The sequence below is a fragment of the Streptomyces zingiberis genome (genome assembly GCF_012034935.1).
Classification (GTDB): domain Bacteria; phylum Actinomycetota; class Actinomycetes; order Streptomycetales; family Streptomycetaceae; genus Streptomyces; species Streptomyces zingiberis.
Genome location: NZ_JAATEN010000003.1, coordinates 343,961 through 399,422, shown reverse-complemented (window position 1 = coordinate 399,422; position 55,462 = coordinate 343,961). Strand labels below are relative to the sequence as shown.

Genomic DNA, 55,462 nt, shown 5'->3' with positions numbered 1-55,462 from the left:
GGAGCGGCTGCGCGAGCTGGAAGCGGAGGAGGCGCGGAAGGCGCAGGCCGAGTGGCTGGAGTCCGGGGTGCTGGACGAGATCGACGCCCGGGCCTCCGCGCGCGGCAGGAAGGCCATCGCCTACGCCACCCGGCAGCTCGGCAAGGACTACGAGTGGGGCGCCGAGGGCCCGCGGACGTTCGACTGCTCCGGGCTGACCTCCCAGGCCTGGGCCGCCGCGGACCGGCCCATCCCGCGCACCTCCCAGGAGCAGTGGAAGCGGCTGACCCGGGTGCGGATCGCCGACATGCGCCCCGGCGACCTCATCGTCTACCACTCCGACGCCAGCCACGTCGGCATGTACGTCGGCCGGGGCGAGATCGTCCACGCGCCGCGGCCCGGGCGGCAGATCACCCTCGCCGGGGCCGGCTCGATGCGCATCCTCGGCGTGGTGCGGCCCGATCCGGGGGAGGACGGCCCGGCGGAGAAGGGCGGGGACGGGCCCGGGAAGCCGTAGCGGCCGGACGAGCCGTCGCGCCGCGAGCGGCCAGGGAGCTGACGTGACCCGGACGCGGCCGACTACACGATCCCGGAGCCGGACCGCCGCGCGGACGACACCTGGAGTTCCGGGAGCGCGGGCTACCGGCACGCGGAAACCCCGGAGCCGCGGAGGCGGCCGGGGGGCTTCCGCTCCGTGCCGTCCCCTGGGCAGGCGTCCGCCCGGGTGACCGCGGAGCGTGACGTTTCTCATCCCCCCTGGGCCGTGTCCCCGCCCAGAACGCCCCATGCGCCCGGGACATGCCCTCATGCGGTGGTCGCCCGGCATTCCGCTCCGCCCCGGCGCCCCGCTATCGTCGCCTCACAGTGCCCCATACACCTGGCCGCCGGCTCGTCCGGCGGGTGCGGGCCTGGCGGCGTGCCGATCGGCGGTCGTCTTTGCCTCCGGGGGGAGGGAAGGAGCAGAGCGATGCCTGTACCCGCGCCTCGGCAGGGAGACACCCTGGCCGCGGGGGAGACCCGGGCCACCGCCACCCCGGCCGCCCCGGCCACCGGATCGGGCCGTCCGGCCGTCCCCGCCCCCGGTGCCGCCCCGGACTCGCGGCCCGGGCCCTCCCGGCCGCCGGAAGCGCCCGGGCCGCTCACGCTGCTGGTCATCGAGGACGACCCGGAAGAGGCGTTCTCGGTACCGGACCGGCTCGACACCGGCGGGCGCCGCGTCCGCCTCCGCACCGCCCGCAACCTCACCGAGGCCGAGCGGCTGCTCACCGACGACGTGGACTGCATCCTCCTCGACCTCGCCCTGGACGTCCGGCACGCGGGCGAGGAGCTGGACACCCTCCGCCAGGTGCTGCGGCTCGCCCCCGGCCACGCCGTGCTCGTCCTCACCCGGCAGGCGGACGCGGAGCGCGGCGCCGAGGCCGTCCGCGTCGGCGCGCAGGACTACCTCTTCCGGGACGAGCTGGACGGCCGCGTCCTCGGCCGGGCCATCCGCTACGCCGTCGAGCGCAAGCGGGCCGACGCCGCGCAGCGCCAGCTCACCGAGTCGCGGCTGCGGGGCCAGGAGAACCGGCGGCTGGAGCGCGGGCTGCTGCCCAAGCCGCTGCTGGAGGGCTCGGAGCTGCGGTTCGCCGCCCGGTACCGGCCCGGCCGCAGCCGCGCCCTGCTCGGCGGCGACTTCTACGACACCGTGCGCACGCCCGACGGCACCGTGCACGCCATGATCGGTGACGTGTGCGGCCACGGCCCGGACGAGGCCGCGCTCGGGGTGCTGCTGCGGATCGCGTGGCGCTCGCTGACCCTCGCCGGGCTCTGCGGCGACCAGCTCCTCTCGACCTTGCAGAAGGTGCTGGAGAACGAGCGTCCCAGCGAGGAGATCTTCGCGACGCTCTGCACCGTCGACATCGCGCCCGACGGCCGCCGCGCCGGGCTCTGCCTCGCCGGGCACCCGGCGCCCCTGGTGGCCCGGGACGGGCAGCCGACCAGGCTCCTCCCGGCCGAGAGCGGCGGACCGGCGCTGGGGGTGCTCACGCGCGCCCGCTGGCCGCGCCGTCAGGTGGAGCTGGGCGGGGTGTGGAGCCTGATGATGTACACCGACGGGCTGATCGAGGGCCGGGTCGGGGAGGGACGGCGACGCCTCGGCCAGGAGGGCATGACCGAGGTGATCAACGCCCTGCGGGGCCGCGGGCTGGACGGCGAGGAGCTGCTGGACGCGGCGATGGCCGAGGTGCGGGAGCTCAACGGCGGGGAGCTGACGGACGACGTGGCGGTCCTGCTGCTGGACCGGGACCGGGAGCGGGGACGGCCCTGAGCCGCGGCCCGGCCGACTTGCCCTTCGTTTCTGTGATCGTCTGCCCGGGACGGGCCCCGGGGGGAGCCACCGGCGCCCCCGCGCCTGGGCCCGGACGCGCCACGGCCGGCCCCCGACGCGCCACGGCCCCCCTCGGCGGAGAGCGCCGAGGGGGGCCGTGCGGGCGGAGGACGGGGGGCGGGCAGGTCTTACGTACCGGGGTCCGGTCAGCGGCCGCCGTTGAACGGGCCGTAGGGGCCGTCCGAGCTGCTGCCCCGCCGGCCGCGGCCACCGCCGCCGCCACCGGTGACGGCCTTGACCGCGGGCCGCACGTCGACGACGTACACGATCGCTGCGATCAGCCCGATGATCGTGAGGAAGAACAGGCCCAGCGGCAGGACGTTCACCACCAGCGCTATGCCCAGGATGATCAGCCAGAACGGCTTCGTCTGCTTGTCGGCGGCGCGGAAGGCGTCCTCGCGCCGGATCACGGCGTCGATGAAGGCGAACGCCGTGAAGAGGAGGATCCCCAGGTAGAGGAAGCTCAGAATGTTGTGGAAGCCCTGTACCAGCACGCCGTACACCACCCAGTCTCATCGGTCACGTCGGTTGCGTCGCGTCACGTCGGTCCCGCCGGACGGAGCGGCCGGCGTCACCGCACCGCTGCCGTACCCGACGGCCGATGGTATCGGCGCCGTCGCCGCCACCGTATAAGGAGAACGGACCGGGCACGCCGGTTATGCCCGGCCCGTGCGCCCGGTCCGCTCTCCCGGCCCGGAACCCGGAAGGGGGGCTCCGGACCCCGCAGTCCGTCCTGCGATCACTCGGCGGACTTGGGCGCCGACTTCCCGGCCGGGGCCTTGCGGCCCGTGCTCTTCCGCGCGGCCGGCTTGGCGGCGGGCGCCGCCTCGGCCTTCGTGGCGGTCGCGGTGGAGGCCGCCGGTCCACTCTTCGCCGCGGCCCCGGCGGGCGCGGCGGCCGGCTCCGGCTCGACCGCGATGGCGATGTCCGTGACCTGCTCGGCGGCGTCACCACGCCAGGTCTGGACGGTGCCCCGGCCGCGCTCGGCCAGCACGTCGTAGGTCTCGCGGGCCTTGACCGCGTACTCGGCGGCCCGGCCGACGCCCTGGAGCGCGAGGGTCTGCGCCGACTCGCGGAACTTCTTGATGTCGGTGTCGAGGGTGCCGAGCACCTCCGTCACCTTGGTCTGCACGGTGCTCTGGGCCTCCTTGGCCTGCCGCGCGAACCGCTCCTGCACCGCCTTCGGGTCGGTCTTCCGCACGCCGGCGAAGCGCTCGGGGGCCTCCGCGCGCAGCCGCTCGACCAGCGCCGGCAGCTCACGGAGCTTCTCGGCGGCGAGGTCGGCCGTGCCGACGGCGGCGTAGAGGGGGGTCGGGTCCTTGAGGGTCTTGCGGAGTTCGTCGGTGGTGGCCATGGCCGGTTCCTCCCGGTCGGTGGATCAGTGTGCTCGTCGGGTGGCTTCGCCGCCGTCGTTCCCGCCCCGGGCCGGGGGACCGGCCGCTTCCGCCGCGGACGCGGCTCCGGGCGCGGGGACGGACGGTGGCGTGGCGGGGGTGTCCTGTGCGTCACGTATGTCGGGGACGGCGCCGCTCCCGGCTCCGTCACCGGGGCCCGGCGCGGTGTGCCCGGTGACGCCCTCGGTGTCGGCGGTGTGCCCGTTCTCCTTGCGGAAGGACTCGTAGATCTGGATGAGCACCTGCTTCTGGCGCTCGGTGATCGACGGGTCGGTCATGATCGCGCTCTTGACCTCGGCCTCGTCCCGGTCCCGCTCGTCGAGGATGCCGGCCTGCACGTACAGCGTCTCGGCGGAGATCCGCAGCGCCTTGGCGAGCTGCTGAAGGATCTCCGCGCTCGGCTTGCGCAGCCCGCGCTCGATCTGGCTGAGGTACGGGTTGGACACCCCGGCGGCCTCGGAGAGCTGCCGCAGCGACAGCCGCGCACCGCGCCGCTGTTCCCGCAGGAACTCCCCGAGATTGCCGACCTTGAGTGAAGCCATGGCCCCATGCTGCATCCGATTGCTAACTATTGCAAGCGGGATGCTTGCTGGAGTTGCGCACTCGGGGCCGGAACGCCTGCTCCAGGCCCGAGGGCCGTGTCCGTGGTGCGTGGGAAGCTGGGCACGTGAACCTCTCGGACCTGGTCCGGCTCCGCCGGGCGCGTGACGCGATGGACCGCGACTACGCCGAGCCGCTCGACGTCCCCGCGCTGGCCCGCGCCGCGCACATGTCCGCGGGCCACTTCTCCCGCAGCTTCCGCGCCGCCTTCGGCGAGACGCCGTACAGCTACCTGATGACGCGCCGGATCGAGCGCGCCAAGGCCCTGCTGCGCCGCGGTGACCTGTCGGTGACGGAGGTCTGCTTCGCCGTGGGGTGTACGTCCCTGGGGTCCTTCAGCTCGCGCTTCACCGAACTGGTGGGCGAGAGCCCGAGCGCGTACCGGGCCCGCCCGCACGAGGAGGGCGCGGCCATCCCGGCCTGTGTCGCCAAGCTCTACACGCGGCCGGTCAGGAACGGAGGCTCCGCCGGGGAGGCCAGGAAGGGGCAGGGGGCCGGGACGGCCAGGAAGGGGCAGGGGACCGGGACGGCACGGAAGGAGAAAGGGGCCGGGGCGGTCCGGGGGAGGGACGTGGCCGGGGCGGGGAGCCGGGTGGTGGGGGCGGGATCCGCCGCGAGCCGAAACGGTCAGGAACGGAGAAGCGCCGCGCACACCCCGCCCGTAGCGTGACCCGCATGGACATCAGACTCTCTTCCTGCTTCATCGCCGTGGACGACCACGACAAGGCGCTCGCCTTCTACGGGGACGTGCTCGGCCTGGAGGTACGCAACGACGTCGGCTTCGAGGGGATGCGCTGGGTGACGGTCGGCCCGCCGGCGCAGCCCGATGTGGAGATCGTGCTCGAGCCGCCGCTGGCGAACCCCAACGCCTCCCCCGAGGACCGGCGCGTCATGGCCGAGCTGCTGGCCAAGGGCATGCTGCGCGGAGTGATCTTCTCCACCGACGACTGCGACGCCACCTTCGAGCACATCCGGGACTCCGGGGCCGACGTGTTGCAGGAGCCGATCGACCAGCCGTACGGGGTCCGCGACTGTGCCTTCCGCGACCCGGCGGGCAACATGCTCCGCTTCGCCCAGCGCCGCGGGGAGTGAGGCGGGGCGGTGCCGGCCGGCCGCCGCCGGCCGGCACCGCGGCGGGGCCCGCAGGGCGACCCCGCACGACGGGTGACAGGCGCCGCACGGCGGGCCACGGACGACGGGAGACAGCACACGATGAACTCGGACCTCGGCAGCGCGGACACGGACGCGGACGCGGTCGCGGCCACAGGAACGGACGCCGGTCCAGGCCAGGACCCGGGCGCCCGGCGCGCCACGCCGCACGTCGCCGACAGCCACGCGATGATCCGCGTGCACGGGGCGCGCGAGAACAATCTCCAGGACGTCACCGTCGAGCTCCCGAAGCGGAGGCTGACGGTGTTCACCGGGGTCTCCGGCTCGGGCAAGAGTTCGCTGGTCTTCGACACGATCGCCGCGGAGTCGCAGCGGCTGGTCAACGAGACCTACAGCGCCTTCCTCCAGGGTTTCATGGAGACGCGGGGTCGCCCCGAGGTCGACGTGCTCGACGGGCTGACCAGCGCGATCGTCGTGGACCAGCGGCGCATGGGCGCCGACCCCCGCTCCACCGTCGGCACCGCCACGGACGCGGGCGCGATGCTCCGCGTCCTCTTCAGCCGCCTCGGCCGCCCGCACATCGGCCCGCCCTCCGCGTACGCCTTCAACGTGCCCTCCGTCCGGGCGAGCGGCGCGGTCACCGTCGAACGCGGTGACCGGAAGACGGTGAAGCAGACCTTCACCCGCACCGGCGGCATGTGTCCCCGCTGCGAGGGCCGCGGCCAGGTCTCCGACATCGACCTGACCCAGCTCTACGACGACTCCAAGTCCATCGCCGAGGGCGCGTTCACCATCCCCGGCTGGAAGTCGGACAGCTTCTGGACCGTACGCGTGTACGCGGAGTCCGGCTTCGTCGACCCGGAGAAGCCGATCAGGGACTTCACCGAGCGGGAGATGCGCGACTTCCTCCACCGGGAGCCGACCAAGGTGAAGGTCGAGGGCGTCAACCTCACCTACGAGGGGCTGATCCCGAAGATCCGGAAGTCCTTCCTCGCCAAGGACCGGGAGGCGATGCAGCCGCACATCCGCGCGTTCGTGGACCGCGCGGTCACCTTCACCGCCTGCCCCGAGTGCGGCGGCACCCGGCTGGCGGAGGCGGCCCGGTCCTCGCGGATCGACGGGGTGAGCATCGCCGACGCCTGCGCGATGCAGATCAGCGACCTGGCCGCCTGGGTGGGCGGGCTCGGCGGGTCCACCGCCGCACCGGGGGACGGCGGGCACGCCTCGGTGGCGCCGCTGCTCACCGCGCTCGGCGGGACCCTCGACTCGTTCGTGGAGATCGGGCTCGGCTACCTCTCCCTCGACCGCTCCTCGGGCACGCTGTCGGGCGGCGAGGCGCAGCGCGTCAAGATGGTCCGCCACCTCGGCTCCGCGCTCACCGACGTCACCTACGTCTTCGACGAGCCCACCACCGGTCTGCACTCGCACGACATCCAGCGGATGAACGCCCTGCTGCTGCGGCTGCGGGACAAGGGCAACACGGTGCTCGTGGTGGAGCACGAGCCGGAGACGATCGCGATCGCCGACCACGTCGTCGACCTCGGCCCGGGCGCGGGGACGGCGGGCGGCACCGTCTGCTTCGAGGGCACGGTGGCGGAGCTGCGGCGGAGCGCCACCGTCACCGGCCGCCACCTCGGCGACCGGACCCCCCTCAAGGAGACGGTGCGTGAGCCCACCGGCCGGCTGGAGATCCGGGGCGCGACGGCGCACAACCTGCGCGGCGTCGACGTGGACCTCCCCCTCGGGGTGCTGACGGTCGTCACCGGGGTCGCCGGTTCGGGCAAGAGTTCGCTCGTGCACGCGTCGCTGCCGGCCGGCGCGGGTGTGGTGGCGATCGACCAGAGCCCCATCCGCGGCTCGCGGCGGAGCAACCCGGCGACGTACACCGGCCTGCTCGACCCGATCCGCAAGGTCTTCGCCAAGGCCAACGGGGTGAAGCCCGCCCTGTTCTCCGCCAACTCCGAGGGCGCCTGCCCCGAGTGCAACGGCGCCGGTGTCGTCTTCACCGACCTGGGGATGCTCGCGGACACCGCCGTCACCTGCGAGGAGTGCGAGGGGAAGCGGTTCCGGCCGGAGGTGCTGGAGTACCGCCTCGACGGCCGTGACATCAGCGAGGTGCTCGCGATGCCGGTGACGGAGGCCCGGGAGTTCTTCGGCGGTGGCCCGGCGGGCGGTGGCCCGGCGGGGGCGCCCGCCTCCTCGTCGCGCGCCGGACAGCCCAAGGCGCTGCTCCAGACCCTCGACCGGCTCGTGGACGTCGGGCTCGGATATCTCACCCTCGGCCAGCCGCTCACCACGCTCTCCGGCGGCGAGCGCCAGCGGCTCAAGCTGGCCACCCTCCCGCCGCCCCCGGCCCGGCCGTCCTCCGGCGCCGGGAAGGGGACCGGCCCCGGCCCCGTATACGTACTCGACGAGCCGACCGCCGGCCTTCACCTCGCCGATGTCGAACAGCTGCTCGGCATGCTCGACCGGCTCGTCGACTCCGGCGTCTCCGTGATCGTCGTCGAGCACCACCAGGCGGTCATGGCGCACGCCGACTGGATCGTCGACCTCGGCCCCGGCGCGGGGCACGACGGCGGCCGCGTCGTCTTCGAGGGCACCCCCGCCGACCTGGCGGCCGGCCGCTCCACCCTGACCGGCGAACACCTCGCGGCCTACCTGAACGCCTGATTCCCGGCCCGGCCCGGGCCCCGCCGGCGCTGACGGCGGGGCCCGGGCGACTGCCCCGACCAGCTTTCGATCAGGAGTTCTGCCGAACCTCCTGCCCAGGACTCAGGGCGATGCCAGGACGGACCCCACCGCGAGCCGGCGTCTTACGCATGCTGGAGACATGAGCAGGTACGCCGCCACGAGGACCTACGCCGTTCCGGAGTCACCGGGGGAACTGGCCGGACCCACCACGGGCACCGTGACCCTGCCTCGGCACATCGACTGGGGCCCGCACCACGAGTACGACCTTGCCGATGAGGCCGACCTGCTCCTTCTGTACGAGCGGGTGATCCGCGAGGCCCAGTCCTCGGCGGACCTGCGGGCGCACCTGGACGCCGGCCTGCCGCGCCGGTGCTGGAACGAGCTGTTCCTGCCGACCCCGGTACGCGTGGCCCGGCAGGCCCGTTTCCCGGAACTCTCACCCGCGGCGGCCGCTGCGTAGTGGGCGGTCTGCACCGTCAGCTCATCCGCATCGGGCTGGACGCACTCGCCGAGGACTTCGGCTACGGCCGGCTCACCACCTGACAACACCCCGAAGAGATCAGTCATCCCTGTTTGCGGGCACCGCTGAGAGCCGATCAGCCCGAAGGCTCACGCAGTGTTCGGGCTCCCCGCGAACGCGAGTGAGCCGAGAAATCGCGTCTGTTCGTGTTCCACCGTGGCATCCAGCTCGCCCATGGCCTCCAGGGCGCGGGGATCGCTGAGCGTCAGGCCACCGAGTGCGCGCTCCAGGTGGCCCTGGTCCTCGATCTCCCACAGGTTGAACGCTTCGTACAGCGGTCCGACCTGCGTCACCGTGCCGGCGACCAGCGAGATGCCCTGCGATGCGAAGAATTCACGGATGGTCACCATGGCGGCTTCGTAGCGCGCCAGATTCGCGAAACCGTACTTCAGCTGGAGCTGCGCCAGCATGTAGTTGCTCATCTGCCTGCCTTTCCTGGGGCCCTGTCGGGGCCTTCACCGGGAAGGTAGACGTTGACACCGGCGTGAAGGGCAAGTCAGCTGCTGCCGGTCACCGCGTTCAGTACGGCTTCCAGGCCCGTCAGCTTGGAATGCAGTTCTTCCGCTTCTCGTGAGAGTTCGGCGTGCCGCGTACGCAGGAGAGCCTCGATCCGGGGCGCGGAGCCGGGGAGTTTCCACTCCTGGACCACCGTACGGATCAGGTCGCTCGGCAGGCCCGCGCCGTACAGACACTGGATGAACCCGACACATTCGGCGTCTTGTGCCTGGTACCTGCGGTGTCCCACGGCGTTGCGCGACGGGAACAGGAGGCCTTGCTCCTCGTAGTACCGCAGTGACCGCGTGCTCACCTGGCACCGGTGAGCGAGTTCACTGATCGACAGCGACAGCGACACCGGGGCCGAACCGTGGTGGCGCCCGGGGCCCGACTCGGAGGTCGATTCGAGACGGTGCGCCGGCCTGCCCCCGCACGGCGAGAGGGCCTTTGGAGACGCCGCAGCGTCATCACTGGATGCGGCAGTCGAGGCATGGGAACGCATAGGGAACTCTAGCCTCCTCCAGGCTGGTTCCGTCGGGGTCATGGGCGGCAACACCAAAGACCGCCCCCGGTTCACCACGGTGAAGCGATCCGGACACCCCGGATCGGACGGGGATTCCCCCGCACCCGGTCCGGAATGGCGCGCTTCTGCCTGGTTCCCCGCGACTCGGTGACGGTGCGAGACACCTGGCACGCGACCGGGACGCGGGGCGCCGACACCAATACCGTGGCCGCCCGAACGTACCGGTGAACGGCTGACAGGACGGTCAGGCCGGACGGGTGGCTCGCATCGACCGCTCGCTCACCCGCAGGTCCGCCGAGGCCGCAGCGCCGCGCGAGTGATTCGCCGCATGGCGACTCCGGCTCATCGGACGGCTGAATGAGAATCCGGCTGGATGAGGACGGGAATCCCGCAGAGCGGGTGCCCTTCGTAGCGGCGAGAATTCCGGCTCTTCGGGCGGACACCCGGTGGCCACCCGGAGGCGGAACCGAGTTCTCCCGGCAGCGGCTCCCTCACGTCGTCCCCGGCTCCGACCAGGGTGTCAGGGCTTTTGTGGCGTAGGCCGCCAGGTCCGCGCGCAGCCGGTCACGGGGGATGTTCTCGCGGTCGGCGAGATGGGCGACGAGGTCGGCGCGGACCGCCGCGAGCAGGGCGTGGGCGGTGAAGTCCGCGCCGTGGAAGCCGGGGAGGCGCTCCAGGGTCTCGCGGAGGAGGGCGTGGGCCCAGTCGTACTGGGGTGTGCCGTACGGGCTGTCGGCGCCGGCGCCCTCCAGGGCCTGGGAGAGGTGCCGGTGGTCGAGCTTGAAGCACAGGAGCGCGTCCAGCAGGGCGAGGGCGCGTTCGGCGGGCGGGGTGCCGGGGCCGAGGGGCGGCGGCCCTTCCGCGACCGCCTGCCGGAGGGGTTCGAGCCGGGCGGTGTGGAGCGCGCGGAGCAGGGAGTTCCGGTCCCCGAAGCCGCGGAAGAGCGTGCCCTTGCCGACGCCGGCGGCGGCCGCGATGTCGGCCATGGTGACCTCCGCCGGGTTCTCACAGGTGGCGAAGAGGCGGTCGGCCGCGGCGAGGACGGCCTCGCGGTTGCGTGTGGCGTCCGCGCGGGGCTTGCGCTCGGGCACGGGATGCTCCTCCGGTTGCGTAAACGGACTGCCGGTCCGTATTGTTTGGACTAAGCGGACCTGAGGTCCGTATCGTATCGGAGGGATGGCTCATGCCCATGACCACGCCTGCCCCGGTGGAGGAACTCCTCCGCCACGGCCTGCGGCTGCTGCTCGACAAGGACATCTCCGGCTGGGTCGACCTGTGGGACGAGAACGGGATCCTCGAATTCCCGTTCGCGCCCGACGGATGGCCGAAGCGGCTGGAGGGCAAGGCCGCCGTCGCCGCCTACCTGCGCGGCTACCCCGACCACATCGACCTCCAGGATTTCCCCGAGGTGACCCTTCACCGGACGGCAGAACCCGGGACCGCCGTGATCGAGATGCGGGCGGTGGGCCGGCTGGTGAAGAGCGGTGCCCCCTACGACATGCGGTACATCACCGTGATGACGGCCGCGGACGGCCGGTTCACCCACGGCCGCGACTACTGGAACCCCCTGATCCTCCTGCGCGACGACGCGGCGGACTTCAGGGGGGCGGCGGCCCGATGAGCGCTCCCTCCACCCGCCCCGCCACGCTGGTCGTCGGCGCCACCGCCACCACCGGGAGCCGCGTGGCCGCCCGGCTCGTCGCTGACGGGCGCGTGGTCCGGGCCGCGAGCCGGAAGGCCACCCCGGTCCCCGGCGCGCGGGCCGTCCGCTTCGACTGGTACGCACCGGAGACCCACGCGGAGGCGCTGAGCGGCGCGGACCGCGTCTATCTCGTGCCGCCCCCCGGCGCCACGGACCCCGCCGCCGTCATGCTGCCCTTCCTGGAGCGGGCCAGAGAGGCAGGGGTGCGCCGGGCCGTGCTGCTCGGCGCCTCGCCGATCCCCGCCGGAGGGCCGGGGGTCGGACAGGTGCACCAGGCGCTGCCCGGGCTGTTCGAGGAGTGGGCGGTGCTGCGGCCGTCCTGGTTCATGCAGAACCTCACCACCGGCGAGCACTTGCTGGCCCGGTCCGTGCGCGAGGAAGGGGTGATCGCCACCGCCACGGGTGACGGGCGGGTGGCCTTCGTCGACGCCGACGACATCGCGGCCGTCGCCTTCCACGCGCTCACCGACGCGCGCTCCCTCGACGCCGATCCCGTCATCACCGGCCCGGAGACGCTGAGTTACGCCGGCGCGGCCGCCGTGCTCACCGAGGTGACCGGACGGCCCGTCAGTCACCGGCAGTTGACGTACGAGCAGGCGCGGGACCGCTGGGCACGGGAGCTGCCGGCTGATTTCGCCGCCGTCATGGCCGGCCTGGACCTGGCCATCGCCGACGGCGCGGAGGACCGGACCACGGACACGGTCCTCCGGATCACGGGGCGCCCGCCGACCGATTTCCGCACGCATGTCCGGCGGGCGATGGCGGCGGGGCGGCGGTAACCGGCCGCCGGCTGAACCCGGGCGGCCGGGGCGGCCCGGCTCAGCGCGGCGGCGCCCCGGCCGTCTCGCGCAGCCGGACGAAGGGGATCGAGGCGCCGGCCGCCCGGTGATCCGCCTCGCCGCCGTCGCTCTCGTAGCCCATGAACGCCAGCAGCCGCGCGGCCAGTCGCGGGTTGCGGTGTGCGTAGCGGGCCATCACCTCGGCGCCCTCCTCCGGCGGCAGGAACTCGGCGGTGACGGCGGTGTCCCGGCGGCCGGTGCGGATGGTGGCGTGCGGGGTCCTGCGCAGGTTCCGGTACCAGTCGGCCCGCGGACCGAAGCCCGAGGCGAGGGTCCAGGTGGCGGCCCGCGGGTCGTGCGCGACGACCTCCAGGACGACCTGCCGGGGGCGCCCGCTGCTGCGCCCGGTGTGCGTGAGCAGCAGCAGCCGCCGCCCGAACAGGCCGCCGAGTCCGGCCCGGTACACGGAGATGGGCAGCCGCGCGAGGCGACGCCGCAGGCCGGTGGGCGGCGCGGGGCGGTTCGGGTGCGCGGGCGGGTTGGTCGGCATCGGTGGGGTCCTCCTCGGGTGGACTCGGGTGAGTTGCCCTGCCTCCGCACGGTCTCACTCCTGGACGGGTTCCAGCGGCCGTGGGCCGTGCGGAGCGGTGAGGTGAGCTGACGGCGGTGGCCGGCCGAGGGCCGCGCTCAGAAGATGTCCGGGCACCACGGCCGGCGCGAGGTGCGCAGCAGCTGGTCCGCCAGCGCCGCCGCGCCGTCCCGGCCCTCGTCGGCCCGGCCGAGCGTGGCCAGCCGGACGGCGGATTCGTCGCCCAGGTAGAGCGTGGCCAGGTCGGCGGCGGAGAGGGTGAGGTCCGGCGCGGCCGTCGTCGGTGTGCAGGAGGCGCCGTCCGGGGAGGCGTCGAGCCGGAACCGCCCGCCGGCGGGGCCGCCGCCCGGGGCGGTCTCGTCGCGGACGTCGAGGACGAGCCCGCCGGCCGCGGCGTAGCTCCGGGCCTCCAGGGCGCGGGGGACGTCCAGCAGGCGGATCCACAGCAGGTCGGCGTGGGTGGTGACGCGGGCCGCGCGCGGATCGGGGAGGAGCAGCGGCAGCACGTCGTCCGGGGCACGGTGACCGGTCTCGACGGCGGAGATCCAGTCCACGGAGAGCACGAAGTGCCACAGCGCCCGCTCGGCGGCGGGGGTGAGCGCCAGCAGCTCGTCCACGCGCGCGGTGCTCAGCGGCTGCTTGCCCTCCCAGCGGTCGTCCGCCGTGTAGGAGAGCAGGCCCTCCGGCTCGCCCTGGGCGTTCCGGTACACCGCGAAGTACGGCTCGGTCCAGGGGCCCCAGGAGGGCAGCCGCAGATCGCCGGTGGCCAGCCGCCACACGTGCTCGCCGCGGCTGACGAAGCCGGGCCGCCGGGCGCGTATCCGGTCGTGCAGTCCGGGGCCGAGCTTGCGCACCTCGGCGCCGTCCACCAGTTCGACCCGGCCGCCGAACTCCGGGCCGGGCCGGCGGCGGTCCAGGCCGGAGCGGGTGACGTCCACCCGCCACTCGGTGGTCCAGGCGGCCGGGCCGAAGCCGTACCGGCCGTAGATCGGGTACTCGGCGGCGACCAGGGTGGCGACGGCGTCCCCGCGCTCCCGGGCCGCCGCGATGTCGTCGGTGAGCATCCGGCCGAGCAGGCCGCGCCGCCGGTGGGTGGGGAGGACGGCCACGTTGCTGATGGCGTCGGCGGGGAGCCGGGCGCCGCCGGGGACGGTCAGCTCCTGCGCGAAGCTGCGGAGGGTGGCGACGCAGCGGCCCGCGTCGAACGCCCCGCGCGTCCGGGCGGGGTCGTAGAAACCGCGGCGCGCCTCGACCTCCTCCTCGTCCACCACGGGCGGCTGGAGGAAGCCGGTCCGCAGGGCGCGCAGCCAGGCGGGCAACTCGGCGGGCTCGATGACGCGGACCTCGGTGCTCATACCGCTCACGCTAGAGGGGGACCGCTCAGAAACTCGCCCGAATTTCCCCCACCCGGAACCCGCCGCCGTGCACCGGGGCGTCACCGAGCAGCCCGGGCAGTGAGCCGTCCACCCCGAGCAGCCGCAGCGCCCGCCGGAGGACGGGGCCGACGGCGCGCGCCGCTCCGTCCTCGATCTTCAGCGCCAGCGCCCGGCCGTCCGGCAGTGCCACGGCCTGCACCCCCTCGGCGCCCATCTTGGCCAGCGCGCCGGGCAGCCCGCGCATCAGCCAGGTGTCATGGCGCCGGGTGCCGCCGACGTACTCCGGGTGGGCGCGCATCGCGTCGGCCACCCGCCGCCGCGGGGTGTCCGGTTCGGCGAGCACGCAGCGGCGGTAGGCGTGGGCGAGGCCGGTCAGCGAGACGGCGAGCACCGGGGCGCCGCAGCCGTCGGTGCCGGTGTGCGCCACCGGCTCGCCCGTGGCGTCCGCCACCTCGGCGGACACCAGGCGCTGGAGCGGGTGCTCGGGGGAGAGATAACCCTCCACGGGCCAGCCCGCGGCCACGCAGGCGGCGAGCATCCCGGCGTGCTTGCCGGAGCAGTTCATCGTCACGCGGCTCGGCCGGCCGCCCGACGCGAGCAGGGCCTCCGCCTCCACCGGGTCCAGCGGTGGCGCGGACGGGTTGTGCAGATCGGCCTCGCGCAGCCCCGCGGCCGCGAGGATCTCCGCCACCCGCTCCAGGTGGAACGGCTCCCCGGCGTGGCTGCCGGCCGCCACCGCCAGCTGCTCCCCGGCCAGCGGGGCACCCGCGCGGAGCATCGCCGCCGCCTGGAACGGCTTGTTCGCGGAGCGCGGGCCGACGGGCGAGGTGACGTCACCCAGCGCGAGCACCTCACCGCCGTCGGCCGCGAGCAGCACCAGCGAGCCCCGGTGGCGGCTCTCCGCGAAGCCGGAGCGCACCACCTCCGCGAGCACCGGTGGCGCGGGCGCCTCCGCCCCGGCGGACGACGGCGGCTCCGCCCCGGCGGAGCCCGGGGCGCGTCCTGCCGCGCGAGCCGTCCCCCGCCCGGCGCCCGTTTCCCTGCTGGCGCCGGGGTCCCGCGCGCCGGCCGCCCGGGAAGCGGCACTCGGGGCGGCGGCGCCGGGGGCGCTGGCCTCAGGGGCGCGGCCCGCGGTGCCCCCACCCGGCTGCGGGCCCCGTCCGGAGTCCGGATCGGTACGGGTCATGGGCGGCCTCCCAGCGGTACGGGGGACCGCCGCGCGGCGGTCCCTCAGGCGAGCAGATCGTCCACCTGCGCCTCGCCCTCCCGGTAACGGCGGGCGATCTCGGCGCTGCAGTCGTCGGCCGTCCGCTGTGTCTCCCGCCGGCGGACCGAGATCTGCTGTTCGAAGTGGGTCAACCGGGCCAGGCCGGCGTGGAGTTCGGTGTCCGTCCGGGCGTGGAGATCGGAGAGGCCGATCTCGGACAGCATGTCCTCCGCGAGCCGCCGGTACTCCTCGCAGTGCGGCACGCCCACCGTCACATGGCGGGCGGAGGACCGCACCGGGGACGGAGTGTCGGCCAGGATCCGCGAGAGCCGCGAGACGTCCCACCGCCCGCCGCCCGCCGCGCCGGACGGCGCCGCGCGGCGGGCCAGCTCGGCACGGAGGATGTCGATCCGGCCCTGGAGAAGCCGCCGGACGTAGCTGAGATCGGCCTCCTCGCGCCGGGCCCGCCGGCGCAGGGACCGCAGCTCGGGCAGCGAGAGCCCGTCCAGCGCCGGCCCCGCGCCCCCGGGTGGCGAGGCGGTGCGCTGGAGCGGCGGGCGCGGCTGAAGGGCGTCGGCCTGGTGGAGCATGGGCCCATCCTCGGTAGGCGGCTGGTCGGAACGGCGTGCTGCGGTGACGGTGGTGGCGGTGCCGGTGGTGGTCCGGGCACGGGGCCCCGCCGGGCCCGCCGGTCCGTGCCCGGGTGTCTGTCCGGCGCTGGTTGTACTCATCTGTGTCCCCTCCGATGGGTACGGCCCTGTTCCGGCCGGGCTCGCACCGTGTGTCTGCATCGTGCCACTGCGGGCGCTGCACGTGCATGGCCAGCGCACCCGATCGAACCCGGTTGGGCGCAGGGCATCATGGAGCCCATGCGTGCGGTGGTACAGAGGGTGAACGGTGCGAGCGTCGTCGTGGACGGCGAGACGGTGGGCGAGATCCCGGGACGCGGTCTGTGCGTCCTCGTCGGGGTCACGCACGACGACACGGAGGAGAAGGCGGACCGGCTGGCGCGGAAGTTGTGGGGGCTGCGCATCCTGGGCGGTGACGACGGCGGTGACGACGGCGGTGGCGACAGCGACGCCACCGTCGATCACGGGGCAGCCGGGGCAGCCGGGGCCTCCGGGGCCTCCGGGGCAGCCGGGGAGAACGGGGCGGACGGGACCGGCCCGGGCGGTGGGAGCGGCGGGGCGGCCGGAAGGCGTTCCCCCGGTTCGGAGAAGTCCTGTTCCGACCTGGACGCCCCGCTCATGGTCATCTCCCAGTTCACCCTCTACGGGGACGCGCGCAAGGGGCGCCGCCCCACCTGGAACGCCGCCGCCCCGGGCGAGGTGGCCGAGCCGCTGGTGGACGAGCTGGTCGCCCGGCTCCGCGCCCTGGGCGCACGGGTGGAGACGGGACGCTTCGGCGCCGACATGCAGGTCACGCTGACCAACGACGGGCCGTTCACCGTGATGCTGGAGGTCTGACGGCCGACGCCGCGGGGTGCCGACGCCGCGGGGTGCCGGGGTGCCGGGGCGGCGCACGGCCGTCCCCTGGGCGCCGGCGGGCGCGCGGCCCCGGCCGCTCCGGGGCGCGGTCAGGGGGCAAAGGCCCCGGTCGGCGTTCGGTCCCGGCCGGCCCGGAGCAGCCCGGCAGGGATCAGCCCGGTCCAGCCCGGCCCGGCCCCGACGGAGCCCGGGGCGCCCGGACGGCGCCCGGCCGTCCCCGGCCGCACCCGGGGTGACATCCCCCGGCCCACCGCCTCAGGGCTCGACCACGACCTCCTGTGCGGCGGCCGTGGCGTCCGCGAGCAGCGTGGCGTCGGCCGGAACGTTCCGCTTCACCAGGGCGAGGGCGATCGGCCCCAGCTCGTGGTGGCGCGCCGAGGTGGTGACGAAGCCGAGCTGCCGCCCGTCCGGGCCGTCGGACGCCAGCCGGACGGGGGCGCCGTGCCCGGGCAGGGTCACCTCGCTGCCGTCCAGGTGGAGGAAGACCAGCCGGCGGGGCGGGCGGCCCAGGTTGTGCACCCGGGCGACCGTCTCCTGGCCCCGGTAGCAGCCCTTCTGCAGATGCACGGCCGTGTCCAGCCAGCCCAGCTCGTGCGGGATGGTGCGGTGGTCGGTCTCCCTCCCCAGCCGCGGGCGGCGCGCCTCGACCCGCAGGGCCTCCAGCGCGAGCGTGCCCGCCGCCGGGCCGTGCTCCCCGGCGAACTTCTCCAGGTCGCCACGGGGCAGGAACAGATCACGGCCGTACGGCGTCTCGCGCGCCACCACGCCCTCCGGGGTGCCGGCGATCGAGCCGGCCGGGAGGTGGACGACCGCGTAGGCGTCCGTGCCGTCGGCGACCTCCACCCGGTAGAAGAACTTCATGCTCTCCAGATAGGAGATCAGCGCGCCCTCGGTGCCGGGCTCGACATGGGCCCAGGTGGTCGCTCCGTCGTCGACGAGGTACAGGGCGTGCTCGATGTGCCCGTGCGCGGAGAGGATCAGCGCCTCGGTGGCCCGCCCGGCGGGCAGGTCCTGGACGTGCTGGGTGAGCAGCAGGTGGAGCCAGGCGAGCCGGTCGTCGCCGGTGACGGTGACGACGCCGCGGTGGGAGAGGTCGACGAAGCCGGTGCCGTCGGCCAGCGCGCGCTGCTCGCGGAACGGGTCGCCGTAGTGCGCGGCGACGCCCTCGTCGGGCGCTTCGGCGGGGACGGCGCCGGGCAGGGACAGCAGGGGGCCGGCTCGGTGGTGGGACTGCTCCATGCCCACCAGCCTACGGCCCGGCCGCCGTTCCGTCCGCCCTGCCGCCCGGGCCGCCCGGCACGCCGTTCACCTCGCCGTCCCGGCCGGGGCGCGCACCGGCGCCCGCGGGCACCTCCGCCGTGTCCGGCGCGGGGTCCGCCGGGGAGCCCGTTTCGGCGGGGGCGGACGAACAGGAGGCGCAGCGGCCGAAGATGGCGAAATGCTTCAGGTCCGTGTCGAAACCGAATCGCTGCCGCAGCAGCCCGGTGAAGGAATCGGCCACGGAGACATCCGCCTCGATCACGTCCGAGCAGTCCCGGCAGACCAGGTGCAGATGGTGGTGGCGGTCGGCCAGGTGGTACGTCGGCGCGCCGTGGCCCAGGTGCGCGTGGCTGACCAGGCCCAGCTCCTCCAGCAGCTCCAGCGTGCGGTAGACGGTGGAGATGTTGACGCCGCCCGCCGTACGGCGCACCTCGGTGAGGATGTCGTCCGGCGTCGCGTGCTCCAGCCGGTCCACGGCTTCCAGGACGAGCTGCCGCTGCGGGGTCAGCCGGTACCCGCGCTTCCTCAGATCGCTGTGCCAGTCGGTCGTCACCACAGGGCCAGTGTAGGAGTGCCCGGCGGTGTGCGGGGCTGACGCCCCGGCCGGCGGCCGGACCGGCGGGCGCGGAGCGGGGCCGGACCGGCACCGGAAGGGGCACGGCGGTGGGCTGCGGAAGGGGCACGGCGGGGCGGTGGCGGCGGCGCCGGTGGCGGGTGCGCGCCACCCCGGGAACGCGGGACGCCCGCGACCCGTCTTCACCAGAGCGCCGCATCTGGAGTTGGCGGTTCCCAGGGGGTTGACCGGAGGGTCCCAGGTCTGGATGGTTACGGGACCCCCGCTGCGTCACCGGAGGCGTCCACACCATCGCCTCCACCACCCCCACCGGCACCGCGTCAGCCGTCACCCCGGGCGCGTCCGTTGTGCGCGGCCGGCCCCGGCGGCGCGGGCAGAACTGACCGGCCGGCGCCGGTCCGGAAGGGTTGGAAAGCGATGAGCAAGGCATTGCCGGTGGGGTCACTGGGGTCACCGGAGTCACCGGATGCGACGGACGCGGCGGTGGCGGTGTACCGGACGAGACTGGTCGCCGTGCCCGAGCGGTTCGCCGTCGCCCGCCGCTCCGTGGGGGCGCAACTGCGGCTCTGGGGATACACCGGGCTGATCGACGCCGCGGCCATGTGCGTCACCGAACTGCTGGCCAACGTCCACCGCCACGTGAGCTCGCACGAGTGCGGCCTGGCCCTGCACGCGCTGCCCGAGGGGGTGCGGGTCTCCGTCAGCGACCGCTCCTCGACCCTGCCCGTGGTGCCCGCGGAGCCGGACTGGCACGCGGAGCGCGGGCGCGGGCTGTTCCTGCTCAGCTGCACGGCCGACGCCTGGGGCGCGGAACCGACGCCCACCGGCAAGGAGGTGTGGGCCCTGCTGCGGTCCCCGCTGCCGCCGCCGCTGAGCGCCGGGCCGGGGCGGACGGACTGACGGCGGCGGGCCGACGGCGGGCGGCCCGCGGTGAAAGGCCCGCGGTGAGGGGCCCCCGGGTGAGAGGCCGGCGGCGGGCCGGTGAGGCGGGCGGGAACGGTGGCCCGGCCCGCGGGATCACGCACCGGTCCCACGCGATCGGCGCCCACGCGATCCGCCGCCCGCGCCGGACCCCGGCCGCCCGGCCGGCCGGCGGAAGCCGCTCGGAAGCCGCTCGGCCGGTCAGCGGAAGAAGGCGATCCCGTCGTCCGGCAGGTCCTTCAGGTCCTTGGCCCACTCGCTCGGGTCGACGACCTTCTTCAGGTGCGCCGACATGTACGGGCGCAGCTCGACATCCGGGGTGGCCTTCTCGCCCACCCACATCAGATCGCCCTTGACGTAGCCGTAGAGCCGCTTGCCGCCGGAGTACGGCCCGGAGGCGGCGGTGCGTGCCACGGCGTCGGTGGCCAGGTCGATCTGCGGCTTCTGGTCGGCGAGTTCGCCGTACCAGACCTCCACCACGCCGTCCTGCCGGACCATGACGACCTCGACCTTGCGCTGCTCGTCGACGCGCCAGTAGCCCTTCTCCGACTCCAGCGGGGCGACCTTCTTCCCCTCCGCGTCGAGCTGCCAGGTGTGCGAGGTGTACTCCAGGAAGTCCCGGCCGTCGTGGGTGAAGGTCACCTCCTGGCCGAAGTTGCACTTCTCCGAGCCCGGGAAGTCGTGGACGCCCGCGCCCTCCCAGTTGCCGAGGAGGAAGGCGAGGGGGACGAGGGCGGGGTTGAGGTCGGAGGGAATCTCGATCATGGCGTCGGCTCAGGCGATCTGTGGAGGGCGGAAAGGGGCGGTCAGCGCTGTCCCTGGTACAGCTTCTTCCAGGTCAGCCACGAGAACGCGAGCACGCCCACGACGACCAGGACCAGCAGCACGGTGAAGAAAGCCTCAAGCACGGGGCGCGCCTCTCGGACGGGTGGAATCACGGACCGCTGCCGAGTCTAGACGCCGCGGCCCGGCGGGACGCTGTGAGGTCCGCCGCCCCGGGACGGCCCGCGGGGCGGGCGCCGTGCCGGGCCGTCGTCCCGCCGTACGGCCGTCCCGGCCGTCACCCCCTGCCGGCGTCCGGGCCGCATGTGGTGAGCCCCGGGCCTGACGCCGCGCCCGGGCCGTCCGCCCGCACCGCACCGGAGGACCGGGCGCCGCGCCGCCCCGCGGGCTGCCCGTCCCGGCGCCGGGCGGCCCTGGGCGTCACGACGCCGCCCAGCTCAGGAGCTGGTACTGGAGGACCACCGTCTGCCGGAACGGCACCTCGCCGTCCGGCCCGGACGCGGGCACCGACTGGACGATCAGCGCGACGGTGTCCCCGGCGACGATGTACGCGTGCCGCACCCGCCGCTCCCCGTACGGCTCCCGCTCGTCGTAGGCGAAGAGGCGGCCCTGCGCGTCGGAGCCCACCGTCAGCGGCCAGTCCGGCACCAGGTCCGAGGCCCCGGCCCCGGCGAGATCGGCGTGCGCCATGGTGCCCGCGCTGCCGAAGGCCAGCTCGTGGGTGAGGAAGGCGTGCCCGGCGGAGCCGAAGCGCAGCAGGTGGATCCGGGTACGGGTACCGTCCGGCATCGTCCAGCCGCGCGATGTGATGTGCCGGCAGGCGTTCTCCGTGAGCTGCTCGCGCACGGCCGCCCGGTGTTCCTCCTCGTACTCCGCCACGAAGTCCGCCACGGGGAGCCGGCCGTCCGCGCCGGTCAGGCCCTTCTCGGGGACCGCTCCGGCGGGCGGCGGGAGGAGGAGGCCCCGGGGATCGCCGTGGTGCGTCCCGGCGGGGTCGCCGGCCGACGGGCGGGGCGCGCCGGTGGGCCGCGCCGGGGGCTCCAGCGGGCCGTAGTCCCAGCGGCCGTCGTGCTCCGTGGCCAGACCGGGCAGGTGGGTACGGTCCGTCGCGGCGAGCCCGGAGCCGGTGCCGGCGGCGAGGCAGGCGAAGACCGCGACGGCGGCGGCCCAGCGCGGCACGGCACGCCGGAGGCGGCTGCCCGGCGCCGGTGCCGGGGCGGGCTCGGGCGCCGGTGCGGACTCGCGTGCCGATACGGGCTGGGGCGCCCGTGCGGACCCGGCGGCCGGGGTGGGCTCGCGTGCCGGGGAGGGCCCGGCCGCCGGTACCGGTGCCGGCCGGGGCGGCGCCGTGGCCTCCTCGGGGCCGGGCCGTTCCGCCGCCGGTGGCCGGCTGTTCCCGTGTGTTCCGTCCATCCGTCCCTCGCCGTCCGCTCCGCTCATCTCTCCTCCCCGGCCGACGCGAGGCGCTCCAGCTGCTCCGTCAGCAGGTCGAGCGACATCTCCCGGGTGTACTGCCCCGGCCCGCTCACCACGCCCGAGAGCAGGAAGGGGCCCTGCCGGGCCACGCACAGGGTGCTGCCCAGCTCGTCACCGTCCGGGTCCTCGTCCCTGGCGACCACACACGAGGCCTCCGGGGCACCGTCGAGTTCCGGCCCCGGGCGCAGGCGGGACTCCGCGGTACCGCCCATCAGTTCGCCGGCGAGGGCGTAGAACCCGCCCACCCGCGCCGTCGCCGTCGCGTCCGCCGTCCGCACGATCCGGATCTCGGTCACGGTGGAGAGGTCCCGGGAGGCGTACGACCGCATGGCCAGGCCCGTGACGCGGAGCTCCGCCACCGTGCGTTTCCACTGCCGGCGCTGGGCCGCGGAGCCCCCGGTGGTGAGGAGGCGCACCGCCCGTTCCCGGCCGAGTACCGCGCTGTGGCCGAACTCGTCCAGATCGGGGCCCGGTTGGTGGTCCTCGGGGACGGGCAGCAGCAGGGCGGCGAGTTCCTGCCCGGCACGCGAGGTGTCCGGGCCCACGGGAAGCCCGCCGTCACCGTCCGCGAGGTCCTCGCCGTCTTCGCCGTCCCGTGCGGCGGAGGGCTCGGCCCACACCTCGGTGGGCGCGGAGCGGTCGGCCCCGGCCAGCTGCTGCCGCGCGGCGAGGCCACCGCCCGCCAGCGCGGCGAGGGCGAGCAGCCCGCTCACGGCCGGCATGGCGAGACGGCGGCCACGCCCCCCGGGGGCCGCGGAGTCCGGTGCGGGTCCGTGACCGGGTGACGGGGGCGGGGGTGGGGTCGGGGACGGGGACGGGGGTGGCGGCGCGGTGCCCGCCGCGGGCTCGACGGGGTTCACAGCCGCTCCAGCTGCCGCTCGGCCAGGGACATGACGGTGCGCGCCGCGATGGGCTCCGTGTCGGAGACCCTGATGTCCACCACGGTGTCCCCCCGGCGGGCGAGCGCCTGCGCCCGGTGTATGGGCCGGGCGTCCATCAGAACCGGCTTGCGGTGGACATGGACGCTGCCGGTGGCCGTACCCGGGATCCGCAGTCCGTTGTCGCCCACCTCGGGGTCGGCCCCGACGGACTGCTGCCGCCCGTTGAGGTACTGGGCCGCGTTCGGCCACTCCGAGTCGTCGAACTGGACCAGCCGGACGGTCACATGACGCTCGCCGGTGACCCAGTCGACCCCGGCGGCACGGCGGAAGGCATGCCGGATCAGCAGCGTGAACTCGTGCCCGGCCTGGGTGAACTCATGGGCGTACGCGAGCTGCGTCAGCCGCTCGCCGTCCGGCCGGCCGGGGACGCTCGCGGCGCCCTCGGGGCGCTGAAGCAGCAGCTCGCGCAGATCGCCCTCGGTACGCGGCGGCGGGTCCTGGTCCGCCGGGAGCGTGGCCGGGCGGCCCCCGGCGGAGGCCGCCGGTGCCGGGTGGTGCAGCTCCGGCCGGGACAGCGGCGGGAGGGGCGTGGGCGGCCTGTCGTACTGCACGGTGTAGCCGGCCACGGTCCCGGTGAGCACACCGAGCACCGCGGCCGCGGTGAGCAGCCGGGCGGTACGGCTGCCGGGCGAGGCGGAGACCCCGGTCCTCTCCGGCACGGTGGCGTGCGCGGGCGGACCGTCGGTGGCGGGGGTGTCCGCCGGTTCGGGGGATGGTGTGGGTAACACGGGACCCTCGTGGACGGGGGGCGGCGCGCCCGTGGGCCCCGCCCACGGACCCGCCCCGGATGATCAGTTGACGGTGCGAGGGGCCTGACCGTTGTCCGCGCCGAAAGGTTGTACGGAACGGAGCCTTAAGGTGACGGCATGGCGAAGAAGCTCGTGATCAAGGTGACGGCCGGGGCGGACGCTCCGGAGCGGTGCTCGCAGGCGTTCACGGTGGCGGCGGTCGCCGTCGCCAGCGGGGTCGAGGTGTCGCTCTGGCTGACCGGGGAGTCGGCCTGGTTCGCGCTGCCCGGCCGGGCGGCGGAGTTCGAACTGCCGCACGCCGCTCCGCTGCCGGACCTGCTGGACGCGCTGCTCGCGGGCGGCCGGGTCACCCTCTGCACCCAGTGCGCGGCCCGCCGCGACATCACCGAGGGCGACACCCTGGAGGGCGTCCGTATCGCGGGAGCGCAGGTCTTCGTCAGCGAAGCCATGGCGGACGACACGCAGGCGCTCGTCTACTGACCCGGGCGACCCCGAGCCGTCGTCCTCCGCGCGCACCGGTTCGCGCACCGGCTCGCCCGCCGGGGACGGCGGCCTCCGCGGCCTCCGCCCGGGTGGTGCCGGCGCCAGGGCGGGGCACGGGCGGGCGCGGACGCGGAGGCCGGGCGGGGGACGGATTCCCGCCGGGCGTGGAAGCGGGGCGCGGGACGGGTCCCCGGCGCTCCAGTGGGTGCGGGAGTCGTGTCCCGCGCGGGGTGCCCGCCTGCTGCGGGCCCCTCCGTGGGGCGGAGCTGCTCCGTGGGGCGGGGCCGAGCGGGCGGAAGCGAAGGCTTCGGCCGGGCTGGGGCCCCGTGGCGGGAAAGGCGTGACGTGTCCCGGGAGCCCGCGGCGGGCGGCGGATCCGCGGATCCCACGCGTCGCCGGGCTCGCCGCCGACCCCGGCGTTCAGCGCCGGTCGCGCCGGTCCAGCTCCTTCCACCAGCGGTCGGACTCCGGGTCGCCGGACTCGTCCCACCAGCGGTCCTCGGGGCCGCGCCGGTTGGCGACGATCGCGGCGACCGGCGGGATCGCCGCCGCGACCACGCACATCGCGATGGCGGCCGTGACCGACCACAGCCGGACCACGGCCCAGGCGGTGACGAAGAGCGTCAGGCACACGCCCATGAGCAGGAAGTAACGGCGCCGGCGTCGCGCGTACATACATCTCAGCGTACGACCGGACGGCCTGCTTGGCTCCCGCCGGGACGGAGCCGGTGGACGCGCCGGGGCCCCGGGAGGCGCGTGGCGGACGGGCCGCGCCCCGAGGGACCACCGAGGGACCACCGAGGGACCACCGAGGGACCGCCGAAGGGGTGCCGGGAGGGGTGCCGGGAGGGAGGCCGCGAAGATCGCCGGAAGCACGGCCGGAGACTCCCGCCGTGCGTCACGGCGGGAGGACACGCCGTGACGCACGGCGGACGAACGCAACCGCCGGCCGCCGGCGGGAACCGGCGGCCGGCGGTTGAGGACGGCCTCAGGCGGGCTCGGTCCGCCTCGGGCGGACCGAGACGGGTTCAGACGGCGATGGCGACCTCGGCCAGGCCACCCTGCTGGGCGACGACCGTGCGGTCCGCCGTGGCGCCGGGCACCAGGGCACGCAGGGTCCAGGTGCCCTCGGCGGCGTAGAAGCGGAACTGCCCGGTGGCCGAGGTGGGCACCTCGGCGGTGAACTCGCCGGTGCTGTCCAGCAGCCGCACGTAACCGGTGACGGGCTCGCCGTCGCGGGTCACCTGACCCTGGATGGTGGTCTCACCGGGCTTGACGGCCGAGGCGTCCGGGCCGCCGGGCTGTGCTCCACACATATGTCTCTTACCTCTGTCTGAATCCTGTACCGGATCGCGGTGCGCGCGTCCGATGCTGACTGCGGCGTCTCCGGCCGGGGTACGGCCGGCGGGACGCCCCGGGCCCACCGGGGCCCGGGGCGGAGGGGACGGACGGCCGGAGCCGTCGGCTCACTTGCCGGAGCCGATTTCGATCGGCACGCCGACGAGGGAGCCGTACTCGGTCCAGGAGCCGTCGTAGTTCTTGACGTTCTCCTGGCCCAGCAGCTCGTGCAGCACGAACCAGGTCAGCGCGGAACGCTCACCGATCCGGCAGTAGGCGATGGTGTCCTTGGCGAGGTCCACGTCCTCGGCCTCGTAGAGCTCCTTCAGTTCCTCGTCGGACTTGAAGGTGCCGTCGTCGTTGGCGTTCTTCGACCACGGGATGTTGCGCGCGCTCGGCACGTGGCCGGGGCGCTGCGACTGCTCCTGCGGGAGGTGCGCCGGGGCGAGCAGCTTGCCGCTGAACTCGTCGGGGGAGCGCACGTCGACCAGGTTCTTGCTGCCGATGGCGTCCACGACGTCGTCCCGGAAGGCGCGGATCGCGGTGTTCTGCTCCTTGGCCCGGTACTCGGTGGCGGGGCGCTCCGGCACCTCGGCGACCAGGTCACGGGAGTCCAGCTCCCACTTCTTGCGGCCGCCGTCGAGGAGACGGACGTCCTCGTGGCCGTAGAGCTTGAAGTACCAGTAGGCGTAGGACGCGAACCAGTTGTTGTTGCCGCCGTAGAGGACGACGGTGTGGTCGTTGGCGATGCCCTTGGCGGAGAGCAGCTTCTCGAAGCCCTCCTGGTCGACGAAGTCGCGGCGGACCGGGTCCTGAAGGTCCGACTTCCAGTCGATGCGGACGGCGTTCCGGATGTGGTTCTTGTCGTACGCCGAGGTGTCCTCGTCGACCTCGACCAGGACGACCTTCGGGTCGTCGAGGTGGGCCTCGACCCAGTCGGCGTCCACCAGAACGTCGCTGCGGCTCATATGTTCTCTCCTCCGGGGCAGTGCGGGGCGGTCGTGGTGCGGGTGTCTCTCAGGTCTCTCGTGGAGCTGCGGAGATCCGGGCTGGGAGCGGGCGGGGCGCGCGGTCGGCGGCCGTCCGGGCGTCTGCCGTGGCCGGGCGTGGCGCGCGGGCTTCGGAAGACGGAGGCCCGCTACCGGGGCCGCGGAAGCGGGGCTGGGCCCCGGCTCAGAGAGAGCGACACAGCATGGCGGCGACACGGCACAGGTCGACTGCCCGCCGTTTCGTGAGATCCGCCTGTCGCTTCATGGTTCCGATCGTAGGGAGGAGACGAGGGTCGTGTCACCGGCGTGTCGCATGATGAGACAGAACAGTCCGGCATGTGGCCGATCGGCGACCGAGTGGAGTGGGCGGCGGAGGGTGCTGACGCGGTCCGTCCCGGTGGGGTCCGGGCTGCGGGCGCGCCCGTCTCGGCAGCCGGACCGCGGTGGACGGAGCTGGACGGTGACGAGCGGCGGCGAGCGGTGCCGGACGGCGCGGGTGCCGTGGCCGGCGAGCGGTGGCCCGGCCTGCGCCCGGGGCCGGGGGTGCGGGCGCGGTACGGGGTGCCGCCGCTCCGGGGGCGGCGGGCGTGGTGCGGCGGGCCGGGGGTCGCGCCGCCTCGCGGAACGGGGCCGGACCTGCTCCGGCCCCGGGCGCGGGCGTGGCGGTGGGCGGTGCCCGGCGGGTGCGGGCCGTGGCCGCGATCGTGGCGGGAGCGGGCGGGGCCGGGCGGCGGGTGGAGGCACCGGCGGCGCGCGGCGGGGCGCGCACCCGCCGGGCCGGGTGAGCGGTCGGGGGAGGTCCCGGGCGCACCCCGCCGGGCGGGGTGATCGTTCAGGACTGGCATCAGGCGCGCGCCGCCCGCCGGTGGGGGCCGCGTGGGGCGGCGGTGGGGCGTCCGGCGGCGGTCAGCCGGCGAGCGCCACCTGGCGTCCCGTGAAGGTGATCTCGATGCCCTTGGCGGCCGGCTTCACCGACTCCAGCTCCAGCCCCTTCGGCAGCCCGGCGATCTTCCGCTCCATGTCGATGCGGCTGCGCACCAGGTCCTCGACGCCGGGCAGACCGTCGGTGGCGATCTCCTCGGCGCGGAGGCGGATGGTGTCCCCGCCGGTGACGGACACGGTGGACACCACGCTCCGCTCGAAGGCCTGCCCGGTCGGGAGCTGGATACCGGCGGTGACCTTCACCTGCGGCTTGCCCGAGTCGTCCTTGCCGCCGTAGCCGACGGTGATGCCCTCCTCGGCGAGCTTGCTGAGGTCGTCGTAGCTGATGGTGGCCGTGCCGGAGGCAGCGGCGGCCGTGGCGGAGGAGAAGTTGTTCTCCAGCGCCACGTCCCGCAGCTGCGCCCGCATCGTGGTCAGCCGCACGGACTGGCCGTTCGCCTCGACCCGCATCCCGTCCATGGTGACGCGGACGTCGTCGAGCTTCTGTGTCGCGGCCTGGGTGAGGAAGGGGAAGCCCTGGATGGAGACCTCCGGGTCACCGGAGAGGGCCTGGCTGCTCTTGATCTTCTTCGCCGCCTCTCCCTCCGCCAGGTTGACGGCGAGGCGGTCGGCGGCCACGAAGAGGCCACCGAGCACCACGGCGAGGATCAGCAGTATTCGGAGTGCGCGCATCCGTCCCATCCCAGGCAGTCGTCGTCCCGTCCCGCGCCGTGCCACACCGCTGCGGGCGGTCACCCGAGGGTACGGCTCAACACGTACACGGCGGGAGCGGCAACAGCCAGCGGCAGGGCGACACCGGCGGTCATATGGACGAAACGGGACGGGTAGTCGTAACTCGCCACCCGCAGTCCGATGAGCGCGCAGAGCCCCGCGGCCGCACCGAGTATCGCGCCCGCCGTGGCGTCGTCTGCCCAGCTCCCGGCGGTGTAGCCCACGGCTGTGGCGGCCACCAGCGCGACGGCGGGCGACAGCGCGGACGGCAGCGGCAGCGCGCGCACCACCGCCGCGGCGGCCACGGCGGCGGCCCCCGTCACCACGGCGTCGGCCGAGTGGGCCACCGCGGCGAGGTACCCGCCGGCGAGGACGGCCAGAGCGGTCGAGGCCAGCCCCGCGGTCAGCGCGTACAGGCGCTCGTCGGCCGAACTGCGGTTGCGCAGCTGGAGGACGAGGACGAAGAGGAACCACACCCCGAGCGTGTCGACGGCCGCCAGCGGGGCCGACCCGCGGTCGGTGGCGAGCAGTGCCGCGTCGGCTGCCAGCCCGCCCGCGAAGGCGAGCGCGATGCCCTGGCGCGCCGGCCACATGCCGTTGAGCCGGTACCAGCCCGCCGCCGTGACCGCCTGGAGCAGCACCACCGGGACGGCGAGCAGCGGCCTGCCCACCAGCGCGGCGGCCGCGATCAGCGCGGCGAGGACGGCGGTCAGCCCGGCGGGCAGCAGGCCCGGGGCGATGATCGGCGACCGGCCCTCGGCGCGGGCCCGCTGGGCCGCCGTGAGCGGCGGCCCGGACGCCGGGCCGGCGGGGGAGTGACCGGCCTGACTCCCGGCCCCGGAAGGCCCGCCCGGCCCGGCGCCCGCGCCGGGGGCGGCGGAGCCGGGGACGGCCGAGGCGGAGGAGGAGCCGGGGCCGCCGGCCGGGCCCGCGCCGGGTGCGCCGCCGTGCCCCGGCACGCCTCCGTACGCGGCCGGCCGCTCGGGCGGCAGCGGGACGGCACCGGCCGGGCCGGGAGCGGGACCGGCCCCGGGGGGCGGGCCGTATCCGGGGGTGGTGCCGGTCCCGGGGGGCGGGCCGTACCCCGGGGTGGCGCCGGTCGCCCGGGGCGCGCCGTGCTCCAGCTGGTTGCCGTGGGCCGTGGGCGCTCCGTACCCGGGAGGTCCGCCGTACGCCGGGGCGGCACCGGGGCCGGGTGCCGGATCCGGGCCGGGTGCGGTCCCGCCCCGGGACGGCTCCGGCCAGGCGGGGGCCTGGGCCCCGTACGGCCCGGCAGGGGGGTACCCGGCCGGGGGCGGGGCGGCCGGTCCGCCGGCGGGCGCGCCCTGGCCCCCGGGCGAACCGAACACGCCCTGGTGGCCCGGGGCTTGCCCGCCGGCCCGCGCGTCCTGCGCGCCGGGCTCCGGGTGAGGGCCCGGGGCCGGCCGCGGAGCGGGAGCGGCGTGCGGGTCGTGCGGCTCGTACGGCCGGTGCGGGTCGTACGGGCGCTGCGGCTGGTCCGTCATGCTCGGCTGCTCACCCTCCTGCGAACGGTGGGAGCACCTCGACCGTGCCGCCCGGGGCCAGTGTGACCGTGTCGTGGGCGCGCACGCCAACCGGGGCGCCGTCCACCAGGAACGAGCAGCGGAGCAGCACCCGCGCGAACTCCGGTTGCCCGGCGTGGAGTCGGCGCGCGGCCTCCAGCGCCTCCGCGAGCGTGGCGGCCTCGTACGGCTCCTCGGCCGTCCCGGCGGCGGACTTGGCCGCCGCCCAATAGCGGATCGTCCCTGCGGCCATGACGGCTCCTCACCCTCTCCGGCTGTTCCCGGCTGTCCCCGGCTGCTCTCGTGCGGTTTCCCCGGCCTCCGGGGGTGGTGGCTCCGGGGGCTCCGCGGCGGGGCCGGCGGGTCCGGCGCCGCGGGACCAATCTATTTCAGGCCCCGGACAGCGGGACCGCCCCTGTGGACAACCGGAGCCGGGCCGCACCGGCCTGCACCGATCCCTGCCGGCCGGAGCCGGCCCCTGCCCTTGCCCTCGCCCCTGTCCTTGCCCCTGCCCGTCCCGCCCGCTCGCGTGGCCCTCCCCGGGGTGGCTCAGCCCTTCCGGGAGGCCGGGGCGACCGTCCTGGTCACGGAATCCGTCGCCCAGGACGCGATCCGGTGCAGCAGGGGTGGGGCCGCCGCGTTCTCGGCGTGGCCCATGCCGCGTTCGAGCCAGAGTTCGACCGCTTCCGGCGAGGGGGCCGCCGCCAGCAGGGATTCCGGGTGGTCCACCGGGAAGTACGTGTCCCGGTCGCCGTGCACGACGAGCAGCGGCACGGGCGCGATGAACGGCACCGAGGCGACCGGTGGCAGCGGCACCGGGTCCCAGTCCCGGGTGTGGATCCGGGTGCGCAGCCCGTAGCGGCCGACCAGGCGGCCGGACGGGCGCGTGATCACCCAGTGGACGCGGCGCATGGCCGCCGTTCCCCGGTAGTACCAGCGGGCGGGGGCGCTCACGGCGACCGCCGCGTCCGTGCGCGCCTCCTCGTGTCCCTCGGCCGGAATGCCCGGCTCCGGTCCGGCCGCGCCGGCGTTCGGGCCGAACAGCGCCGCGTGCCGGAGCACCACCGAACCGCCCATCGAGAAGCCGACCGTGGCCACCCGGCGGTGGCCGAGGGAGCGCGCCCAGCGCACCGCCGCGGCCAGGTCCAGCACCTCGCGGTCGCCGACCGTGGACCGCCCGCCGGAGCGCCCGTGGCCACGGAAGGAGAAGGTGATCACCGCCGCGTGCGCCGCGAACGTCTCGGCCACCCGCCGGACGGCGGGGCGGTCCAGTGAGCCGGTGAAACCGTGCGCGACGACGATCGCCGGGCCGGCTCCGGCCTCGCCGGGGGATCCGGGACGTCCGGGAGGTCCCAGGTGTCCGGGAGGTCCCAGGTGTCCGGGGGGTCCGTCCGTCCGCGACGGCTCCTCGCCACGGTCCGTCGCCGTCGCCGTCGCCGTCGCCGTCGCCGACGCCGACGCCGCCGTCCCCGGCCGGGCCGGGACTGCGCCCCCGTCCGCCGCCGGGGCACCGTCACGGCGCGCACCGGACCGCGAACCGCCCCGGGCCGGGGCCCGGCGGACGCCGTCCGCCTCCCCCGCACCGCCGCCTCTTCCGCCCGGCGCACCGCCCGCGCCGTGCACCCCGTCCGCGCCGCCCGCGCCGTCCGCGCCGTCCACAGTGCCCGCGCCGTTCACATCGCGCACGCCGTCCGCGTGATCGCCGGTGCCCGGGCGGTGGCGCCGGGCAGGCCGGTACGCCGCCTCGATCGCCACCCGGTCGGCGGTCAGCAGCATGGTACGGAGAAACCCCTGTTCAGGGCCTTGTCCGCCACCCAAGGTGACCGGTCGCGCACCGATTTTCGCGTCTTCCCCCTCCGGTTCCCCACTCATGTGGGCTATTCTCTGGCATGAGGATCCGGGCAGCGACGCCCCCGGGTCCTCTTGTGCATTGAGGCACGTCCGGCACGGATGTTCCCCGGTCCGTGCCCGGGAGGAACGGCGGGCGGCGCGCGGGGAACGGTGGAGCGGGGCGGTCCGGTGGGAGGCCGGTCCGGACCGGTGACGGCCTCGGCCGTCACCGTGTGACCCGCCGCCGGAGGCGCCCACGCGTGACAACAGCACAGCAGCGCAGTATCCGAGTACCCCCAGTACGCGGCACCGGAGGAGTGCGGAGGGTTACGCAGCAGGTACAGAGCCGTGCCTGATTGCGTCCTCGCACGGGACCGAGGAGGAACTGACGTCATGGGCAAGCGCACATCGCGGAACAGGAAGGCCCGCTCGGCCGGGCACCATCGCGGCGCCATCGCCGCCCCGACCGCAACCGACACCGGCTCCGTCACCCCCGGCGCGCCCGCCGCCGTCCGTGAGGAGGGCCGCGCGTGAGCTCCCTGCTGCTGCTGACCAACGCCCTCCAGCCGTCCGCGGAGGTGCTGCCCGCCCTCGGACTGCTGCTGCACAACGTCCGGGTCGCGCCCGCCGAGGGCCCCGCGCTGGTGGACACCCCCGGCGCCGACGTGATCCTCATCGACGGCCGGCGCGACCTGCCGCAGGTCCGCTCGCTCTGCCAGCTCCTCCGCTCCACGGGCCCCGGCTGCCCGCTGATCCTGGTGGTGACCGAGGGCGGACTGGCCGCCGTCACCGCCGAGTGGGGCGTGGACGACGTGCTGCTGGACACCGCCGGCCCGGCCGAGGTGGAGGCCCGGCTGCGGCTGGCCACCGGCCGCCTCCAGCTCACCGGCGACGACAGCCCGATGGAGATCCGCAACGGCGACCTCTCCGTCGACGAGGCGACGTACAGCGCCAAGCTCAAGGGGCGCGTGCTGGACCTCACCTTCAAGGAGTTCGAGCTGCTGAAGTACCTCGCCCAGCACCCGGGCCGGGTCTTCACGCGGGCGCAGCTCCTCCAGGAGGTCTGGGGCTACGACTACTTCGGCGGCACGCGCACCGTCGACGTCCACGTGCGGCGGCTCCGCGCCAAGCTCGGTCCCGAGCACGAGTCGCTCATCGGGACCGTGCGGAACGTCGGTTACCGCTTCGTCGTGCCGGAGAAGGTCGAGCGGGCCGCCGAGGAGGCCAAGGCCAAGGCCTCGGACGAGGCGCGGGCCAAGGCGGCCGCGGAGGGGCCGGGCGGATCCGCGGCGGACGGCGGTGACCGGGCCGTCGGGGCGGCCCGCGGACGCCGGGCCGAGGGGTGAGCCGACCCGCGTAGACTGCCGCGCGTGGCCAAGGTGACGCGGGATGACGTGGCAAGACTGGCGGGGACGTCCACCGCGGTGGTCAGCTACGTCATCAACAACGGTCCCCGGCCGGTCGCCCCGGCCACGCGCGAGCGCGTCCTCGCCGCGATCAAGGAGCTCGGTTACCGGCCCGACCGCGTCGCCCAGGCGATGGCGAGCCGCCGCACCGATCTCATAGGGCTGATCGTGCCGGACGCCCGGCAGCCCTTCTTCGCGGAGATGGCGCACGCCGTGGAGCGGGCCGCGTCCGAGCGCGGAAAGATGGTCCTGGTCGGCAACTCCGACTATCTGGACGAGCGCGAGGTGCACTACCTCCGTGCCTTCCTCGGCATGCGGGTCTCCGGGCTCATCCTGATCAGCCAGGGCCCCAGCGAGCACGCGGCCACGGAGATCGACGCCTGGGACGCGCGGGTGGTGCTGCTGCACCGCCGCCCGGAGGCGATCGAGGACGTCGCGGTCGTCACGGACGACGTGGGCGGCGCGCAGCTCGCCACCCGCCATCTGCTGGAGCACGGCCACCCCTACGTCGCCTGCCTCGGCGGGGTGGAGACCACGCCGGAGGTCGGCGACCCGGTGACCGACCACGTCGTGGGGTGGCGGCGGGCCATGGCGGAGGCCGGGCGGTCCACGGAGGGCCGGCTCTTCCAGTCCCCGTACAACCGCTACGACGCCTACCGGGTCGCCCTGGACCTCCTCGCCGGCCCCGACCGGCCGCCGGCCCTCTTCTGCGCCACCGACGACCAGGCGATCGGCGTGCTGCGGGCGGCGCGCGAACTGCGGATCGACGTGCCGGATGGGCTGGCCGTCGCCGGGTTCGACGACGTGAAGGAGGCCGCGCTGACCGACCCGCCGCTGACGACCGTCGCCTCCGACCGCGGCGCCATGGCGCGGGCCGCGGTGGACCTGCTGCTGGACGACACCCTGCGGCTCACGGGACCGCGGCGGGAGCGGCTCAAGCAGTTCCCCTCCCGGCTGGTGGTCCGCCGCTCCTGCGGCTGCGCCTGACGGGATCCGGCCGCGCCCGACGGGGCCTGACCGGGCCTTGACCGGACCCGCTGTGAGTGACTGGGCCTGATCGTCCGTGACCGGACCGGACCGGACCGGACCGGACCGGACCGGTCGCCGGGCGGCCGTCGCGCGACGGCTCCCCGTGTGCCGGCGGCCGTGCCTTATGCCGGGCCTACAGGCTTCTGCCCGGCTTCTCAGTCACCCCTCAGCGGAATCTCATGTTCGGCGCGGATCGTCGGAGACATGACCGAGACCCGTGCGTACCCGCCACAGCCGCAGCGCCCGGCCGACGACTCCGGGCGCCCCGACGACCCCCGGGGCACCGCCCCCTTCCCGGCCCCGGCCCCGGCCCCGGCCCCGGACCCGGCCCCGGGCCCCGCCCCGGCCGGCGCCTCCGACCACCCCGCGCCCGGACGGCCGACGCAAACACCGCCGTTCGTCACCCCGGAGGGCACGACCATCTGGCCCTCGGGGCACACCGTCCCCTCGCCGGGCGGTGACGACGCCGGGGCCGCCCACGGGGCACCCCCGGCCGGCCCGCCCCCGCAGGCCCTGACGGGCGTCTCAGGCCACGGGCGCCCACGGCACCGGCGCCGCCGCGGGCCGCTCGCGCTCCTCGCGGCCGTCGCCGTCGTGGCCGGTGCCGTGGGGGGTGGCGCGGGGTGGGCGGCCGGAGGGCTCGCCGACGCCGGCCGGCCCGCCGCGAGCACCACCGTCTCCGCGACCGGCGTCTCCGAGGTGACGGACGGCTCCGTCGCCTCCGTCGCCGAGACGGTCCGGCCGAGCGTCGTGGAGATCCACGCCACCTCCGCCTCCGGGCAGTCCTCCGGCTCCGGAGTGATCACCTCGGCGGACGGGGAGATCCTCACCAACAACCACGTGGTCTCCGGCGCCACCTCCATCGAGGTGGTGTTCGACGACGGGACCAAGGCGACCGCCGACGTGCGCGGCAGCGACCCGGACCTCGACCTCGCGCTCCTCCAGGCGCGGGACGTCAGCGGGCTGACCCCCGCGGTGCTCGGCGACTCCGCCGGGGTGACGGTGGGCGACCAGGTGGTGGCCATCGGCTCCCCCGAGGGCCTGACCGGCACGGTCACCAGCGGTATCGTCTCGGCGCTCGACCGTGAGGTGACCGTGGGACGCGACGACGGCGGGCAGCAGTCCTCCGGCGGCGACGGCCGGCAGTGGCCGTTCGAGTTCGGCGGCGGCCAGTACAACGGCCAGGTCGGCGGGGACACCACCACCTACCCCGCGATCCAGACCGACGCCTCCCTCAACCCCGGCAACTCGGGAGGGCCGCTGATCGACATGGACGGGCGGATCATCGGCATCAACTCCGCGATGTACGCGCCCGGGACCTCCGGGGGCTCCGGCACCTCCGCCACCAGCGCGGGCAGCGTCGGCCTGGGCTTCGCCATCCCGATCGACGAGGTGAAGAAGGTCATGGACGAGCTGCGGTCCGGTGACGGCGGCTGACCCCGGCGCGTCCGGAACGCCACCGGGCGTCCGGCCGGCCGGCGGAGCGCGCGGCCGGGGGACGCGCTCCGCCGCGCCGCCCCTCGCCGCGCGGCCGCCGCGCCGGCCCGTGCCAGGCTGGCCGGGCGGCGGCGTTCCGCGCGCCCCGCTCCGTGATCCGTACCCCCAGGGAGAACAGCAGCCATGAGCCCCGCCGGTGGCGAGAACCGCATCCTGGTCGTGGACGACGAACCCGCCGTCCGCGACGCGCTCCGCCGCAGTCTCGTCTTCGAGGGCTACGAGACGGAGACCGCCGTCGACGGGATCGACGCCCTGGCCAAGGCCGAGAGCCACCGGCCCGGGCTGATCCTGCTCGACGTGCTGATGCCGCGCATGGACGGCCTCACCACCGCCCGCAGGCTGCGCGCCGCCGGTTCCACCGTGCCGATCCTGATGCTGACGGCGCGGGACACCGTCGGCGACCGCGTCACCGGCCTCGACGCGGGCGCGGACGACTATCTCGTCAAACCGTTCGAGCTGGACGAACTGCTGGCCCGCGTCCGGGCGTTGCTGCGCCGCGGCTTCTCGTACACCGCCACCGCGGCGGGCACGCCGGAGGAGGACGCCTCCGGCGTGCTCACCTTCGGCGACCTCCGGATGAATCCCGGCACCCGTGAGGTCACCCGCGGCGGGCGGCCGGTGGAGCTGACCCGTACCGAGTTCACGCTGCTGGAGATGTTCCTGGCGCACCCCCGGCAGGTGCTCACGCGCGAGCAGATCCTCAAGGCCGTCTGGGGCTTCGACTTCGAGCCGAGCTCCAACTCGCTGGACGTGTACGTGATGTATCTGCGCCGCAAGACGGAGGCGGGCGGCGAGCCGCGGCTCGTGCACACCGTGCGCGGCGTCGGATACGTGCTGCGCGGCGACGGCGGGGCGCCGTGAACGGCCCCGCCGCCCGCCGCCGCGCCCCGCGCGCCCTGCGCCGGCTGCCGCTGCGGACGCGGCTGACGCTGCTGACGGCCGTGGCCGTGGCCGTGGCCGTGGCCGTCTCGGCCTTCGCCTGCTGGTTCCTCACCCGCGACCAGCTCCGCGGCCAGATCGACACCTCCCTGCGCAACGTGCGCGTCCCGCCGGAGTTCCTCTCCCGGACCGTGGCCGACTGCCGGGCCACCACCCCGCAGGCCGACCGGCGCGTCCTGCCCGGCATCGCCTACGGCCAGGTCGTGACGGAGGACGGCGGCCGCTGCGTGGCCGACAACTCCCAGCCCGTGGAGGTCACCGCCGCCGACGCGGAGGTCGCCGCCGGCACCCGCGACGAGGTGCTGCGCGACGGGGTGACCGAGGACGGCGAGCCGGTGCGGGTGCTCACCCGGCGCGTCGGCCCCGCCGGCGGCGCGCCCGGGTACGCGGTGTCCGTCGCCCGCTCGCTGCGGGACGTCGAGGAACCGCTGGGCACGCTCGCGCTGCTGCTCACCGCGGTGGCCGGGGTGGGCGTCCTCGGCGCGGCCACCGCCGGGCTGTGGATCGCGCGGACCGGGCTGCGGCCGGTGGACCGGCTCACCGGCGCGGTCGAACACGTGGCCCGTACGGAGGATCTCGCCGTGCGGATCCCGGTGGAGGGCGAGGACGAGATCGCCCGGCTGTCGCGGTCCTTCAACGCCATGACGGCGGCCCTCGCCTCCTCCCGCGACCGCCAGCAGCAGCTCATCGCGGACGCCGGGCACGAGTTGCGGACCCCGCTGACCTCGCTGCGCACCAACATCGACCTGCTCGTCCGCAGCGAGGAGACCGGCCGGGCGATCCCCGCCGCGGATCGCGCCGCCCTGCTGGACTCCGTGCGCGCCCAGACGAAGGAACTGGCCGCCCTCATCGGTGACCTCCAGGAACTGGCCCGGCCGGACACCGCCGCCGGCGCCGCCCCGCCGGAGGTGACGGGGCTGCACGCCATCGCCGCGCGCGCGGTGGAACGGGCCCGGCTGCGCGGCTCGTCCGTCACCGTCACCACCGCGCTGGCGCCGTGGTACGTGCGGGCCGAGCCGGCCGCGCTGGAGCGGGCGGTGGTCAACCTGCTCGACAACGCGGTGAAGTTCAGCCCGCCCGGCGGCTCGGTCGAGGTGGTGCTCCGGGACGGCGAGCTGACCGTCCGGGACCACGGGCCGGGGGTGCCGGCCGAGGAACTGCCCCATGTCTTCGAGCGGTTCTGGCGCTCCCCGGCGGCGCGCGGACTGCCCGGTTCCGGGCTCGGGCTGTCGATCGTCGACCGCGCGGTGGGCCAGGCGGGCGGCGAGGTGGCGCTGCGCCCGGCGCCGGGCGGTGGCACGGTGGCGGCCGTCCGTATCCCGGGTGCGGCGCACCCGCCGCCGGATCTGCCGCCGGGCCTGCCGTCGGCGCCGGACCGGCCGCCGGGCCTGCCACCTGCGGCGCCGGGGACGGCACCCGGGTCCGGGCCGGGTGCACCGCCCGGCCAGGCGTCCTGACCGCGGCCTTCCGGCCTCGTCCCGCCGGCCTCTCCCGGCCGGACCCGGGCCGCGCGCCGTGGGGTCGGCGGCGCCTCGCGCCACCCCACGCCCGCCACCCGGGCCACACCTTCCGTGCCGCTCGCAGCCGCAGCCGCAGCCGCAGCCGCAGCCGCAGCCGCAGCCGCAGTCGCAGTCGCAGCCGCAGGTGCCGCCGTCACCGCGGACGCCCCACCTGCCGGGCTCACCGCGCCGCGCCGGCCGGGCAGCCGAACGGCCCGGCGGGTCCTGCCCGCCGGGCCGTTCGAGTCCGCGCGTCCGGGCCGCGCGGGCCACGGATCCGTGAGGTCAGCTCACGACCGTGATCCGGTCGGCCGCGGGCGGAGCCAGCGGCGATCCGGCGGAGGAGTTCGCCTCCAGGTAGTCCGTGAAGGCGTCCAGGTCCGAGCCGCCGACCAGCTTGTCCGTGCCCTCGGTGAAGGCGGGGAAGCCGTCGCCGCCGCCGGCCAGGAACTCGTTGACCGTCACCCGGTAGGTGGCCCCGGTGTCGATCGGCTCGCCGTTCAGCCGCACGGAGTCGGTGACGATCCGGTCGGCGCCGGACTGCGTCAGATCGAGGGTGTAGGTGAGGCCCTCCGAGACCTGGAGGATCTTCGGCGAGCTCTCGTTGGCCCCGCCGACCTGCTGGCGCAGCACCGCCAGGAGCTGCTCACCGGTGAGGCCGAGCGTGGTCAGCATGTTGGTGAACGGCTGGACGGTGAACGCCTCGCCGTAGGTGACGACCCCGTCGCCCTCGCCGCCCGAGGCCGCGTACGTCAGGTCCGCGCGGATGCCGCCCGGGTTCATCAGCGCGAGCTGTGCGCCGCCCCGGTCCTCGGCGGCGGTGGCCGCGAGCTGGGCGTCGGCGATCACGTCACCGAGCGGGGACTCGGGGGTCGTGGCGCCGCGGCCGGCGATGTCGGCGGAGATGTGGCCCACGGGCCGGTCGGCCACCGGGGCGGCCAGCGCGTCCCACCGCTTGATCAGCGAGGTCATGTCCGCGGCCTTGGGCTGGTCCCGGCGGACGACGTGGTTGGCGGCGCTGACGCTGGTCCGCACGATGTCCTTGGTGCGCCGGTCGTAGGTGAGGGTGGTGTCGGTGTAGAGGCGGCCGAAGGAGGCCGCGGAGGTGACGGTGCGCGGCGTGCCCGAGGGGTCCGGGATCGTGCAGGCGTACGCCTGGTGGGTATGGCCGGTGACGAGGGCGTCCACCCGCGGGCTGATCTTCTTGGCGATCTCGGCGATCGGCCCGGAGATGCCGTCACCGGGGCCCGGGGAGTCGCAGTCGTAGTTGTACGCGGTGCTCGCCGGCGCACCACCCTCGTGGATGAGCGCGACGACCGACTTGACGCCCTTGCGCTCCAGCTCCTTGGCGTACTTGTTGACCGTCTCCGCCTCGTCGTGGAACTTCAGGCCCTTGACGCCCTCGGCGGTGACGATGTCCGGCGTGCCCTCCAGGGTGACGCCGATGAAGCCGATCTTGACGTCGCCGCGCTTCCATATGGTGTACGGCTTGAGGACCGGCTTGCCGGTCTTCTCGTCGGTCACGTTCGCCGCGAGGTACGGGAAGGCGGCGCCCTTGAAGCGCTTGCCCTTCTCGTAGCAGCCGTCCACCGGGTGGCAGCCGCCGTTCTGGAGGCGGCGCAGCTCGGCCATGCCCTCGTCGAACTCGTGGTTGCCGACCCCGGTGACGTCCAGGCCGAGCCCGTTCATCGCCTCGATCGTCGGCTCGTCGTGGAAGAGGCCGGAGAGCAGCGGGCTGGCGCCCACCATGTCGCCCGCGGCGGCGGTGACGCTGTAGCGCTGCCCCTCCCGGGCCTTCCGCAGCGAGGTGGCCAGGTACTCGACGCCGCCCGCGTCGACCGTCTCGGTGGTTCCGTCCTCGTGCGCGTGGGTCACCCGGCCGGAGGAGCCGGCCGGGGGCTCCAGGTTGCCGTGGAAGTCGTTGAAGGAGAGAAGCTGGACGTCGACGGTGGAGCTGTTGCCCGGTTTGCCGGGTTTGTTGTTCTTGCCGTCGGCCGCCCCGGCCGGAACGGCGGCGGAGAGGACTCCGGCCGTGGCGGCCAGAACGGCCGCCCCTGCGGTCAACCGGCGCAGACCGCGCCGCCGTTGGGATGAGGCTGGCATTGCTTTCCCCTTCACAGGCTGTGGAACACCCTTCCGGTGATCGGGGGCAGCCTACGGTCAACGCGCGTAGCACGGCAGGGGTGACCGGGTAACGAGCAGATTGCGGGACGGTGCCGCCGCCCGGCGCGGGCGACGTAGGCTCGGCGCCATGAGCGACGCGAACGGGAACGGTGGGAACGGCCGGAACGGTGCGACGGGCACGGCCGGCATGACGGACGCGGCGGGCCCGGCGGACGCGGCCGCCACGGAAGGCGCGGCCGGCACGGCGCTCGCGCCGGACGCGGCGGAGATGGCGGCCGCCGCCGGACCGGGCCGCACCGTCGAACTCCTCGACGCGGTGGACCCGGGGACGCTCCCCGAGGTCTTCGCCCTGCTCGACGCGGCGGCGGAGCAGGACGGCCGCCAGGCCGTCTCCGAACAGGGCCGGCTCCATCTGCGCGGCGGCCGGCGCGAGGGCGTCCGTCATCTCCTCCTCCGCGAGACGACCGAGACGGCCGGGACGGCCGGGACGGCCGGGACGGCCGGGACGGCCGGCGCTCCGCCCGCCGCGGCGGAGCCGCACAGGGGCCCGGAGCGGCCGGAGGGCTCCCCGGGCGCGGTGGTCGGCTACGCCCAACTCGACGGCACCGACCCCGTGGAGGCCCCGGCCGCCGAGTTCGTGGTCCACCCCGGCCACCGGCTGCGGGGCCACGGCCACGCCCTCGGCCGCGCGCTGCTCACCGCCACCGGCCGGCGGCTGCGCGTCTGGGCGCACGGCGGCCACCCCGCCGCCCGCCACCTCGCGCGGCGGCTGGGGCTCGCCCTCTTCCGCGAACTGCGGCAGATGCGCCGCCCGCTGGCCGGCGCGGACCTCCCCGAGCCGCGGCTCCCGGCGGACGTCACCGTACGGACGTTCCGGCCCGGCGCCGACGAGGACGCCTGGCTGGCGGTGAACGCGGCCGCCTTCGCCCACCACCCCGAGCAGGGTTCCCTCACCCGCCGGGACCTCGACGACCGCGAGGCGGAGGAGTGGTTCGACCCGGCGGGCTTCTTCCTCGCCGAGCGCGGCGGCCGGCTCGCCGGCTTCCACTGGACGAAGGTCCACCGGGCGGAGGGGCTCGGCGAGGTGTACGTCGTGGGCGTCGACCCCGCCGCCCAGGGCGGCGGCCTCGGCAAGGCCCTCACCCTCCTCGGTCTGCGGTACCTGGCGGACCGCGGGCTGCCCGCCGCGATGCTCTACGTGGACGCCGACAACGCGGCGGCGGTGGCCGTCTACGAGGGGCTCGGCTTCACCGTCCACGAGACCGACCTGATGTACCGCACGGAGAGCTGACCCGCGGGGGGCCCGCCACCTCCGGGAGGGCCCCCGCTTGCCTGGCCGCCATGTCGCCGTTACCGACGATTCAACGTCGCTTGCGAGCATCGCCCCATGCACCCCGCTGTCCCGACGGCCCCCCACCGGCGGCTCCCCCGTGCGGAACGGCCGCCTCACGGGGCGCCCGCTTCCGCCTCGTCGCGGAACAATGAGGACATGACCGACTCCAGCGCCCAGGAACCGGCCGGGACGCCACCGGCCCCGTCCGCCCCCGCCGCCGGGAACGGTCCGCCGGCCGGTCCCACCGGTCCCACCGCTCCCGCCGGTGAGCCCACGCTGCTGGGCGAGGACTCCGAGCGCTCCCTCGCCGCCCACCGCCCCGCCACCGTGGGCCCGGCCCCGGGCTCCGACCTCGATCCGGACCTCGACAACGACGCGGACACCTGGGACGGCGGCGACGAGGAGGCGTCCGGCGAACTGCCGGAGGGCCGCTTCCTGGACCGCGAGCGGAGCTGGCTGGCGTTCAACGAGCGGGTGCTGGAACTCGCCGAGGACCCGGCCACCCCGCTGCTGGAGCGGGCCAACTTCCTCGCGATCTTCGCCTCCAACCTGGACGAGTTCTTCATGGTCCGGGTGGCCGGCCTCAAGCGCCGGATCGCCACCGGCGTCGCCACCCGCTCCGCCTCGGGCCTCCAGCCCCGTGCGGTGCTGGACCTCATCTGGACCCGCTCCCGCGAACTCATGGCCCGGCACGCCGTCTGCTGCCGGCGGGACGTGCTGCCGGCCCTCGCCGCGGAGGGGATCCACCTCGTCCGCTGGCCGGAGCTGACCGACCAGGAGCAGGCGCGGCTGCTCAGCCTCTTCCGGCGGCAGATCTTCCCCGTGCTGACCCCGCTCGCCGTGGACCCGGCGCACCCCTTCCCGTACATCTCCGGGCTCTCCCTCAACCTGGCCGTCGTCGTACGGAACCCGGTCAGCGGGCACGAGCACTTCGCCCGGGTCAAGGTGCCGCCGCTGCTCTCCCGCTTCCTGGAGGCCTCGCCGCAGCGGTACGTGCCGCTGGAGGACGTGATCGCGGCGCATCTGGAGGAGCTCTTCCCCGGTATGGAGGTCCTCTCCCACCACATGTTCCGGGTCACCCGCAACGAGGACCTGGAGGTGGAGGAGGACGACGCGGAGAACCTGCTGAAGGCGCTGGAGAAGGAGCTGATGCGGCGCCGCTTCGGCCCGCCCGTGCGGCTGGAGGTCGAGGAGTCGATCAGCCCCGAGGTCCTCGGCCGGCTGATCCGCGAGCTGAAGATCACCGAGGCGGAGGTCTTCCCGCTGCCCGGCCCGCTGGACCTGACCGGCCTCTTCGGGATGGCGGCGCTGGACCGGCCGGAGCTGAAGTACCCCAAGTTCGTCGCCCGCACCCACCGGGACCTCGCCGAGGTGGAGTCGGCCTCCGCGCCGGACATCTTCGCCGCGCTGCGCGAGCGCGACGTGCTGCTGCACCACCCGTACGACTCGTTCTCCACCTCCGTCCAGGCCTTCCTGGAGCAGGCCGCGGAGGACCCCGACGTCCTGGCGATCAAGCAGACGCTCTACCGCACCTCCGGCGACTCCCCGATCGTCACCGCGCTCGCGGACGCCGCCGAGGCGGGCAAGCAGGTCCTGGTGCTCGTCGAGATCAAGGCGCGCTTCGACGAGCAGGCCAACATCAAGTGGGCGCGGAAGCTGGAGGAGGCCGGCTGTCACGTCGTCTACGGCCTCGTGGGGCTGAAGACGCACTGCAAGCTCTCCCTCGTGGTCCGCCAGGAGGGCGACACCCTCCGCCGCTACTCCCACGTCGGCACGGGCAACTACCACCCGAAGACCGCCCGGCTCTACGAGGACCTCGGGCTGCTCACCGCCGACCCCGAGGTCGGCGCCGACCTCTCCGACCTCTTCAACCGGCTCTCCGGCTACTCCCGCCGCGCCACCTACCGGCGCCTGCTCGTCGCGCCGACCTCGCTCCGCGACGGGCTCGTGGAACGGATCGAACGGGAGATCGAACACCACCGGGCCGGCCGTCCCGCCGCCGTCCGGATCAAGGTCAACTCGATCGTGGACGAGGCGGTCGTCGACGCGCTCTACCGCGCGTCCCGGGCGGGCGTGGCGGTGGACGTCTGGGTGCGCGGGATCTGCGCGGTGCGCCCGGGCGTCGCCGGGCTCTCCGAGACCATCCGGGTCCGCAGCGTCCTCGGCCGCTTCCTGGAACACTCCCGCGTCTTCGTCTTCGGGGGCGGCGGCGATCCGGAGGTCTGGATCGGCAGCGCCGACATGATGCACCGCAACCTGGACCGGCGGATCGAGGCGCTCGTCCGGGTGACCGATCCCGGGCACCGCAAGACCCTCAGCCGGCTCCTGGAGACCGGCATGTCCGACGCCACCGCCTCCTGGCACCTCGGCCCGGACGGCAACTGGACCCGGCACGCGGCGGACGCGGAAGGACGGCCGCTGCGGAACGTACAGGAGTTGCTCATCGACGCCCGGAGGCGCCGGCGTGGCCCAGCGACATGATCCCGCGGACGGCCTCGCCCGCCTCGCCCGCCCCGGCCACCCCGACGGGCTCGCCTCCGGGCCCGGGCCGGCCGGTGGTCCCGCCGTGGCCACCGCGGCGTGGGGCCTGGCCGGCCGGACGGCGGGGGAGGTGCTGGCCGCCTGGCTGCACGCCGGGGCCGGCGAGTTCCTGCGGGGGCTGCGGCTGTACCGGGAGAGCGGCTCGGACGCCGGGGAGGCCGCCCCGGCCGCGCTCCGCATGCGCCGCTCCGCCCGCCGCGTCGCCGGTGCGCTGCACACCTACCGGGCCCTCACCGACACCGGCTGGGCCGACCCGCTGCAGGCGGAACTGACCTGGCTGGCGACGGTCCTCGCCCGGGAGCACGCCTGCGCGCAGCGGCTCGACCGGCTGGGCTCGGCGCTCCACCGGCTCTCCGGCGCGGAGGCGCCCGGAGCGGCGACGGCCGGCGGGACCGGGACGGCGGAGAACACCGCGGCGGGCCACGGCGCCGGGGCCGACCATGGCACCGCGGCGGGCCCGGGCACCCCGGCGGCCCTGGACGGGGCGACGGCGCCGGACGCCGGAGCGGCCCCGTACGGCGGGACCTCCCGGGACACCGCCCCGCCGGCTGCCGCGCCCTCCGTCCCGCCTTCCGGCCCGCTCACCGCCCCGCTCCCCGCCCCGCTCCCCGCCCCGAACGGTGCCGCGGACGGTGACGCGGACGGCGCCGGACACCCCCGCGTCGTGCCGCAGCGGCGCGACAGCGCCTCGCCCCGCTCCGCCCTCACCATGGGCGCCGCCCGCGCCGGGGCCCTGCTGGAACGCCGGCTGACGCTCGCCCGGACCCGCGCCCACTCCGCCGCGTTGCAGGCCCTCGGCTCCTCCCGGTTCCACGCGCTCGTCGACGCCATGGCGCTGCTGGCCTCCGACGCCCCGCTGAACCCCGCGACCGCCGGGCAGCCGGCCCAGGAGGTGCTGCCGCCGCCGGCCGAGGAGGCGTTCGGGCGCCTCGCGGGCGCCGTGGCGGCGCTGCCGCTCGGCCGCGCCACCCAGCCGTACAACGCGGAGGCGCTCAGCCACGCGCTGGCCGCGACCGCCTCGGCCGACGCGCCGCCCGCCGCCGAACGCCAGGACGCCCACTGGCACCACGTACGGCTGCTCGTACGCCACGTCCGCTACGCCCGGGAGTCGCTGGACCGGGCCGGGGCCTACGAGCTCCCGCCGCCCCCCGACTCCCCCCTCGCCGCGAGCCTGCTCGGCGCCGACGAGGCGCTGCGGCGCCACCGGGACGCGGCCGAGGCCGCCGCCGAGGCCGCCGCGGCCGCCCGCACCCCGCGCATCGCCCCGGCCACCGCCTACGCGCTCGGCGTGCTCCACGCCGACCAGCGGCACGACGTCGAAGCCGCCCGGCTGGCCTTCGGCCGCGCCTGGCAGCGGGTGACCGCGACCGGGTGGTGACCGCGCGCGCCCCGCGCCGTGCCGGGGCGCGGGGCGAGGGAGCGCAGGGGGAAGAGCCGCTCGGCCGGGTACCGGTCCCGGCCGGGGCGCTCCTCCCGGCGGCGCGGGGGCGGGCCGGTCACGGCCGCCGGCCCCATGCGGAGATCATCGGCGCGGTGGCCAGGTCGAGGCGCCCGGTGGCGACGTTCGCCAGATGGCGGTCGATCTCCTCGTCGGTGGCGAGCCCTTCCGCCACCAGCAGGCCGCGGATCTGCCGCACGGTCGCGGCCTCCAGGGTGGCGCAGGCCGGCGAGGTGATCGGGAAGTACGCGTCGGCGCGGACGTCCTCCAGCCCGGCCTCGCGCAACAGCCGGGGCAGGGTCCGCCCGTAGGCGAGGTCCGCGCCGCGTGCCGCCATCAGCGTGCGGAAGCCGGACCGCAGCCGGTTGGCGAGCCGCTGCTCGGGGCCCGACTCGTCCAGGCAGAGCAGGGGCTGAAGCGCCGGGTCGGCGTCCTCCAGGAGCAGCCGGCCGCCGGGCCGCAGCGCCCGGACCATCCGGCGCAGCGCCTCGGCGCGGTCGGTGACGTGCACCAGGACCAGCCGGGCGTGGACGAGGTCGAAACCCCCGGGCGGCGGCGGGTCGGCCGCCACGTCGTGGCGGGCCACCTCGATCACGCCACCGGCGACGCCCCGGGTCCAGGACACGTCGATGTCGGTGGCGAGCACTTCTCCTCCGGGGCCGACCCGCTCGGCCAGCCCGAGGGGGACGGACGGGCCGCCGGCCCCCACTTCCCAGCACCGCATGCCGGGGCCGATCCCGAGCCGGTCGACGTGGCGGAACGTCACCGGATCGAACAGCTCTGCGAGGGCGTCGAAGCGGATCCCGGCCTCCGTCCGCCGGTTGTCCAGCAGGTAGCCGTGCTCGGCGGGTGCGGCGGGTGCGGCGGGTTCGCTGGGTGTGGCGTCCTCGGTGGGGCCGGCGTCCCCGGCCTGCTCGGTGGGCCCGTCGTGCTCCGTGCGCCCCGTGTCCGGATCGCTCATGGCGCGAGTCTCGCAGAACGGTCCGCGCGCCCCCGGGCCGGGCCGGCGGGGGTCGGCGGGGTTCCGTCAGCGCGGGGCGAGGGCCTCCCAGGCCACCGTGACCTCCCCCTGCCGCCAGCGGCGGGGGCCGTCCGTGACGGGCCAGCCGGCGGTGAGCGCGCGGACGGAGTGGATCCAGCGCTGGCGGGCACCCAGGGAGGCGTAGGGAGCGGCGGCCGACCAGGCGCGGTCGAAGTCCCGGAGGAAGGCGTGGACCGCCTCCCCCGGCACGTTGCGGTGGATCAGCGCCTTCGGCAGCCGCTCGGCCAGCGCGGACGGGGTCGTGAGCGAGGCGAGCCGGGTGGCGAACGTGACGGTGCGCGGTCCCGAGGGCCCCAGCGCGACCCAGACGTGGCGGCGCCCGATCTCGTCACAGGTGCCCTCGACCAGCAGGCCGTCCGGCGCGAGCCGGGCGCACAGCCGCTCCCACACGGCGCGCACCTCCGCCTCGTCGTACTGGCGCAGCACGTTCGCCGCGCGGATCAGCAGCGGCCGCTCCCCGCCCGGCAGCGGGACCTCGAAGCCGCCGTGGCGGAAGTCCAGCCCGTCCCGTTCGTACGGGCGTGCGGCGGCGACCCGGCCGGGGTCGATCTCGACACCGGTCACCCGGCTGTCGTCCCGTACCCGGCGCAGCCGCGCCAGCAGTTCGACGGCCGTCCACGGCGCGGCCCCGTAACCGAGGTCCACGGCGAGCGGCGGGGTGGCGGCGCGCAGCAGCGCCGGGGTGAGGGCGGCGGTGATCCAGCGGTCCATGCGCCGCAGCCGGTTGGGGTTGGTGGTCCCGCGGGTCGCCGTCCCGACGGGCCGGGGGGTCGGGGGGACGCGGCCTGCCATACGCCGAGCCTATGCCGGGCCCGGCCCGGCGCCGGGGCCGGGCGGGTCACCGGGTGACCGGGGCACCGGGGCACCGGGTGACCGGGGGACGGGCAAGCGGAAGGACGGCGTGGCCCCGGACACCCCCGTACGGCGGGACAGCGCCACCGAGGGAACAACGGCAGAGCGCAGAGCGCAGAGCCGCCGACGCCGAGGAAGCGGAACGAATCCGGAGCGGTGGAAGTGGAACCGCTCCGAAGCCGAGGAAGCGGAACGGCTCCGGAGCGCGCGGGCCTGACCAGCTGCCCGGGGGCCGGGGCGCCCGGGGGACCACCCCGCTCAACTGTTCGAGTGGCCGGCGTCTCAGTCCCACGGCCCGCGCCCACGGAATGAAAGCGGCCGGCGGGCCGGTTGGAGGTCGTGGAGGGGCATGCCCAGACCCCGGCAGAAGGAGGAGGCGCACCGTGAGCCATCACGCGTCCCGGTGGGGAGCGTCCAGGGCGGGGCAGCGGGGTGGCCCGCAACGCGGCCGTCCCCAGCCGCGGTTCGGCGGCCGTAACGGCCTCGGCGGCCGCGGCGGGATCGGCGGCTTCGGCGGCACCGGCGCCCTGGGCGGCCTCCCCGGCACGGGCGGTTCCCGGCGGCCGCGCCGCGTCGCGATGCTCAGCGTGCACACCTCCCCGCTCCACCAGCCCGGCACCGGCGACGCGGGCGGCATGAACGTCTACATCGTCGAACTGGCGCGGCAGCTCGCGGCCCTCTCCATCGAGGTGGAGATCTTCACCCGGGCCACCACCGGCTCCCTCCCGCCCACCGTGGAGCTGGCGCCCGGCGTCCTCGTCCGGCACGTGGACGCGGGCCCGTACGAGGGGCTGGCCAAGGAGGAGCTCCCCGCGCAGCTCTGCGCGTTCACCCACGGCGTGATGCGCGCCTGGGCCGCGCACCGCCACGGCCACTACGACCTGGTGCACTCGCACTACTGGCTCTCCGGGCACGTCGGCTGGCTGGCCGCCGAGCGCTGGGGGGTGCCGCTGGTGCACGCCATGCACACCATGGCGAAGGTCAAGAACGCCGCGCTGGCGGCCGGTGACACCCCCGAGCCTGCGGCCCGGGTGATCGGCGAGACGCAGATCGTGCGCGCCGCCGACCGGCTGATCGCGAACACCGCGGGGGAGGCCGCCGAACTCGTCCGCCACTACGAGGCGGACCCCGGCGAGGTCGACATCGTCCACCCGGGCGTCGATCTGCGCCGCTTCCGTCCCGCCGACGGCCGCGCCGCCGCCCGCGCCCGCCTCGGCCTGCCGCCCGACGCGCTGATCCCCCTCTTCGCCGGGCGCATACAGCCGCTGAAGGCGCCCGACATCCTGCTCCGCGCCGTCGCCGTGCTCCTCGCGGAGCGGCCCGGGCTGCGGGACCGGCTCGTCGTCCCGGTGGTCGGCGGGCCCAGCGGCACCGGGCTGGCCCGGCCGGAGCGGTTGCAGAAGCTCGCGGCGCGGCTCGGGATCGGCGACGTCGTACGGTTCCGGCCGCCGGTGGACCAGGACCGGCTGGCCGACTGGTACCGGGCGGCGTCCGTGCTGGTCATGCCCTCCTACAGCGAGTCCTTCGGGCTGGTCGCCGTGGAGGCCCAGGCCTGCGGCACGCCGGTCGTCGCCGCGTCCGTCGGCGGACTGCCGGTGGCCGTGCGCGACGGGGTGAGCGGCTTCCTCGTGGACGGCCACGACCCGGTGGACTACGCGCGGGCCCTCGGCCGCTTCCTCGACCGGCCGGAGCTCACGGAGCGGATGGGCGCCGCGGCCGCCCGCCACGCGGCCTCCTTCGGCTGGAACGCCACCGCGGCGGCCACCGCCGAGGTGTACGCGGCGGCCGTCCAGCGGCACCGCCAGGGGACTCACCTACGATCGCTGCATGGCCGACCTTGACCCGCAGGTGATCACCGAGACCGTCGAGAAGACCCTGGACGACGCGGAACTCAGCTGGGACAGCCCGTCCGACGGCCACTACGTCGTCACCCTGCCCGGTGAGCGCAAGCTCTCCACCACCTGCTCCCTGGTGGTCGGCAAGCACTCCCTCTCCGTCAACGCCTTCGTGGTGCGCCACCCCGACGAGAACGAGGCGGCCGTCCACCGCTGGCTGCTGGAGCGCAACACCAAGCTGTACGGCGTGAGTTACGCGGTGGACCGGCTCGGCGACATCTACCTCGTCGGCAAGCTGCCGCTGTCCGCCGTCACGCCCGAGGAACTGGACCGGCTGCTCGGCACCGTGCTGGAGAACGCCGACGGCAGCTTCAACACGCTGCTGGAGATGGGGTTCGCCTCGGCGATCCGCAAGGAGCACGAGTGGCGGACCGCCCGCGGCGAGTCCACCCGCAACCTGGAGGCGTTCACCCGCCTCACGGGGGAGCGGCCGGCCCCGGCTGCCGGGGAGGCGGGGAGCGCGGGCGGCGGCGAGGCGGACGGTGCGGCGAGCGGCGGCGAGACGAAGCGCGGGGGCGGCGAGACGGCCGGCTCCGGGGGCTGACCGCTCCGGGGGCTGACCGCTGCGGGGCTGGCCGCTCCGGGCGCCGGCCGGCGCGGCACCGCTGATCGGCGTGGCCGACACCGTCCCGGGCGTCGGCCGGTCGGTCCGGCGCGGCCGACGTGCCGGCTGTCACGGTCGCGGCGCCCCGGCGCGCCGGCCGGCCGCCACCGTCCAAGGTGCGCCCGTCGGCCCGTCGGCCCGCCCGCGCGGGGCCCCGGCCACTCGCCCCCGCCCGCGGTGTGGACCGCTCTGCCGCGCCCCCCACCGGTCGATTACGCTCGGGCGCATGGCCACCGCACCGTACAAGCTGATCCTGCTCCGCCACGGCGAGAGCGAGTGGAACGCGAAGAACCTCTTCACCGGCTGGGTCGACGTCGACCTCACCGACAAGGGCGAGAAGGAGGCGCGGCGCGGCGGCGAGCTGCTGACCGCCGCGGGTCTGCTGCCCGACATCGTCCACACGTCCGTGCAGAAGCGCGCCATCCGCACCGCCCAGATCGCGCTGGAGGCCGCCGACCGCCTCTGGATCCCGGTCAAGCGTTCGTGGCGGCTGAACGAGCGCCACTACGGCGCGCTCCAGGGCAAGGACAAGGCGCAGATCCGCGAGGAGTTCGGCGAGGAGCAGTTCATGCTCTGGCGCCGCTCCTACGACACCCCGCCGCCCGCCCTGGAGGACGGCGCCGAGTGGTCGCAGAGCGACGACCCGCGCTACGCGACGATCCCCAGCGAGCTCCGCCCGCGCACCGAGTGCCTCAAGGACGTCGTCACCCGCATGCTGCCGTACTGGTACGACGGCATCGTCCCGGACCTGCTCACCGGCCGCACCGTCCTGGTCGCCGCCCATGGCAACAGCCTGCGCGCCCTGGTCAAGCACCTCGACGGCGTCTCCGACGAGGAGATCGCCGGCCTCAACATCCCCACCGGCATCCCGCTCTCCTACGAACTGGACGCCGACTTCCACCCGGTCACCCCGGGCGGCACCTACCTCGACCCGGAGGCCGCGAAGGCCGCCATCGAGGCGGTCAAGAACCAGGGCAAGAAGAAGTAGCCGGGCCGAAGAAACCCCCTGTCGGAGTTTTCTGCCGGCAGGGGGCTTCTCGCTCGGTTCGGGCCGTCTGGGGGCCGGCGCCTGGGTGTTCGGGGTCGCGCCCTGTGTGGTCACTCAGCGTTCGGCGTACTGCTGGAGGGCACCCGGGCCGAGCGCGGGTCGACGTACTGCCCGCTTGTGAAGTCCGCTTCGGTGCGGGTCCCATTCCCGTTACCCGCTCCACGACGAAGGCCCAGGTCAGCGACCAGGGCCTTCGCTGTTGTCCAGGCACCTGGGTGCTGCACCACCTCGGCCGTATCACGTCGGAGTCTCCCGGCGCCCTCCACGGTCCAGCGCTATCGTGGCAGCGGCGACGGCCGACAGGGAGAGTCAGGATGACTGCCGCCTATGACTACAGCGATCTTCATGACCTCATCGAGCGACTTGAACCCGAGCAGGCGGAAGAGCTACGTCGGCACGCGCTCCGTCTGGTGAAGACGCCCCCGGCGAGCCGCTTCCGCGTCCTGCGGAGCTTCGACGGGCCAGCGGAGGACGTGGGCGCCCGCGCAAAGGGCATCGTTCGGGAAGAACTCGGCGAGACCGATGCGGATCGTTGATACGGGTCCCCTCGTCGCCCTTCTGAACCATAACGATCCCGACCATCAGAACTGTGCCGAGCTGCTGGAGTCCCACGACGGTGAACTGCTGATCACGGCCCTACGCGCTGACCGAGGCCTGCTACCTGCTCGCCAAGTACGTCAGCCCGGACGCCGAGATCAACCTCATCGAGGCCGTCGCTGCGGAAGACCTGATCCAGGTGGCTACCGAGCGCGACGATCTTTTCCGCATGGCGGGGCTCATGCAGCAGTACCGCGGGTTCCCTCTCGGTGTTGCCGACGCCTCGGTGGTCGCCCTCGCAGAGCGCCTCAAGGCACCCGGCGTCGCCACGCTGGATCATCGGCACTTCCGCGCCATCAAGCCTCTCCATGTGCCGGCCCTGACCCTCCTGCCATGAGGTCGTTTGCCGTGCCTCGTGGAGGATGTGTCTCGGAATAGCTGGAGAGTCACGGTCCCCAGCGGTCGGTGAGACGAGGTGGCCGGGCGCCCCAACGAGGATGCGCACCAATTCGTCACCCTCGCCTCACTCCTGATGTGGGGGTGACGTTGTACGGCAACTCCTCGGCCGGCGTTCGATCTGTCGCGCGGTCAGGGCCGGCTCAGTGCCCGTTCGATCGCGAGGCGGGCCCGGGCCGCGGCCGATCGGTCATGCTGGAGTTGCATGGCCGCGTTCAGCGCCAGTCCGGCGGCGATGATCTCGAACAGGGCCTGGTCGACATCGAACCCGTCCGGTAGTTCGGCGTTCTCCACAGCCGTGGTCAGGTCCGCCCGCAGCTGTTCCTGCCAGCGCGACCACACTTCGGCCACCGCGTCGCGGACGCGGCCGGGGCGGCCGTCGTACTCGGTGAGCGCCGCGGTCATCAGGCAGCCGCCGGGCAGCAGTGGCGTTTCCAGGTAGTCCACGGAGTTGGCGCACACCGCGCGCAGCCGCCGCAACCCCGGGGGCTCGGCCAGTGCGGGCTCGACCACCCGGTGCCAGAAGTCCACGAACGCTTTGTCCAGGGTGGAGATCTGGAGCGACTCCTTGGTGCCGAAGTGCTTGTGCACCCCGGACTTGCTCATCTCCAACGCCTCGGCGAGCCGGCCGATGGTGATGCCGTCCAGCCCTTCCTCGGAGGCGATCTCGGCGGCACGGCTGAGGATCCGGCCCCTGGTGGCCTGCGCTTCGGCTGCTGAGCGGCGTGGCGACATGCGACGAGCATAGCGTACGAGCGTCCGCTATTTACATAGAGAACGATCGTACGCTAAGTTGGCCGCCGTTGCCGAGAGCAGGGAGTATGAGATGCGAGTGCGACGGTTGGGCTGGGCAGGACTGGAGATCGAAGCCGGCGGCAAGCGACTGGTGATCGACTACGTGCGGGACATCTCGCCGCTGTTCACGGGGTGGAAGCCCGGCGAGTGCCTGGCGGCGCCGACCGGGAAGGTCGATGCCGCGCTGGTCACTCACCTGCACCGGGATCACACCGACGCGTCCGCGCTCGCGGAGGTGCTGGTCCCGGGAGCGCCGGTGCTGCGGCCGGCTCCCGGCCACGGTGATGACGTGGACAACGTGACGACGTTGCAGGCTGAGAGCGAGTTGGCCCGGCACCGATTGGCGGCCACCGTCGTCGACCCCTGGTCCACCCGTGAGATCGGGCCGTTCCGCGTCACCGCGGTCCCGGCCGTGGACGGGCTGGGCGACCCACAGGTGAACTGGGTGGTGGAGGCCGGCGGGCGGCGGCTCTTCCACGGCGGCGACACCATGTTCCACGGGTACTGGTGGCTCATCGCGCGCCGGTTCAGTCCGTTCGACGCGGTGTTCCTGCCTGCCAACGGCCCCGTCGTCGACGTGCCGCACCTGCAACCGCCGAGCCCGGTACTTGCCGCGCTGGACCCGAGGCAGGCGGCCGCGGCGGCGAAGATTCTCGACGCTCGGCACGTGGTGCCGATCCACTACGAGCCGGAGCAGCCGGACAAGGTCGCGGGCTACGTCGAAGTCGCCGACCCGGAGAGGGAGCTGCGCGAGCACGCCGGGCCGCGCGCACGCGTGCCGGCCGTCGGTGAATGGCTGGACCTGACCACATGACCGGACCGTGTCCACGGGAACGGCCGCCGGGAAACGCCTCCGGCCCTTCCCGGGCTTCGTCCGGCACCTGGGAGATGACGAGGTGGCGGCCATGTCCTCCACCTGCGTCCTTTGGCGCAGGTGGAGGACGATCTCCCGGGCCGGCCGGGGCCGGGGCCGGGACGCCTCACTCGATGGGGAAAGCCGAGACCACGGCTGGGATGCTCCTGCTCGTCGAGTCGCCGGCCGGCGCGAACACGTACACCTGCGTTCCCGGAACCGCGAGTTCGACGGGCAGGCGAGCCAGGCCGACGTTGGTCTGAAGTTTCGGGGCGTACGACGCGGACGTCACGAATCCCACCGGCTCCGCGTCCGGTGAAGGCGCGACCAGCCAGAAGTCGGACAGATAATCGGCGATCGGTTCCCCCTCCATCCTCAACCCCACCATGGTGAGCTTGTAGGGATGATGTCCGGCAGAGATCTCGGCCCGCATCTGCTCGAGAGCGTCCCGGCCGATGTAGTCCGACGCCTTGTTGCGGGGAATGTGGGCCGCCAGCCCAACCTGAAAAGGAACCATCTCGTTGTCGACGTCCTGGCCCCACGCGATGATGCCTGACGTGATCCGGTGGGGCTGGATGGGGCCGGTCACCGTCAGCCCGTATTTCTCTCCTGCCCGGAGGATCGCATCCCACATTCGCTCCGCGTAAAGGCTCGAATTCTTCAGGTAGACCTCGAAGCCGGCTTCACCGGAGAACCCGGTTCGCGAAACGAGTACCGGAAGCCCGGCGAGCTCTGCCTCCAGGAGCCCGAACGCGGGCATCTCGGTTGCCACGTCACCGATGAGGTCGGTCATCAGTCCGTTTGCCTCTGCTCCCTGGATCTGGACGGGTGACACGTCGATCTCCTGGATCCGGACATCGAACCCCTTGCCGACGTTCACCCCCTTCAGCCACAGCGACAGATCCGAGTCGGAGATACTGAACCAGTACTCATCGGGGGAAATCTTCAGCAGCAGCGGATCGTTGACCATCCGGCCGCTGGGATCGCACAGCACCACGTACGCCGCCCGCATGGACGCCAGCCGGGTGACGTCCCTCGTCACGACATAATTGACGAACTCCGTGGCCTCGCGCCCTTGTACCTGGATCTGACGCGCCGCCGCGATGTCCCACAACGTCACCCGGCTGGTCAGAGCCTCGTACTCGGCGGCGGACCCACCGCCTTCCGGCGGACCGTACCCCCTGGGCAGGTACATACGGTTGTAGACTTCCGCCCGCCGGCAGCCTGCCTCGATTGCCAGATGCCAATACGGCGACTTTCGAGCCCGCGTCGAGATGAGGAGCTTGATGTCCGGCCGGCCTGTTTGGCGCAGGTTCACGGGAACGGTTCGATCCGACTGATCGACCGACGGGAAGTTTGGATCCGTCCATTCGCCAGACTCGTGCGGCACGCTCTCTCCTCCGGTCGCTACCTGGCTCGGTGCCGGTTCATCGACATACGCGGCAGCGATACTCGTTGCGAGCCGGCGAATCGGGCAAGGCGCATTCCTGCCAACTTCGCCACCACGGCTCCGCTGCGGCCTCCGTCGGCTCGGCGCCCACGCCCCCGATTTCCATGACATCTGCGGCAACGGTGGTATTCCGGCGGAATGCTCCGTGCGGAGCACCGGGAACCGCTCCGCTGGTGAGCAGGCCGGACGAGGTGCAGCCGCCCGCCGGAGGCCGGCCGCTACGCGGTGGATCGGGAACGGGAGGTCATGCCGTGCCGACGGGCATGGATTCCATGAGACCGAGGTTTTCCTGGGGGACCGCGCGATTCGCCGCATCGCATCGCGTCGAGTCGCAGCCGGTACTTCCACGGGTGGACTCCGCAGTGGAGGAACCCGCCCGCTGTCGCGCGGTCCACCGCCACATCACCCTGCCGCAGCTGCGGACCACCTCCGTCGCACGGTGTCCGGTGGCGGCACCGGGCCGAGGGCGTACAGGATCGCCTGGCCCGAACCGGGGCACATCCCGGCTGAGAACGGGATGACCCCGCGGAAGGGAGCCCGAGCGCAGGCCTCGCTCCGCAACTGGCCCGGCGTGTGCGTCATCGTGCTGACGCGCAGGCCCTGGGCTGCCACCTCTCACGCGTTCCCCGGTCTCGCACCGGCCGGCGACTCCGGTTCCGGCGGTCCCGTCGCCGTCGGCCGTCGCCCGCCACTGCCCACCCCTCACCCCAGTGTCGAGGCCCGGGCCACCAGCGTGGGCGGGAGCTGTTCGGAGGCGACCTCCTCGCCGGCCAGTCGTCGCATC

The 55,462-nt window shown here is 74.8% G+C and carries 54 protein-coding genes and 3 pseudogenes (2 of these 57 cut by a window edge); 27 read left to right on the top strand and 30 right to left on the bottom strand.

Annotation, left to right across the window (positions count from 1 at the left end; all coding sequences use genetic code 11):
• Positions 1-496: the end of a C40 family peptidase gene (locus HCK00_RS05940; protein WP_168100660.1), read on the top strand. Its footprint begins 584 nt before the window's first position; 496 of the gene's 1,080 nt are visible here — the last part of the coding sequence; the start codon falls outside the window, past its left edge; the stop codon is at positions 494-496.
• A gap of 450 nt (positions 497-946) precedes the next feature.
• Positions 947-2,287 (top strand): PP2C family protein-serine/threonine phosphatase, encoded by a 1,341-nt coding sequence (locus tag HCK00_RS05935; RefSeq protein WP_168100659.1) that lies wholly within the window; start codon positions 947-949, stop codon positions 2,285-2,287.
• Between the two features lie 206 nt (positions 2,288-2,493).
• Here the strand turns inward: HCK00_RS05935 and HCK00_RS05930 are convergent, their stop codons facing one another.
• From HCK00_RS05930 to HCK00_RS05920, 3 genes are all read right to left on the bottom strand, one after another.
• Positions 2,494-2,853: a DUF2516 family protein gene (locus tag HCK00_RS05930; RefSeq protein WP_311765167.1), complete on the bottom strand. Its 360-nt coding sequence runs from the start codon at positions 2,851-2,853 to the stop codon at positions 2,494-2,496.
• A 233-nt stretch (positions 2,854-3,086) separates the two neighbouring features.
• Positions 3,087-3,701 carry a hypothetical protein gene (locus HCK00_RS05925; protein ID WP_168100658.1) on the bottom strand — a complete coding sequence of 205 codons (615 nt, stop codon included), beginning with the start codon at positions 3,699-3,701 and terminating at the stop codon, positions 3,087-3,089.
• A 24-nt stretch (positions 3,702-3,725) separates the two neighbouring features.
• Positions 3,726-4,283 (bottom strand): helix-turn-helix domain-containing protein, encoded by a 558-nt coding sequence (locus HCK00_RS05920; RefSeq protein WP_168100657.1) that lies wholly within the window; start codon positions 4,281-4,283, stop codon positions 3,726-3,728.
• Between the two features lie 125 nt (positions 4,284-4,408).
• Between HCK00_RS05920 and HCK00_RS05915 the strand changes: the two are divergent.
• The 4 genes and pseudogenes from HCK00_RS05915 to HCK00_RS05900 all read left to right on the top strand — a co-directional run.
• Positions 4,409-4,813: pseudogene (locus tag HCK00_RS05915) on the top strand (helix-turn-helix domain-containing protein); the annotation flags it as partial.
• A gap of 203 nt (positions 4,814-5,016) precedes the next feature.
• Positions 5,017-5,433: a VOC family protein gene (locus tag HCK00_RS05910; protein ID WP_168100656.1), complete on the top strand. Its 417-nt coding sequence runs from the start codon at positions 5,017-5,019 to the stop codon at positions 5,431-5,433.
• A gap of 246 nt (positions 5,434-5,679) precedes the next feature.
• Positions 5,680-8,121 carry an excinuclease ABC subunit UvrA gene (locus tag HCK00_RS05905; protein ID WP_168100731.1) on the top strand — a complete coding sequence of 814 codons (2,442 nt, stop codon included), beginning with the start codon at positions 5,680-5,682 and terminating at the stop codon, positions 8,119-8,121.
• A 160-nt stretch (positions 8,122-8,281) separates the two neighbouring features.
• Positions 8,282-8,602: a hypothetical protein gene (locus HCK00_RS05900; RefSeq protein WP_168100655.1), complete on the top strand. Its 321-nt coding sequence runs from the start codon at positions 8,282-8,284 to the stop codon at positions 8,600-8,602.
• 149 nt (positions 8,603-8,751) lie between these two features.
• Here HCK00_RS05900 and HCK00_RS05895 read toward each other — a convergent pair whose 3' ends face one another.
• The 3 genes from HCK00_RS05895 to HCK00_RS05885 all read right to left on the bottom strand — a co-directional run bounded on the left by HCK00_RS05895 (position 8,752) and on the right by HCK00_RS05885 (position 10,771).
• Entirely contained in the window at positions 8,752-9,084 is a 333-nt protein-coding gene (locus HCK00_RS05895) for an NIPSNAP family protein (RefSeq protein WP_168100654.1), read from the bottom strand.
• 74 nt (positions 9,085-9,158) lie between these two features.
• Positions 9,159-9,659, bottom strand: a complete 501-nt coding sequence (locus HCK00_RS05890) for a MerR family transcriptional regulator (RefSeq protein WP_375781921.1) — start codon at positions 9,657-9,659, stop codon at positions 9,159-9,161.
• A 512-nt stretch (positions 9,660-10,171) separates the two neighbouring features.
• A complete protein-coding gene (locus tag HCK00_RS05885; protein ID WP_168100653.1) occupies positions 10,172-10,771 on the bottom strand; it encodes a TetR/AcrR family transcriptional regulator in 600 nt (199 codons plus the stop codon).
• Positions 10,772-10,869: 98 nt separating this feature from the next.
• On the opposite strand from HCK00_RS05885, the gene HCK00_RS05880 reads away from it, so the two are divergent.
• Together HCK00_RS05880 and HCK00_RS05875 are read left to right on the top strand one after the other, a co-directional pair.
• Positions 10,870-11,301: a nuclear transport factor 2 family protein gene (locus tag HCK00_RS05880; RefSeq protein WP_375781920.1), complete on the top strand. Its 432-nt coding sequence runs from the start codon at positions 10,870-10,872 to the stop codon at positions 11,299-11,301.
• The gene (locus HCK00_RS05875) at positions 11,298-12,161 is read left to right on the top strand and encodes an NAD(P)H-binding protein (protein WP_168100651.1); all 864 of its coding nucleotides are present in this window, start codon (positions 11,298-11,300) and stop codon (positions 12,159-12,161) included. The genes HCK00_RS05880 and HCK00_RS05875 overlap by 4 nt, the downstream gene beginning before the upstream one ends.
• A 40-nt stretch (positions 12,162-12,201) precedes the next feature.
• Here HCK00_RS05875 and HCK00_RS05870 read toward each other — a convergent pair whose 3' ends face one another.
• The 4 genes from HCK00_RS05870 to HCK00_RS05855 all read right to left on the bottom strand — a co-directional run bounded on the left by HCK00_RS05870 (position 12,202) and on the right by HCK00_RS05855 (position 16,064).
• On the bottom strand, positions 12,202-12,711 hold the full coding sequence (locus tag HCK00_RS05870; RefSeq protein ID WP_168100650.1) for a nitroreductase family deazaflavin-dependent oxidoreductase: 510 nt from the start codon (positions 12,709-12,711) through the stop codon (positions 12,202-12,204).
• A 137-nt stretch (positions 12,712-12,848) separates the two neighbouring features.
• Positions 12,849-14,105: a GNAT family N-acetyltransferase gene (locus HCK00_RS05865; RefSeq protein ID WP_168100649.1), complete on the bottom strand. Its 1,257-nt coding sequence runs from the start codon at positions 14,103-14,105 to the stop codon at positions 12,849-12,851.
• Positions 14,106-14,130: 25 nt separating this feature from the next.
• The gene (locus HCK00_RS05860) at positions 14,131-15,060 is read right to left on the bottom strand and encodes an asparaginase (RefSeq protein WP_311765165.1); all 930 of its coding nucleotides are present in this window, start codon (positions 15,058-15,060) and stop codon (positions 14,131-14,133) included.
• A 296-nt stretch (positions 15,061-15,356) separates the two neighbouring features.
• Complete coding sequence (locus HCK00_RS05855) at positions 15,357-16,064, bottom strand: RsiG family protein (RefSeq protein ID WP_168100647.1); 708 nt, start codon at positions 16,062-16,064, stop codon at positions 15,357-15,359.
• A 138-nt stretch (positions 16,065-16,202) separates the two neighbouring features.
• Between HCK00_RS05855 and HCK00_RS28670 the strand changes: the two are divergent.
• Positions 16,203-16,370 (top strand): annotated as a pseudogene (locus HCK00_RS28670) (D-aminoacyl-tRNA deacylase); the annotation flags it as partial.
• 177 nt (positions 16,371-16,547) lie between these two features.
• Positions 16,548-16,799 (top strand): annotated as a pseudogene (locus HCK00_RS28665) (D-aminoacyl-tRNA deacylase); the annotation flags it as partial.
• Positions 16,800-17,075: 276 nt separating this feature from the next.
• Here HCK00_RS28665 and ygfZ read toward each other — a convergent pair.
• Positions 17,076-18,059, bottom strand: a complete 984-nt coding sequence (gene ygfZ, locus HCK00_RS05845) for a CAF17-like 4Fe-4S cluster assembly/insertion protein YgfZ (RefSeq protein WP_168100645.1) — start codon at positions 18,057-18,059, stop codon at positions 17,076-17,078.
• Between the two features lie 10 nt (positions 18,060-18,069).
• Entirely contained in the window at positions 18,070-18,636 is a 567-nt protein-coding gene (locus HCK00_RS05840) for a Fur family transcriptional regulator (RefSeq protein ID WP_168100644.1), read from the bottom strand.
• Positions 18,637-19,071: 435 nt separating this feature from the next.
• On the opposite strand from HCK00_RS05840, the gene HCK00_RS05835 reads away from it, so the two are divergent.
• Positions 19,072-19,554, top strand: a complete 483-nt coding sequence (locus tag HCK00_RS05835; protein WP_168100643.1) for an ATP-binding protein — start codon at positions 19,072-19,074, stop codon at positions 19,552-19,554.
• Positions 19,555-19,776: 222 nt separating this feature from the next.
• On the opposite strand, the gene HCK00_RS05830 is transcribed toward HCK00_RS05835, so the two are convergent.
• From HCK00_RS05830 to HCK00_RS05815, 4 genes are all read right to left on the bottom strand, one after another.
• Positions 19,777-20,340: a heme-binding beta-barrel domain-containing protein gene (locus HCK00_RS05830; protein WP_168100642.1), complete on the bottom strand. Its 564-nt coding sequence runs from the start codon at positions 20,338-20,340 to the stop codon at positions 19,777-19,779.
• 438 nt (positions 20,341-20,778) lie between these two features.
• On the bottom strand, positions 20,779-21,537 hold the full coding sequence (locus HCK00_RS05825) for a hypothetical protein (RefSeq protein WP_206319957.1): 759 nt from the start codon (positions 21,535-21,537) through the stop codon (positions 20,779-20,781).
• 257 nt (positions 21,538-21,794) lie between these two features.
• Positions 21,795-22,556, bottom strand: coding sequence for a hypothetical protein (locus tag HCK00_RS05820; RefSeq protein WP_168100641.1), 762 nt, complete (start codon positions 22,554-22,556; stop codon positions 21,795-21,797).
• A 134-nt stretch (positions 22,557-22,690) separates the two neighbouring features.
• Entirely contained in the window at positions 22,691-23,503 is an 813-nt protein-coding gene (locus HCK00_RS05815) for a hypothetical protein (RefSeq protein WP_168100640.1), read from the bottom strand.
• Between the two features lie 138 nt (positions 23,504-23,641).
• Here HCK00_RS05815 and HCK00_RS05810 point away from each other — a divergent pair, with 138 nt between their 5' ends.
• Positions 23,642-24,004, top strand: coding sequence for a DsrE family protein (locus HCK00_RS05810; RefSeq protein ID WP_168100639.1), 363 nt, complete (start codon positions 23,642-23,644; stop codon positions 24,002-24,004).
• A gap of 423 nt (positions 24,005-24,427) precedes the next feature.
• Here the strand turns inward: HCK00_RS05810 and HCK00_RS05805 are convergent, their stop codons facing one another.
• The 8 genes from HCK00_RS05805 to HCK00_RS05775 form a co-directional block, all read right to left on the bottom strand.
• Positions 24,428-24,682 carry a DUF3099 domain-containing protein gene (locus HCK00_RS05805; protein WP_168100638.1) on the bottom strand — a complete coding sequence of 85 codons (255 nt, stop codon included), beginning with the start codon at positions 24,680-24,682 and terminating at the stop codon, positions 24,428-24,430.
• Positions 24,683-25,035: 353 nt separating this feature from the next.
• Positions 25,036-25,323, bottom strand: coding sequence for a DUF1416 domain-containing protein (locus HCK00_RS05800; protein ID WP_168100637.1), 288 nt, complete (start codon positions 25,321-25,323; stop codon positions 25,036-25,038).
• 150 nt (positions 25,324-25,473) lie between these two features.
• Positions 25,474-26,313, bottom strand: a complete 840-nt coding sequence (locus HCK00_RS05795) for a sulfurtransferase (RefSeq protein WP_168100636.1) — start codon at positions 26,311-26,313, stop codon at positions 25,474-25,476.
• 205 nt (positions 26,314-26,518) lie between these two features.
• Positions 26,519-26,599 (bottom strand): putative leader peptide, encoded by an 81-nt coding sequence (locus HCK00_RS28660; protein ID WP_362475060.1) that lies wholly within the window; start codon positions 26,597-26,599, stop codon positions 26,519-26,521.
• 641 nt (positions 26,600-27,240) lie between these two features.
• On the bottom strand, positions 27,241-27,948 hold the full coding sequence (locus HCK00_RS05790) for an LmeA family phospholipid-binding protein (RefSeq protein WP_168100635.1): 708 nt from the start codon (positions 27,946-27,948) through the stop codon (positions 27,241-27,243).
• A gap of 59 nt (positions 27,949-28,007) precedes the next feature.
• Positions 28,008-28,946 carry a hypothetical protein gene (locus tag HCK00_RS28385; protein WP_311765163.1) on the bottom strand — a complete coding sequence of 313 codons (939 nt, stop codon included), beginning with the start codon at positions 28,944-28,946 and terminating at the stop codon, positions 28,008-28,010.
• A 556-nt stretch (positions 28,947-29,502) separates the two neighbouring features.
• Positions 29,503-29,763: a MoaD/ThiS family protein gene (locus HCK00_RS05780; protein ID WP_168100633.1), complete on the bottom strand. Its 261-nt coding sequence runs from the start codon at positions 29,761-29,763 to the stop codon at positions 29,503-29,505.
• A 296-nt stretch (positions 29,764-30,059) separates the two neighbouring features.
• A complete protein-coding gene (locus HCK00_RS05775; RefSeq protein WP_240965306.1) occupies positions 30,060-30,866 on the bottom strand; it encodes an alpha/beta hydrolase in 807 nt (268 codons plus the stop codon).
• A gap of 867 nt (positions 30,867-31,733) precedes the next feature.
• Here HCK00_RS05775 and HCK00_RS05770 point away from each other — a divergent pair.
• From HCK00_RS05770 to HCK00_RS05745, 6 genes are all read left to right on the top strand, one after another.
• Positions 31,734-31,874, top strand: coding sequence for a hypothetical protein (locus tag HCK00_RS05770; RefSeq protein WP_168100631.1), 141 nt, complete (start codon positions 31,734-31,736; stop codon positions 31,872-31,874).
• Positions 31,871-32,686: a response regulator transcription factor gene (locus tag HCK00_RS05765; protein WP_168100630.1), complete on the top strand. Its 816-nt coding sequence runs from the start codon at positions 31,871-31,873 to the stop codon at positions 32,684-32,686. Before HCK00_RS05770 ends, HCK00_RS05765 begins: the two co-directional genes overlap by 4 nt.
• Before the next feature lie 24 nt (positions 32,687-32,710).
• Positions 32,711-33,733 (top strand): LacI family DNA-binding transcriptional regulator, encoded by a 1,023-nt coding sequence (locus HCK00_RS05760; protein ID WP_168100629.1) that lies wholly within the window; start codon positions 32,711-32,713, stop codon positions 33,731-33,733.
• 246 nt (positions 33,734-33,979) lie between these two features.
• A complete protein-coding gene (locus HCK00_RS05755) occupies positions 33,980-35,212 on the top strand; it encodes a S1C family serine protease (RefSeq protein ID WP_168100628.1) in 1,233 nt (410 codons plus the stop codon).
• Positions 35,213-35,395: 183 nt separating this feature from the next.
• The gene (locus tag HCK00_RS05750; protein WP_168100627.1) at positions 35,396-36,133 is read left to right on the top strand and encodes a response regulator transcription factor; all 738 of its coding nucleotides are present in this window, start codon (positions 35,396-35,398) and stop codon (positions 36,131-36,133) included.
• Positions 36,130-37,668: a HAMP domain-containing sensor histidine kinase gene (locus HCK00_RS05745; protein WP_311765162.1), complete on the top strand. Its 1,539-nt coding sequence runs from the start codon at positions 36,130-36,132 to the stop codon at positions 37,666-37,668. The genes HCK00_RS05750 and HCK00_RS05745 overlap by 4 nt, the downstream gene beginning before the upstream one ends.
• Positions 37,669-37,995: 327 nt before the next feature.
• On the opposite strand, the gene HCK00_RS05740 is transcribed toward HCK00_RS05745, so the two are convergent.
• Positions 37,996-39,813, bottom strand: a complete 1,818-nt coding sequence (locus HCK00_RS05740; protein ID WP_168100626.1) for a bifunctional metallophosphatase/5'-nucleotidase — start codon at positions 39,811-39,813, stop codon at positions 37,996-37,998.
• Positions 39,814-40,102: 289 nt separating this feature from the next.
• Between HCK00_RS05740 and mshD the strand changes: the two genes are divergently transcribed.
• The 3 genes from mshD (at position 40,103) to HCK00_RS05725 (ending at position 45,086) form a co-directional block, all read left to right on the top strand.
• Entirely contained in the window at positions 40,103-41,125 is a 1,023-nt protein-coding gene (gene mshD / locus HCK00_RS05735; protein WP_168100728.1) for a mycothiol synthase, read from the top strand.
• Positions 41,126-41,323: 198 nt separating this feature from the next.
• A complete protein-coding gene (locus tag HCK00_RS05730; RefSeq protein ID WP_206319956.1) occupies positions 41,324-43,648 on the top strand; it encodes an RNA degradosome polyphosphate kinase in 2,325 nt (774 codons plus the stop codon).
• The gene (locus tag HCK00_RS05725) at positions 43,632-45,086 is read left to right on the top strand and encodes a CHAD domain-containing protein (protein ID WP_375781919.1); all 1,455 of its coding nucleotides are present in this window, start codon (positions 43,632-43,634) and stop codon (positions 45,084-45,086) included. The genes HCK00_RS05730 and HCK00_RS05725 overlap by 17 nt, the downstream gene beginning before the upstream one ends.
• Positions 45,087-45,204: 118 nt before the next feature.
• Here HCK00_RS05725 and HCK00_RS05720 read toward each other — a convergent pair whose 3' ends face one another.
• The gene (locus HCK00_RS05720; protein WP_375781918.1) at positions 45,205-46,107 is read right to left on the bottom strand and encodes a methyltransferase domain-containing protein; all 903 of its coding nucleotides are present in this window, start codon (positions 46,105-46,107) and stop codon (positions 45,205-45,207) included.
• Between the two features lie 66 nt (positions 46,108-46,173).
• Positions 46,174-46,980, bottom strand: coding sequence for a class I SAM-dependent methyltransferase (locus tag HCK00_RS05715; RefSeq protein WP_168100625.1), 807 nt, complete (start codon positions 46,978-46,980; stop codon positions 46,174-46,176).
• Between the two features lie 560 nt (positions 46,981-47,540).
• Between HCK00_RS05715 and mshA the strand changes: the two genes are divergently transcribed.
• The 5 genes from mshA (at position 47,541) to HCK00_RS05690 (ending at position 51,521) form a co-directional block, all read left to right on the top strand.
• Positions 47,541-48,881 carry a D-inositol-3-phosphate glycosyltransferase gene (gene mshA, locus HCK00_RS05710; protein WP_375781923.1) on the top strand — a complete coding sequence of 447 codons (1,341 nt, stop codon included), beginning with the start codon at positions 47,541-47,543 and terminating at the stop codon, positions 48,879-48,881.
• Positions 48,868-49,479 carry a type III secretion system chaperone family protein gene (locus tag HCK00_RS05705; RefSeq protein ID WP_168100624.1) on the top strand — a complete coding sequence of 204 codons (612 nt, stop codon included), beginning with the start codon at positions 48,868-48,870 and terminating at the stop codon, positions 49,477-49,479. Before mshA ends, HCK00_RS05705 begins: the two co-directional genes overlap by 14 nt.
• A 286-nt stretch (positions 49,480-49,765) precedes the next feature.
• Positions 49,766-50,527, top strand: coding sequence for a phosphoglyceromutase (locus HCK00_RS05700; RefSeq protein WP_168100623.1), 762 nt, complete (start codon positions 49,766-49,768; stop codon positions 50,525-50,527).
• 374 nt (positions 50,528-50,901) lie between these two features.
• On the top strand, positions 50,902-51,123 hold the full coding sequence (locus HCK00_RS05695) for a hypothetical protein (protein WP_168100622.1): 222 nt from the start codon (positions 50,902-50,904) through the stop codon (positions 51,121-51,123).
• Positions 51,124-51,230: 107 nt separating this feature from the next.
• Positions 51,231-51,521 (top strand): PIN domain-containing protein, encoded by a 291-nt coding sequence (locus HCK00_RS05690; protein WP_168100723.1) that lies wholly within the window; start codon positions 51,231-51,233, stop codon positions 51,519-51,521.
• 191 nt (positions 51,522-51,712) lie between these two features.
• On the opposite strand, the gene HCK00_RS05685 is transcribed toward HCK00_RS05690, so the two are convergent.
• On the bottom strand, positions 51,713-52,315 hold the full coding sequence (locus HCK00_RS05685) for a TetR/AcrR family transcriptional regulator (RefSeq protein ID WP_168100621.1): 603 nt from the start codon (positions 52,313-52,315) through the stop codon (positions 51,713-51,715).
• A 91-nt stretch (positions 52,316-52,406) separates the two neighbouring features.
• On the opposite strand from HCK00_RS05685, the gene HCK00_RS05680 reads away from it, so the two are divergent.
• Positions 52,407-53,189 carry an MBL fold metallo-hydrolase gene (locus HCK00_RS05680; protein WP_168100620.1) on the top strand — a complete coding sequence of 261 codons (783 nt, stop codon included), beginning with the start codon at positions 52,407-52,409 and terminating at the stop codon, positions 53,187-53,189.
• A 166-nt stretch (positions 53,190-53,355) separates the two neighbouring features.
• Here HCK00_RS05680 and HCK00_RS05675 read toward each other — a convergent pair whose 3' ends face one another.
• Both HCK00_RS05675 and HCK00_RS05670 read right to left on the bottom strand, forming a co-directional pair.
• Entirely contained in the window at positions 53,356-54,618 is a 1,263-nt protein-coding gene (locus HCK00_RS05675) for a glycine cleavage T C-terminal barrel domain-containing protein (protein ID WP_168100619.1), read from the bottom strand.
• A 762-nt stretch (positions 54,619-55,380) separates the two neighbouring features.
• Positions 55,381-55,462, bottom strand: partial view of a LacI family DNA-binding transcriptional regulator gene (locus HCK00_RS05670; RefSeq protein WP_168100618.1) — the end only. 968 nt of this gene lie beyond the right edge of the window; only the last 82 of its 1,050 coding nucleotides appear in the window; its start codon lies beyond the right edge, outside the window — the gene reads right to left on this strand; its stop codon occupies positions 55,381-55,383.

Coding starts and splice junctions, on each gene's coding strand:
- HCK00_RS05700 (WP_168100623.1), top strand. CDS start 49,766: ATGGCCACCGCACCGTACAAGCTGATCCTGCTCCGCCACGGCGAGAGC.
- HCK00_RS05835 (WP_168100643.1), top strand. CDS start 19,072: ATGAGCAAGGCATTGCCGGTGGGGTCACTGGGGTCACCGGAGTCACCG.
- HCK00_RS05890 (WP_375781921.1), bottom strand. CDS start 9,659: ATGCGTTCCCATGCCTCGACTGCCGCATCCAGTGATGACGCTGCGGCG.
- HCK00_RS05695 (WP_168100622.1), top strand. CDS start 50,902: ATGACTGCCGCCTATGACTACAGCGATCTTCATGACCTCATCGAGCGA.
- HCK00_RS05920 (WP_168100657.1), bottom strand. CDS start 4,283: ATGGCTTCACTCAAGGTCGGCAATCTCGGGGAGTTCCTGCGGGAACAG.
- mshD (WP_168100728.1), top strand. CDS start 40,103: ATGGCGGCCGCCGCCGGACCGGGCCGCACCGTCGAACTCCTCGACGCG.
- HCK00_RS05865 (WP_168100649.1), bottom strand. CDS start 14,105: ATGAGCACCGAGGTCCGCGTCATCGAGCCCGCCGAGTTGCCCGCCTGG.
- HCK00_RS05790 (WP_168100635.1), bottom strand. CDS start 27,948: ATGCGCGCACTCCGAATACTGCTGATCCTCGCCGTGGTGCTCGGTGGC.
- HCK00_RS05770 (WP_168100631.1), top strand. CDS start 31,734: ATGGGCAAGCGCACATCGCGGAACAGGAAGGCCCGCTCGGCCGGGCAC.
- HCK00_RS05750 (WP_168100627.1), top strand. CDS start 35,396: ATGAGCCCCGCCGGTGGCGAGAACCGCATCCTGGTCGTGGACGACGAA.
- HCK00_RS05795 (WP_168100636.1), bottom strand. CDS start 26,313: ATGAGCCGCAGCGACGTTCTGGTGGACGCCGACTGGGTCGAGGCCCAC.
- HCK00_RS28660 (WP_362475060.1), bottom strand. CDS start 26,599: ATGAAGCGACAGGCGGATCTCACGAAACGGCGGGCAGTCGACCTGTGC.
- HCK00_RS05780 (WP_168100633.1), bottom strand. CDS start 29,763: ATGGCCGCAGGGACGATCCGCTATTGGGCGGCGGCCAAGTCCGCCGCC.
- HCK00_RS05875 (WP_168100651.1), top strand. CDS start 11,298: ATGAGCGCTCCCTCCACCCGCCCCGCCACGCTGGTCGTCGGCGCCACC.
- HCK00_RS05905 (WP_168100731.1), top strand. CDS start 5,680: ATGATCCGCGTGCACGGGGCGCGCGAGAACAATCTCCAGGACGTCACC.
- HCK00_RS05910 (WP_168100656.1), top strand. CDS start 5,017: ATGGACATCAGACTCTCTTCCTGCTTCATCGCCGTGGACGACCACGAC.
- HCK00_RS05900 (WP_168100655.1), top strand. CDS start 8,282: ATGAGCAGGTACGCCGCCACGAGGACCTACGCCGTTCCGGAGTCACCG.
- HCK00_RS05820 (WP_168100641.1), bottom strand. CDS start 22,556: ATGCCGGCCGTGAGCGGGCTGCTCGCCCTCGCCGCGCTGGCGGGCGGT.
- HCK00_RS05755 (WP_168100628.1), top strand. CDS start 33,980: ATGACCGAGACCCGTGCGTACCCGCCACAGCCGCAGCGCCCGGCCGAC.
- HCK00_RS05855 (WP_168100647.1), bottom strand. CDS start 16,064: ATGAGTACAACCAGCGCCGGACAGACACCCGGGCACGGACCGGCGGGC.
- HCK00_RS05720 (WP_375781918.1), bottom strand. CDS start 46,107: ATGAGCGATCCGGACACGGGGCGCACGGAGCACGACGGGCCCACCGAG.
- HCK00_RS05685 (WP_168100621.1), bottom strand. CDS start 52,315: ATGTCGCCACGCCGCTCAGCAGCCGAAGCGCAGGCCACCAGGGGCCGG.
- HCK00_RS05870 (WP_168100650.1), bottom strand. CDS start 12,711: ATGCCGACCAACCCGCCCGCGCACCCGAACCGCCCCGCGCCGCCCACC.
- HCK00_RS05810 (WP_168100639.1), top strand. CDS start 23,642: ATGGCGAAGAAGCTCGTGATCAAGGTGACGGCCGGGGCGGACGCTCCG.
- HCK00_RS05740 (WP_168100626.1), bottom strand. CDS start 39,813: ATGCCAGCCTCATCCCAACGGCGGCGCGGTCTGCGCCGGTTGACCGCA.
- HCK00_RS05800 (WP_168100637.1), bottom strand. CDS start 25,323: ATGTGTGGAGCACAGCCCGGCGGCCCGGACGCCTCGGCCGTCAAGCCC.
- HCK00_RS05715 (WP_168100625.1), bottom strand. CDS start 46,980: ATGGCAGGCCGCGTCCCCCCGACCCCCCGGCCCGTCGGGACGGCGACC.
- HCK00_RS05705 (WP_168100624.1), top strand. CDS start 48,868: ATGGCCGACCTTGACCCGCAGGTGATCACCGAGACCGTCGAGAAGACC.
- HCK00_RS05935 (WP_168100659.1), top strand. CDS start 947: ATGCCTGTACCCGCGCCTCGGCAGGGAGACACCCTGGCCGCGGGGGAG.
- HCK00_RS05680 (WP_168100620.1), top strand. CDS start 52,407: ATGCGAGTGCGACGGTTGGGCTGGGCAGGACTGGAGATCGAAGCCGGC.
- ygfZ (WP_168100645.1), bottom strand. CDS start 18,059: ATGGAGCAGTCCCACCACCGAGCCGGCCCCCTGCTGTCCCTGCCCGGC.
- HCK00_RS05830 (WP_168100642.1), bottom strand. CDS start 20,340: ATGATCGAGATTCCCTCCGACCTCAACCCCGCCCTCGTCCCCCTCGCC.
- HCK00_RS05895 (WP_168100654.1), bottom strand. CDS start 9,084: ATGAGCAACTACATGCTGGCGCAGCTCCAGCTGAAGTACGGTTTCGCG.
- HCK00_RS05880 (WP_375781920.1), top strand. CDS start 10,870: ATGACCACGCCTGCCCCGGTGGAGGAACTCCTCCGCCACGGCCTGCGG.
- HCK00_RS05730 (WP_206319956.1), top strand. CDS start 41,324: ATGACCGACTCCAGCGCCCAGGAACCGGCCGGGACGCCACCGGCCCCG.
- HCK00_RS05925 (WP_168100658.1), bottom strand. CDS start 3,701: ATGGCCACCACCGACGAACTCCGCAAGACCCTCAAGGACCCGACCCCC.
- HCK00_RS05805 (WP_168100638.1), bottom strand. CDS start 24,682: ATGTACGCGCGACGCCGGCGCCGTTACTTCCTGCTCATGGGCGTGTGC.